We start from the raw sequence: 56795 nt of genomic DNA on the forward strand, positions 1-56795 counted from the left end.
CGGCGATGCCGGAGGACACGAGCGGACAGTCCGCCGGGACGACCGGGCCGCCCCGGTCCGCGCGGAGCAGCTCCTCGCGCACCCGGTCGAGGCGGTGGTCGCGGAGGAACCGGTGCGGGGTGGTGTCGAGCGTCCGGGCGAAGACGTCCTGCAGCCCGCGCTGGCTCAGTCCGCACGCGGCGGCGATGGTGGGGACCGAGGGGCGTTCGGCGGCGTGCAGCTCGATGAAGCGGATCGCGTCGCGGAGCCGGTTCGCCACGGGGACGTCGTCACCGCGGTTCCGGATCGGGAACGTGTCGAGGATGACGACGGCCAGCCGGCGGTTCAGCGCGGTCCGCATCGGCCCGAGCACGCGCTCGTCGACCAGGGCCGGCCCGAGTTCGCGGATCAGGTGCCGCAGGGGTTCGCGCCGGGCGACGACCTCGTCCTGCTGGTCGAACAACAGTGGGCCGTCGGGCAGGCGGTAGCCGAGGTCGCGGCCGACGCTCCGCAGGAACCGGTCGGACACGTGCACGCCGTTGTAGACGGTGCCGTCGGACTCGAACCGGTAGGCCTCGGACGCCGACGCGATGTACGGGCTGCCCGGCTCGACGACGCGGGTGCGGTCGGCGAAGTGCATCTCGAGCCGGCCCTTGGTGAGCCAGAACACCACGTGGTCGTCCCGCACGCCGATGACCCCGCCCCGCCGACCGCCCTCGGCCCGCATGGTGCGCAGCGACAGGTCGTCGTCGCCCACGACCGTGTACTCGTACCGGGTGTCGTCGGTGGCGAAGGTCTCGGAGGCGAAGTCCGAGCCGCCGTACTCGGCCGCGAAGATCTCGGAGTAGTCGGAACCCTCGCCGTCGGAGAACCGCAGCCGGCGGAATCCGTTCGTCGTCGAGGGGTCCATGCGCTGATCATGCCATCAGTTGCACCGGACAAGGAAAGGAATACCCTAGGGGGGTACCGTATTGAGAACGGTGGAGGCGGACATGCACGAACACGTCGGGTACATCGGCGACAAGGACGACCTGCTCAAGCGACTCCGTCGCGCCGAGGGGCAGGTGCGCGGCATCGCGCGGATGGTCGAGGACGAGACGTACTGCATCGACGTCCTGACCCAGATCTCGGCGGCGAACCGGGCGCTCGAACGCGTCGCGCTGTCGCTGCTCGAGGATCACCTGGCGCACTGCGTCGCCGAGGCCGTCGCCGAGGGCGGGGACGCCGCCGACGAGAAGGTGCGCGAGGCCAGCCAGGCGATCGCCCGGCTCGTCCGCTCCTGACCCTGACGACCCACCACCGAGAAGGAGACACCATGACCACCGAAACGCTGCTCGTCGAGGGCATGACCTGCGACCACTGCGTGATGAGCGTCACCGAGGAACTCACCGAGGTCGACGGGGTGTCGGGCGTCGACGTCCGACTCGTCCCCGGCGGATCGTCCGAGGTCACCGTCAGCTCGGCGGTACCCGTCGACGCGGACGCCCTCCGCGCCGCCGTCACCGAGGCGGGGTACGAGGTCGTGCGCTCGTGACCGACCGCACCGTCGAACTCGACATCACCGGGATGACCTGCGCCTCGTGCGCGAACCGCATCGAGCGGAAGCTCGGCAAGCTGCCCGGGGTCACCGCCACCGTCAACTACGCCACCGAGAAGGCGCAGGTGCAGGTCGCCGCGGACGGCACCGCCGACCCCGAGGCGCTGATCGCCGCGGTGGAGTCGGCCGGCTACGGCGCCACGGTGCCGGCCCCGCCCGCCGCTGCTGACGCCGACCCCGCGGTCGACGAGGACCCGACCGGCCCACTGCGCCGACGCCTGGTCGTGTCCGCCGTGCTCGCGGTGCCCGTCGTGGTCCTCTCGATGGTGCCGGCGCTGCAGTTCCCGAACTGGCAGTGGCTCGCCCTGACGCTCGCGGCGCCTGTCGCCGTCTGGGGGGCGCTCCCGTTCCACCGTGCCGCGTGGGTCAACGCCCGGCACGGTGCCGCCACCATGGACACCCTGGTGAGCGTCGGTGTCCTCGCCGCCTTCGGGTGGTCGCTGTACGCCCTGTTCTTCGGCGACGCCGGCACGACCGGCATGCACATGACGTTCTCGTGGTTCGCCACGGACCCCGAGGCCACCGACCTGTACCTCGAGGTCGCGGCGGCCGTGACGGTGTTCATCCTCGCCGGCCGGTACATGGAGGCCCGCGCGAAGACACAGTCCGGTGCCGCACTCCGGGCACTGCTCGAACTCGGTGCGAAGGACGCCACCGTCCTGCGCGACGGCGCGGAACACCGCGTGCCGACCTCGTCCCTCGTCGTCGGCGACGTCGTCGTGGTGCGACCCGGTGAGCGGATCCCGAGCGACGGCCTGGTGCAGGACGGCTCCTCGGCCGTCGACCTCAGCATGCTCACCGGCGAGTCCGTGCCGGTCGAGGTCGGCCCGGGCGACCGGGTCACCGGTGCCACGATCAACGTCGGCGGGCGGCTCGTCGTCGCGATCACGCGTGTCGGCGCCGACACCGAGCTCGCCCGGATGGGTCGCCTGGTCGAGGACGCCCAGACCGGCAAGGCCGAGGTGCAGCGTCTGGCCGACCGCGTGTCCGGGGTCTTCGTGCCGATCGTCATCGTGCTCGCCGTGCTGGCCTTCGTCGGCTGGCTCGTGTTCGGCGGCTCGGTCACCGCGGCCTTCACCGCGGCCGTCGCCACCCTGATCATCGCCTGCCCGTGCGCTCTCGGGCTCGCCACGCCCACCGCGCTGCTGGTCGGCACCGGACGCGGCTCCCAGCTCGGCATCTTGATCGGCGGTCCGCAGGTGCTCGAGCGCACCCGCGGCGTCGACACCGTCGTGCTCGACAAGACCGGCACCGTCACCACGGGGTCGATGACCCTGCGGTCGGTCACCGCCCTGGACGAGACCGAGGACGTCGTCCTGCGCCTCGCCGCAGCGGTCGAGGACGGCTCCGAACACCCCGTCGCCCGCGCCGTGACCACCGCGGCCCGTGTCCGGGGCGCTGACCTGCCCCAGGCCGAGCAGTTCACCGCCACCGCCGGCGCCGGTGTGCAGGCCGTCGTGGACGGCGACGTCGTCCTGGTCGGCACGACCCGCTGGCTCGCCGACTCGTGGTCGATCACCCTGCCCCCGGTGCTGTCCGACGCCGTCGACCGCGCCGAGGCCGACGGGGGCACGGCGGTCGTCGTCGCCCGGAACGGCACGGCCCTGGGCGTGGTCGTCGTCGGCGACACCCTGAAGCCCGAGGCCGCCGACGCGATCGCCCGCTTCCGTGCGCTCGGCCTGCACCCGGTCCTGCTCACCGGCGACAACGACGGGGCCGCACGAGCGGTCGCCGCGAGCGTCGGCATCGACGAGGTGCACGCCCGCGCGACCCCGGCGTCGAAGCTCGAGACCGTCCGACGGCTGCAGTCCGAGGGGCGGAGCGTCGCGATGGTCGGCGACGGCGTGAACGACGCCGCCGCACTGGCCGCGGCCGACCTCGGCATCGCCATGGGGGCCGGCACCGACGCGGCCATCGCGGCGAGCGACATCACGGTCGTCAGCGGTCGGCTCACCGTGGTGGCCGACGCCATCCGGCTGTCGCGCGCGACGCTCGGCGTCATCAAGGGCAACCTGTTCTGGGCGTTCGCGTACAACGTCGCGGCGATCCCGCTCGCGATGGCGGGGCTGCTCAACCCGGTGCTCGCCGGTGCGGCGATGGCGTTCTCGTCGGTCTTCGTCGTGACGAACAGCCTGCGGTTGCGTCGCTTCGCGGCGCAGCCGTGAAGCCGGCCACAGCCGTGAACCGGGCGAACCGACCGCAGCCCTGAACCCGGCGAGCCGACCGCGGCCCTGAACGCGACCGGCCAGGAGGCGTGACGCGCGCAGCGAACGCGAGCCGCGCCTCCCGGCCGACTGTGCGCACCACCTGCCGGAGCGCACTACGCTCGAAGACGGTCCGCGACGCAGCGCTGCGTGACCCGCGGGCTGTACGTCTTGAACGTGATCCCCAGGAGGACCGAAGTGACCGAATCCGCTCCCGTCGACCCCACATCGACCGAAGGCTGGAAGAAGCTCGACAGCATCGCTGCCGACTTCACCCCGGACCTGCGAGGGTGGTTCGACAGCGACCCCGGTCGTGCCGAGCAGTACACCTTCCAGGCAGCAGACCTGACCGTCGACCTCTCCAAGGGCCTGGTGACCGACGAGATCCTCGCCGCGCTGCTGCAGGTCGCGAAGGACACCGGCGTCGCCGAGCGCTTCCAGGCGATGCTCGCCGGTGAGCACATCAACGTCACCGAGGACCGCGCCGTGCTGCACACCGCGCTCCGCCGCCCGAAGGCGACCGAGGGCCTCGTGCCGGCGGCGCCCCTGACCGTCGACGGTCAGGACGTCGACGCCGACGTGCACGCCACGCTCGACAAGGTCTACGGCTTCGCCGAGCAGGTCCGCAGCGGCGCCTGGACCGGTGTCACCGGCAAGCGCATCGAGACCGTCGTCAACATCGGCATCGGTGGCTCCGACCTCGGCCCGGTCATGGTCTACGAGGCACTCAAGCCCTACGTCCAGCCCGGCCTCGAGGCCCGCTTCGTGTCGAACATCGACCCGGCGGACATCTACGAGAAGACCGCGGACCTGGACCCCGAGACCACGCTCTTCATCGTCGCGTCGAAGACCTTCGGCACGCTCGAGACCCTGACGAACGCGCGCCTCGCCCGCCAGTGGCTGTGGGAGGAGCTCGGCCTGACCGACGCCGCCGACGACGAGAAGAAGAACGCCGTCGCGAAGCACTTCGTCGCCGTCTCCACGGCGCTCGACAAGGTCGAGGCGTTCGGTATCGACCCCGAGAACGCCTTCGGCTTCTGGGACTGGGTGGGCGGCCGCTACTCGGTCGACTCGGCCATCGGCACGAGCGTCGTCATCGCGATCGGCAAGGAGAACTGGGAGCAGTTCCTCGCCGGCTTCCACGCCATCGACGAGCACGTCCGCACCACGCCGCTCGAGCAGAACGTCCCCGTCCTGATGGGCCTGCTCAACGTCTGGTACACGAACTTCCTCGGTGCGCAGAGCCACGCGGTCCTGCCGTACACGCAGTACCTGCACCGCTTCGCCGCGTACCTGCAGCAGCTCACCATGGAGTCGAACGGCAAGCGCGTCCGCTGGGACGGCTCGCCCGTCACCACCGAGACCGGCGAGGTCTTCTGGGGTGAGCCCGGCACGAACGGCCAGCACGCGTTCTACCAGCTGATCCACCAGGGCACCCGCCTGATCCCGGCCGACTTCATCACGGTCGCCAACCCGGCCCGTCCCCTCAAGGACGAGACCGGCGACGGCAAGGGCGTCGCGCCCGGCACCGACGTGCACACGCTGTTCCTGGCGAACTTCTTCGCGCAGACCAAGGCGCTCGCGTTCGGCAAGAGCGCCGACGAGGTCCGCGCCGAGGGCACCACCGACGAGGGCATCGTCGCGGCGCGCACGTTCCCGGGCAACAAGCCGACCACGTCGATCATCGCGCCGGAACTCACCCCGAGCGTCCTCGGCCAGCTCATCGCCCTGTACGAGCACATCGTGTTCACCGAGGGCACGATCTGGGGCATCGACTCGTTCGACCAGTGGGGTGTGGAGCTCGGCAAGCAGCTGGCGCTGCAGGTCACGCCGGCCGTCGAGGGCGACCAGGCCGCGCTCGACGCGCAGGACCCGTCGACCAAGGCGCTCATCGCGAAGTACCTGGAGCTGCGGAAGTAACGCACGTCCCCACCTGACGGACGGGAGGCCCGTGGCGGATCCGCCACGGGCCTCCCGTTCGTCGTGTGCGTGCGCTGGCCGCGGGGCGGACGCCGGGCCGGTTTCGCGGTCAGCGACACCTCACGCGCGCCGCGGCCCGTGAGGTGTCGCCCAGCGCGAAACGCCGTCTGCCGCGCCGCGCGGCCCGGTTCAGCGGGCGAGCGGGTCGAGGTTGAGGGACGTGCCCTCGTACAGGTGCTGGTCCTCGCCGAACACCTGGACACCCTCGTTGAGCCAGACCAGGTCGCGGACGGTGATGCCGAACCGCGCGGCGACGTCCCCGATCAGGTCGTCCGGTGCGACGCCGTAGGACCTCGGCGCACCGGCGGCCGTGGTCGCGGTGACGGTCCCGGTCGCGTTCGCCCGCCGTCCGGCGTCCTTCGGGTGCACGTTCGTCTGCCGCGCGGGGACGGACCACCGCACGGTGGACACCGCGAGGACCTTGCCGGCGGAGATCTCGACGGGGACGTCCTGTCCGGGCGCCGCGGCGGAGTAGGTCACGAGGGTGCCGAGGTGTGACGGGTCGACCCCGGATCCGTCCAACGGGACGTCGACCGCGGCCGCCGTGCTGGTCGGACCGCCGAGGGTCCGGTCACCGACACCGGGGTAGGTGAGCCCGTCGCCCACCGCACGGGGCAGGTCGAACAACGCGACGCCGATCGGCACCGGCAGCGTCGAGGTGATCCCGGAGTACTGCGCGGTGAAGGTGTCGTCGCCGTCCGCGACCACCCGGAAGTGGAAGTGCACGCTGCCCTTCGGCGAGGCCACGTCTCCCTGCGCCAGGACGGTCCCGGCGGGGATCGGTGTCAGCGTCGGTGCGGGGGCGGCGGCCTCCGTCGGCACCGGGGTCGGTGTGCGCGGGTTCGCCGACGCCTCGATCAGGTCCGATGCCGACTCGCCGTCCGGGGTCGCGGTCGGGGTCTCGCTCGCCGTCGGGCTGGACGCCGGCGGACTGGAGGGAGCGGGCAGGGCACCGTCCGGTCCCCGCAGCAGCGAACAGCCGGACAGCACCACGCCGGCCGCCAGCACGATGGCGATTCCGCCGGTCCGTTTCATGATGCCCCCTCAGCTCGAGGGTAACGCGATGGCGAACACACGGTCGTCGTCGCCGGCGGACTGTGTCCCGGGACGCAGTCCAGCTGCCGAGGGGGCGAGATGGTGTCGGTCGGAGCGGCTACGGTCGAGGGCATGGAGCGTTCGGAGATCCTCGCCGCGGCTGCCGCCGCGCACGCCGCCCGCATCGCAGCGGCCGGTGGTGACGACGTCGCAGCGCGTGAACGTGCCGACAGCGTCCGGCGCCGGGCCGACGGGCTCACCGACCGGTACGACACGGTCGAGGGCTCGGACACCGAGTCCGACGCCCGTGACGCCGCACGCCGTCGCGCGGGAGAGGCAGACCGCGCCGCCTCGCGCACCGAGGGCGTGCTGTCGGACTGGCACCGGATGGGCACCCGCCGTGGCGTCACCCCCGATGCCCAGGTCCGCACGGCCTGGACCGTGACCGGGGTCCCCGAGCGCGGCGACGCCCGAGCCCTGGCCAACGTGCTGCTCTCCACCGCGGGGCACGCCGGACGCGTCGCCGACGCCGCCCGACGCAACCCCGCCCTGTCTGGCGCCGCGAGTGCCGCCGCCCGACGGACCGTGCGCCGCTACACCGACCACGGCGCCGACATGGCTTCGTTGGGGGACGTCCTGGGCGACGGCCCCGTCGACGACGAGCGCTGAGCCCGATCCGCGGATTGGACCGCTCCCGTCCTCATCAGGCCTTCTGTGGACCGATCCAAACGACCTGACGACAGAATGTCCAATTGACAGGACATGGATTCGGGTTACGATCGGTCCACGCACTGACGCGCGATCACCGACGAAGGAGTCACCGAATGGTCGACATCAAACCGACAGCCCCGACTGTCGCACTGCCCCCGTTGGGGACCGGGCCGCACCGCCGACGACTCGGTGTGCTGGCCCTCGTCGCCACGTTCGGCGGGTTGCTCTTCGGGTACGACACCGGTGTCATCAACGGTGCCCTGAACCCGATGAAGGCGGAGCTCGGCCTCACGAACTTCACCGAGGGTGTCGTCACCAGCTCGCTGCTCTTCGGTGCCGCGATCGGCGCCATGCTCGGCGGCCGCATCGCCGACGGCTGGGGTCGCCGCAAGACGATCATCCTGCTCGCCGTCACGTTCTTCGTCGGCACGCTGATCTGCGTGTTCGCGCCGACGTTCGAGGTCATCGTCATCGGTCGTGTGCTCCTCGGCCTCGCGGTGGGTGGTGCCTCCACGGTGGTGCCGGTGTTCCTCGCCGAACTCGCACCGTACGAGATCCGCGGGTCGCTGTCCGGCCGCAACGAGCTCATGATCGTGATCGGCCAGCTCGCCGCGTTCGTGGTCAACGCGATCATCGGCAACGTCTGGGGTGAGGGCAACGGCGTCTGGCGCGTCATGCTGGCCGTCTGCGCGCTCCCCGCGATCGCGCTGTTCGTCGGCATGCTCCGGGTGCCGGAGTCGCCGCGGTGGCTCGCGTCGAAGGACCGCTACGACGAGGCGCTCTCGGTCCTCGAGCAGGTCCGGACCACCGATCGGGCCCGCGCCGAGCTCGACGACATCAAGCGGAGCAACGACCTCGAAGCGAAGGTCGAGCGTGTCAGTGGCTGGCACACGCTGCGCGGGAACAAGTGGCTCATCCGCATCGTGCTCATCGGCGCCGGGCTCGGCGTCGCGCAGCAGCTCACCGGCATCAACTCGATCATGTACTACGGCCAGACCGTGCTCATCGAGTCCGGGTTCCAGGCGTCGGCCGCTCTCATCGCGAACATCGCCCCCGGCGTGATCGCCGTCGTCGGTGGCGTCATCGCGCTGTACAACATGGAGAAGATCAACCGCCGCACGACGCTGATCCTCGGGTTCACGCTGACGACGATCTGCCACTTCCTCATCGGCATCGCTTCGGTGGCGCTGCCCGAGGGCAACCCGGCCCGCCCGTGGGTCATCCTGTTCCTGGTCGTCGCGTTCGTCGGCTCGATGCAGACCTTCCTCAACATCGCCGTGTGGGTCGTCCTGTCCGAGATCTTCCCGACGCAGATCCGTGCGCTCGGCATGGGCATCTCGGTGTTCTGCCTCTGGATCGCGAACGCGTTCCTCGGGCTGTACTTCCCGACGATCGTCGCCGCGACCGGCATCACCGGGACCTTCTTCGGCTTCGGGGTCGTCGGGCTGCTGGCACTGCTCTTCATCTGGAAGTTCGTGCCGGAGAGCCGCGGGCGCACCCTCGAAGAGGTCGAGGAGGGCGTCACCACCGGCAACATCTTCACCGTCCCCGTGAAGGCGTCGCGCCGCTAGTCCGCACCACGCTGCATCCAGTGCGCAGAAGACGTCGGGTCGCCCCAGGGCACCCGACGTCTTCTGCTCACTGGATCCACGGTCGCCGCCCGGTTGGTTGCATGGAGGCGTGACGGAACTGGTGCTGCAGGACTTCCCGACCGCCCTCAACGTGGTGTGCTCCGCGCTGCTCGTGGTCGCCGTCCTGTGTGCGGCGTTCGTGGCGGTCGACGTGGTGCGTCGGCCGCCGCACATGCGCGTCATGGCGTTCGTGTGGCCGCTCACGATGCTGTTCGGCAGCGTCGTCTGGCTCGTCTTCTACCTGCGTCGGGGGCGGGCCACGGCGCCCGGCCACGGACGGTGGGCGGGCACCGCGATCGACACGAGCCACTGTGGGGCCGGCTGCGCCCTCGGCGACCTGATCGGCGAGTTCGGGCTCGCGGCGTTCCCGGCGCTCGGGGTGGCCGTCGGACTGGGCACGCTCTACCAGGATCGGATGTTCGCCGGGTGGATCGTCGACTTCGTCATCGCGTTCGTGCTCGGCATCGCGTTCCAGTACTTCGCGATCGCGCCGATGCGGGGCCTCGGCGTCCGGGCGGGGCTCGTCGCCGCGCTCAAGGCCGACACGCTGTCGATCATCGCGTGGCAGGTGGGCATGTACGGCCTGATGGCGGTGTGGCAGCTGGTCGTGTTCCCGGCACTCGTCGGCGGGCGCGCGAGCGTCTTCTCGCCGGAGTTCTGGGTGGCGATGCAGCTGGCGATGCTGGCCGGCTTCGTCTGCTCCTACCCCGTGAACGCGTGGCTGGTGCGTCGGGGCATCAAGGAGGCCATGTGACGGACCAGCGGACGGACGGGAGGCCCGGTGCCAGCTGGCACCGGGCCTCCGTCCGTTCTGTGGTCGCGCTACGGGCGCAGGAGCACCTTGCCGACGCGGCCGGCGGTGTCGCTGGCGCGCACGGCTTCGCGGACCTGCTCGAAGGCGAAGGTCTCGGCGACGGGGAGCGTCAGCGAGCCGTCGAGCACGCGGGTGATGAGCTCACCGAAGAGCTGCCCCTTCGTCTCGGCCGGCATCGTCTTGCTGACGACGGAGCCCCAGAAACCCTTCACGGTGAGCTGGCCGAAGATGACCTTGCCCGACGGGATCTCGAGCGTCGGCGACGCCATCGCGCCGAAGACGACGAGGGTGGCGTTCTCGCCCAGCACGGAGGCGATGTCGCCGGCGGCCTTGCCACCGACCGACTCGACGCCCGCGATGATCGGCGCGCCACCGGTGATCGCGGCGACCTGGTCCTGCCAGTCGTCGGCGTCGGTGGCGACGATGCGCTCGATGCCCTGCTCGCGGAGCTCATCGACACCGGCGGCGCGACGGACGAGTCCGATCACGTTGATGCCACGGGCGGCGCCGAGCTGGGCGACCATGCGTCCGACCGCACCGTTGGCGGCGTTCTGGATGATCCAGTCGCCCTCGTGCAGGTCGAGCGAGTGCAGCAGGCTGATGGCGCTGAACGGCATCGAGACGAGCTGGGCGGCGGCCTCGTCGGTCATCGCGTCCGGCACCGGGACGAGTCCGGCGGCGTTCGCGGTGTAGTACTCGGCCCACACGCCGAAGGCACCGCCGGCGACGCGCTGGCCGACCTGCAGGTTCGTGACGCCCTCGCCGAGGGCCTCGACGACACCGAGCGCCTCGGTGCCCGAGGCGGCGGGGAGCTCCGGCTTGAAGCCGTAGGTGCCGCGGACGGTCCACAGGTCGTGGTTGTGGATGGGGGAGAGGACCGTGCGGACGAGGACCTCGCCGGCGCCGGGCGTCGGGACGGGGCGCTCCTGCACCTCGAGGACGTCGGCGGGCTCGGCGAACGTCTCGTGGACGACGGCGCGCATGGTGGTGGGGATGGTGGTGCTCATGGGTCAGTCCTCCGAGACGACGATGGTGACGTCGATGTTGCCGCGGGTCGCGTTCGAGTACGGGCAGACCTGGTGGGCCGCGTCGGCGAGGGCCTGGGCCTGGTCGTGCTCCAGGCCGGGGATGACGACCTCGAGCATGACGGCGAGCTGGTAGCCACCGTTGCCGTTCGGGCCGATCGACACGCGACCGCCGACGGACGAGTCGGTGATCTTCACCTTCTGGCTGCGGGCGACGCCCTGCAGTGCGGAGTGGAAGCAGGCGGCGTAACCGGCGGCGAAGAGCTGCTCGGGGTTGGCGCCGTTGCCGGAGCCACCCATCTCCTTCGGGATGGCGAGGTCGAACTCGACCGTGCCGTCGCTCGTGGCGACGTGGCCGTTGCGGCCTTCGCCGGTGGCCAGGGCCTCGGCGGTGTAGAGGGTTTCCATGGGGTTCCTTCCTTGTGGGGCGGATCGTGAAGTTCGGGGGTGTGCGGCGTGCTCTCGCGCTCAGCGACAGTTCACGGGCACACGTGGCCGTGGGGTGTCGCTCAGCGCGAAACGGCGCCAGCGGTGTCAGCGCCAGCGCCGGCGCCAGCGGCGTCGTGCTCGGGATCGGCCGCCGCGTGCATCGTCTCGGTCAGCCGGTGCAGCGTCGCGATGAGCTCGGCGGCGGCACGTTCGTCGGCCAGGCCCATGCCTGCGGCGATGCGCGCGGGGATGCCGCTCAGCTCGGACCGCAGTTCGCGGCCTCGGTCACCGACGGTCACCGTGACGACGCGCTCATCGGTGCTGCGGCGCTCGCGGCGGACCAGGTCGCTCTGCTCCATGCGGCGGAGCAGTGGCGAGAGGGTGCCGGAGTCGAGCTGCAGGTGTTCCCCGAGGCTCGAGACGGTCTGGTCGCCCTCGACCCACAGGGTCACGAGCACCAGGTACTGCGGGTACGTCAGACCCCAGGGTTCGAGCATCGTGCGGTACGCCTGCGTGGTGGCGCGGGACGCCGCGTAGAGGGAGAAGCACACCATCTCGTCGGTCACGGGCATGCGTCCACACTGTCACGCAACCCAGTTGTGCACAACTCGATGCAGCGGATGCCCAGCTGACGAACACGCCGACGACCCGGACGGTTAGGCTGACGTGACCCAAGATGAGCAGCAGCGACCTCGACACCACCACGACCCCCGGCAACGGATCGGCGTCGTCCCACGGCAAGACGATCCTGATCGGTGAGCACGCCGTGGTCTACGGCGCACCCGCTCTCGTCCTGCCGGTGCTCGACGCACGGGTCGTGGCGACGGTCACCCCGGTCGCCGCCGACACCGAGCAGCCCGGTCACAGCCTGCAGTCCACCGTGCACACCGGCCCCCTCGACCTCGCACCCGCGGCCGTGATGCCGACCGTCACCGCCGTCACCGCGACCCTGCGCCACTTCGGGGTCACCGACCGCCACTTCCACGTCCGGGTCGACAGCGAGGTCCCGACCGCCCGCGGCATGGGCTCGAGCGCCGCGGTCGCCGCCGCCGTGACCGCCGCCGTCGCCGACGCCCTGGGCGAGACCCTCGACGTCGAGACCCACCACGAGCTCATCCAGGAGTGCGAGCGCGTCGCCCACGGCCGACCGTCCGGGCTCGACGCCCGGGGCGTCGTCGCGTCCGCGCCGGTCTGGTTCGAGGGCGGCCAGATCGAACCCGTCACGCTCGGCGCCCGGTTCACCTTCGTCGTCGCGGACACCGGCGTCCCCGGGCACACCCGCGAGGCCGTCTCGGCCGTCCGCGCCCGCCACGACCAGGACCCGGCCGGCGTCGGCGCCGTGATCGACCGGATCGGTACGCTCGCCCGTCGGGCACGGGGGACACTCGAGGACGGCGATGCCCAGGCTCTGGGTGCCACCATGGACGCCGCGCACGACCTGCTCAGCACACTCGACGTGTCGAGTGACGACCTGGACCGGCTCGTCGACGCCGCACGTGCTGCGGACGCCCTCGGCGCGAAGCTCACCGGCGGCGGGCGGGGCGGGTGCGTCCTCGCGCTCGCCGCGGACGACGACCACGCGGACCGCATCGCGGCCGCACTCCGCGGCGCAGGGGCCGCAGCCACCTGGACCACCACGATCGGAGCCCGCGCTTGCTGACAGCCACCGCCGTCGCGCACCCCAACATCGCCCTCGTCAAGTACTGGGGGAAGGCGGACGCGCAGCTCGCGCTGCCCGCCACGGGCAGCGTCTCGATGGGGCTCGACGTGTTCCCGACGACGACCACCGTCACGTTGGGCGGCGGGTCGGGTGACGGCCGGGAGGCGCGTGATGCGTTCACGCTGAACGGGCACGTCGTCGACGACGGTGCGCTGGTGCGCGTGCAGCAGTTCCTCGACCTGGTGCGCGAGCTCGCGGGGTCGTCCGAGCGGGCGTCGGTGGTGTCCGAGAACACCGTCCCGACCGGCGCCGGGTTGGCCTCGAGCGCGTCCGGCTTCGCCGCCCTGGCGACCGCGGCCGCCGCGGCCTACGGCCTCGACCTGTCGCCGCGCGACCTGTCCCGTCTGGCCCGTCGCGGTTCCGGTTCGGCCACGCGCTCGATCCCCGGCGGTGTCGCCGTCTGGCACGCCGGCGACGACCAGGGCTCCTTCGCCGAGCCGATCCCGGCCCCGCCGATGGCGATGGTCGTGGTCACGATCGACGCCGGCCCGAAGCCGATCGGGTCGCGCGAGGCCATGCGCCGCACCATCGCGACGTCGCCGTTCTACCCGGCCTGGGTGACCTCCACCACCGAGACCGTCGGCGACATGCTCACGGCCTGTGCCGCCGGCGACTTCACCCGCATCGGCGAGATCACCGAGAGCAACGCGCTCCGCATGCACGCGACGATCGAGGGTGCGTTCCCGCCGATCCGCTACCTCAACGCCCGCAGCGTCGCCGTGTTCGACGCCGTCGCCGAGCTGCGTGCCGGCGGCACCGAGGCCTACGCCACGGCCGACGCGGGCCCGAACGTCGTCGTGCTCACGAAGCCGCAGGACCGGGCGGCCGTCGCCGGGGCGCTCGCGTCGCTGGGGGACGTCATCGAGTCCGGCACCGGACCTGCCGCGCGGGTGCTCCGCTCCGAAGAGACCGGGAGCAATCCCGACCAGAAGGAGTCCGCGCAGTGATCGAGTTCCGTGCACACGGCAAGCTGTTCGTCGCCGGCGAGTACGCCGTCGTCGAGCCGGGCCAGCCGTCCGTCCTGATCGCCCTCGACCGCGCCATCACGGCGAAGGTGCGCGAGGGCCACGGCGCCGGCAGCGTGCACTCCGAGGAGTACGGGCACCTGCCGCTCACGTGGACCCGTGCCGAGGACGGCCTGGCGCTCGACCGTGAGCACCACCCCTACGACTACGTGATGGCCACGATCGACCTGGTCGAGAAGCTCCGCGCCGAGCACGGCATCGCCCCGCGGTTCCACGACCTGCGCATCGAGAGCCAGCTCGACGACGCCAGCGGCCGGAAGTTCGGCCTCGGGTCCTCGGCCGCGGTCACCGTCGCCACCGTCGGCGCCCTCGACCGCTTCTACGGCATCGGCCTGACGCAGCGCCAGCGCTTCCAGGTCGCCCTGCTCGCCACCATCCGGGTGAACCCCCGGGCCTCCGGCGGCGACCTCGCCGCGAGCACGTTCGGCGGCTGGCTGCGCTACAGCGCCCCGGACCGCGAGCGCCTCGCCGCGATGCTCGGCGACCACGCCGTGTCCGCGATCCTGACCGACGCCGACGCGTGGGACGGCTTCGACGTCCAGCGGCTGCCCGCCCCCGAGAACCTGCAGCTGCTCGTCGGCTGGACCGGCTCGCCCGCGTCCACCACGAAGCTCGTCGACGTGGTGCGTCGGCACCGCAACGGCGGGTACCAGGCGTTCCTCGACGAGAGCCGCAGCGCCGTCGACGACCTGACCACGGGCCTCCAGACCGGCGACGCCGAGCGCACGCTCGGTGCCCTCAGACGCGCCCGTGGGCTGCTGCAGCGTCTCGGCGACTCGGTCGGGTCGAAGATCGAGACCGAGCGTCTCGCGACCCTGTGCGACGTCGTCGAGGCGGCGGGCGGGGCGGCGAAGCCGTCCGGTGCCGGCGGCGGCGACTGCGGCATCGCGCTCGTCCCGGCGGACACCGACCCCGCCGGCATCCACCGCGCCTGGGAGGCGCACGACATCAGACACCTCAGCGTCGCGGTGCGAGCACCAGAAGGAGCCCTCGATGAGTGACCTGCTCACACCGATCCCCACCAAGTGGGTCGGCCCGATCCGCGTCAGCGGCAACGCCGTGCAGGGGGAGCACGAGGTCCCCCTCGCCACCTACGAGTCGCCGCTCTGGCCGTCCGTCGGCCGCGGCGCCCGCATCTCGCGGATGGTCGAGGACGGCATCGTCGCGACCGTCGTCGACGAGCGCATGACCCGCTCCGTCGTGGTCCGTGCCGACAGCGCCGCAGCAGCCCACGTCGCCGCGGGGCAGATCCTCGCGCGCCAGGACGAGCTCGCCGCGATCGTGTCCGGGCAGAGCCGGTTCGCCAAGCTCATCGAGGTGCACCCGGAGATCGTCGGGGACCTGCTGTTCCTGCGCTTCGCGTTCACCACCGGCGACGCCTCCGGCCACAACATGGTCACGCAGGCGGCGGACAAGCTGCTGCCGGCGATCCTGGACTGGCAGCCGGGCCTGCGGTACGTCTCGGTGTCGGGCAACTTCTGCACCGACAAGAAGGCCACCGCGGTGAACGGCATCCGTGGCCGCGGCCGCAACACCATCGCCGAGATCGTGATCCCCGGCGAGGTCGTCGAGAAGCGCCTGCGGTCGAGCACCGCGCGCATCGTCGAACTGAACATCGCGAAGAACCTGATCGGGTCGACGATCGCCGGGGCCATCCGCTCGGCGAACGCGCACTACGCGAACATGCTGCTCGGCTTCTACCTGGCCACCGGGCAGGACGCCGCCAACATCGTCGAGGGCTCGCAGGGCATCACGAGCGCCGAGGACCGCGACGGCGACCTGTACTTCGCGACCTCGCTGCCGCACCTGATCGTCGGCACGGTCGGCAACGGCAAGGGCGGGGACCTGCCCGTCGTCGAGGACGCCCTGGTGCGCCTCGGCTGCCGCGAGGACCGCGAGCCGGGCGGGAACGCCCGCCGCCTCGCCGCCCTGTGCGCCGCGACCGTCCTGTGCGGGGAGCTCTCGCTCCTCGCCGCACAGACCAACCCGGGCGAGCTGATGGCCGCCCACGTCGCCATGGAACGCCGTGGGACGAAGCCCGCAGGGGGTGCCGCATGACCGGCGTCGGCATCCACGACATCGCGATCGCGACCGGGCACCACGTGCTCGAGCTCGACGACCTGGCCGAGCGGCTCGGCGTCGACCCGGCGAAGTACCACGTCGGCATCGGGCAGGACGCCTTCAGCGTGCCCGCGCCCGACGAGGACATCGTCACGATGGGCGCCGCGGCCGCGAAGGAGCTCATCGACCGGCACGGCGTCGACGGCATCCGCACGGTGCTGTTCGCCACCGAGTCCGGCGTCGACCAGTCGAAGGCCGCCGGCGTGTACGTGCACGGCCTGCTCGGGCTGCCGAAGGCCGTCCGCGTGGTCGAGCTGAAGCAGGCCTGCTACGGCGGGATGGCCGCGGTGCAGCTCGCACTCGGCATCGTCGCGCGCGCCCCGCACGAGCGGGTGCTCGTCATCGCCGCCGACGTCGCCCGGTACGACGTCGACACCCCGGCCGAGCCGACCCAGGGTGCCGGTGCCGCCGCGATCCTGGTGTCCGCCGACCCCGACCTGATCGAGATCGAGCCGGCGGCGGGCGTCTACACGGCGGACGTCGACGACTTCTGGCGCCCGAACGACCGCTCCACCGCACTGGTCGACGGTCGGCTCTCGGTGAGCGCGTACGTCAACGCGTTCGTCGGCGCCTGGGACGACCTGGCGGAACAGGGCGGCCCCGCGTACGACGACATCGCCCGGTTCGTGCACCACCAGCCCTTCACCAAGATGGCGATCAAGGCGCACCGCAAGCTCACGCAGCACGTCGGCGCACCGTTCGACGAGGCCGACCTGGCGATCGGGTTCACCTACAACCGGCAGACCGGCAACACCTACACGGCGTCGCTCTGGATCGGGCTCGCAGCACTGCTCGACCTGGACGACGACCTGGCGGGGGAGCGACTCGGCCTGTTCAGCTACGGCTCCGGCAGCGTCGGTGAGCTCATCACCGGCACCGTCCGGCCCGACTACCGCGAGCACCGCCGTGCGGGTCGCGTGCGGTCGCTGCTCGAGGCGCGGGTCCCGCTGACGGTCGACGCGTACCGCGCGCTGCACGCCGCGGGTGCCGCCACCAGCGAGGACGTCGAGCGTCCGCGCGTCACGACCGCGCCGTTCCGCTTCGCGGGCGTGCGCGGCGGCGCGCGGCACTACGAGGCGTCCTAGACCGGCACGAGGCGTCCTAGACCGGCACGAGGCGTCCTAGACCGGACACCGGACGGACGGGAGGCCCGTGGCGGCGCCGCCACGGGCCTCCCGTCCGTCTGCCGGTCACGCTGCGGACAGGACCTCGCGCTCCAGCCGCTGGTAGCTGGCTTCCATGCCCTCCGTCATGCCGGTCGCGAGGATCATGTCCCGCTGCTCCCGGTCCGGGTAGGTGACGAGCAGCGTCATGAGCGTGACGCCGTCGGCCTCGTCGAACTGCAGGTCGTTCGTGTCCGGTGGGAAGGGCGCCCCGGTCATGCGCTCGGTGGACACCATCCGGCGTTCCGGTTCGACGACGAGGTTCTCGCCCTCGAACCCGAAGGGTTCGCCCTCGGTGGCACCCGTCGGCGCCCAGGCCTGCCGGAACGTGCCGCCCGGGGTCAGGTCGTTCTCGTACACCGTCATCTCCCACCCGTCGGGGCCGAGCAGCCACCGGCGCACCAGGTCGGGCTCGGTGTGCGCCCGCCAGAGCAGGTGCCGCGGCGCCGCGAACGCCCGGGTGATCCGGACGTGGGTGTCGTCGAGGACCTCGGTCTCGGTGCCCGCACCGAGGGCCCACTCGCGCAGGTCGGCGAGCACCCGGTCGAGCTGGCCGAACGCCTGCTGGTAGCCCTCGAGCATGCCCATCTCGAGCATCGCGTCGAGGTCGGCGGCCGAGGCGAACGAGGACACCACGGTGACCCGAGAGCCGTCGTCCGCCGGCCCGAACGACAACACGGTCTCGCTGGCGGGGAGCGACTCGTCGACCGTGCCCTCCGGGTCGGTGAACAGGTCGCGGAAGACGATGCGACGGTGCTCGTCGACCTCGGTGACCTGCCAGACGGCGTGGAACCGCTCGCCCTGCGGAGACGTCATCCGGTAGTCGGCGCGGCCGCCGGGGCGCAGGTCGAACGTCGTGAACGTCGCGGGGAACCCGGGCGGTCCCCAGAACCGCTCGAGCTGGCGCGGGTCGGCGAAGGCGGCCCAGAGGCGTTCGACGGGGACGGGGAACTCGGCGACGAGGGTCATCGAGAGGGTGTCGGGATCGGTGTGGACGGACGTGGTGGGCATCATCGCTCCTGGTGTCGTCGGGGGTCGTCTGGTGCTGGGTGTCCGGACGCGTCGCCGTCGAGCAGGTCGCCCAGGCGGTCCATCCGGCTGTGCCAGAGGCGGCCGTAGGCGTCGAGGAGGGCACGGACCCGGTCGAGCTGCTCCGGCTCCGCGCGCACGATGCGGGTGCGGCCGCGGGCCTCCTTGCTCACGAGTCCGGCTCCTTCGAGGACGGCGACGTGCTTCTGGACGGCGGCGAACGACATCGAGTAGGCGTCCGCGAGCTCGCTCACGGACGACGACCCGACGAGCGTGCGCCGGACGATGTCACGACGGGTCGCGTCGGCCAGTGCGTGGAACACCCGGTCGACCTCGGCGTCGGACAGTTCAATTCGTACAACCATTTGGTTGTAGGTTACGTCCGGCCGATCTCGTCCACAAGGGGGACCTGCCGGTAGTCTTGCCGCGGAGATCGGAGGGGCGATGGCGGAGCAGCTGGGTGCGTCCGGTGCCGTCCGTGCCCTCGTCGCCACCCTCCCCCGTGCGCCACAGCTGTCCGACGTGGTGACCGGCGTCGGTCGGATGGTCGGCAAGCCCACACGCGTCGTCGACGTCGACGGGCCGAGCTGGGGTCCGCTCACCGCGCTCGTGTCGCAGTTCGAGCACGAGAACCTGGTGCTCGTGCCGGCCGACGCACCGCCGCTCTACCGCATGCACTGCGTGCTGCACGAGCTCGGGCACCTGGTGCACGGCGACGTCGGCACACCGACCGCGTCGTCCGTCGCCGAGTTCGCCGCCGGGGGCCACGTCTGCCGTCGCGCGCTCGACGCCGACTCCGGGCTCGTGAGCATCTCCGACGACGACGAGCACTTCGCCGAACGGTTCGCCTACGAGCTCGCGACGGTCCTGCTCGCCGGTGCCACGGGCGCGGACGAGCGGGCCTACGGCTGATGGCCGTCCTGCACGCCGCGGCCTTCTGGTTCGCGGCGCTGATCTTCCTCGCCCGCACGCCGTACGTGCTGCGGAACCCCCGTGGTCGGGCGGCCTGGGGCGCCACCGGCGTCGGGGCGCTCGGGCTCCTGACCCTCGGCAGCGTCGTGCCGCAGCCGGTGCTCGACGGTGCCCTGGGCGGCTCGAACCTCATCAACCTGGTGCAGAACGTCTGCGCGACCGTCGCGTTCTGGCTGATGTTGCGCGCGAGCACGGACGACCTGCCGGAGCGCCCACTGCTGGCACGGACGGCGGCGCTGCTCGTCGTGGTCGTGGCGTTCACGGTGCCGTTCCTGCTGGTCGAGGAGCGCGGCGGGACCGACTTCCACTTCATCGTGCGCGAGATCGAGCAGACCCCGATGTGGCTCTACGGGACGGTCTACATGGTGGGTGTTGGGCTGATCGCCGCCACGACCCTGCGCCGCGGCGTGCTGCAGAACCCGGTGGCGCTCGTGGTGTTCCGCGTCGGGCTCGCCCTGGTCGTCGTGGCGAGCGTCGACGAGGTCGTCTCGCTCACCGCCGACCACTTCGCACTCTTCCCGGCCGGGGTGCGGGACGGCCTGCGGCTGGCCTTCGACCCGCCGTTCTACCTCGGCATCGTGCTCATCGTCGTGGCGATGGCCTCGCTGACGTTCCGGCGGTGGGGCCGTGACCTGCGCCACCGCGGGCACCACCGGCGCCTGCGCCGCATCGCCCGTCGGCACGCCGTGCGGGCGGTCGAGCGGCCGGGGGACCCGCAGGCCCGGACCTACGACCTGGTGATCGCGATCCGCGACGCCGAGGTGCAGGGACGGACCCTCGACGACGCCGAACTCGCGCAGGTGCGGTCGGCGGAACGGACCCTGACCCGGAGCCTCGGAGGATGACAGCGTGACGATCGTGTGGTGGGTGCTCGGAGCGCTCGTGGTGCTGGTGGCGGTGGCCCTGGTCGGGCTGGTCGTCCTGGTCGTCCTGCGGAAGGTCGTCGGCAGGATCGTGCTGCCCGGCGGCGACCGGTGGACGCCTGTGCTCGAGTCCGACGCGGACTCCGTCCGGCTGCCGATCACCGAGGACACCGTACGGCCGGGGGAGTACGGGCTGTGGCACGACGGGCCGGGGCACACCACCGTCGGGCCGGTGATCGAGGTCGACGAAGCCGCCGGGTCCGTGCGCCGGGCCGTGGTCCGGACGACCGGCGCGGTGTCGTCGCGCGTGCGGTGGAGCGGACACGTGCACCCGGACCCGGCGGCGATGGAGGTCGACTGGTCCGAGGTGTCGCTGCCGACGCCGGTGGGGCCGGCGCCCGCGTGGGTGGTGCGGCCGGGGCCCGACGGCGCTGGGCGCCCCGACCCCGCGGCTGTCCGCACCTGGGCCGTCCACGTCCACGGGATCCGGACGACCCGGGTCACCGCGCTCCGGACCGTCCCCGCGGCGCTCGAACTGGGCTGGACCTCGATCGTCCCGTCGTTCCGCGGCGACGGCGAGGCACCGTGGGAGGGCCGGGCCTCGCACCTCGGTGCGCGCGAGTGGGCGGACGTCGAAGTGGCGCTCGACCACGCCGTCGCGAACGGCGCCGAACGGCTCGTCATCGTGGGGTGGTCGATGGGTGCGACCATCACGCACGAGCTCCTCGCCCGCTCGGCGCACCGCGACCGCCTGGCCGGGATCGTGCTCGTCGCCCCGGCACTGGACTGGGCCGTCACCGTCCGGTCCCAGGCCCGTCGCGCGGGGCTGCCCGGCCCCGTGGTGGGCGCTGCCCTCGGGGCGATGGCGACGCCGGTCCTCTGCCGGATGGTGGGGCTGCGCTCGCCGGTCGACGTGCGCGCGCTGTCGTGGTTGCGCGCACCCCGGCCGCTGCCACCGACCCTGCTCATCCACTCCACCGGGGACACCACGGTGCCGTTCTCGGCCAGTCAGGAGTTCGCCGATGCCCACCCCGGCACGGTCACCCTGGCGGTGAGCGAGCCGGCCGAGCACGCCTGGGAGCGCAACGTCGACGCCGTCTGGTTCGACCGCACCATCACCACCTGGGCGTCCGGCCTCGCGCACACCGGAGCGCAGGAGTAGAAGGAGCCATGGGGCAGCTCATCTACGACGGCCGACCGCTCGACCTGCGGATCGACGACCGCGCGCTCACACACCTGCAGATCGTCATCGTCAACATGCTCCGACGCGACCACCGGTTTGCATTCTCGTGGAAGGACGACGTCGTCCACGGCAACGGTCGCAGCACGATCTGGCTGCACCCCAACGTGAGCCTGCACTTCAAGTTCACCGGCAGCCGGGTGCCGTCGATCAACCGCAGCTGGCTCGAGGACCTCTACGCCTCGGCCACCTCGGGGTCGGGGCTCGTGCTGACGCCGGAGCCGGCGGACACCAGCACGGCGGCCGACTCGGCGTGGTCGCGGGCGGTGGCACCCGGGGACGCGGACGACGCATCCGGGACACCGAGTGGTAGCACAACGCGCTGATCCGGGTCAACGGGTTCCACCCAGGTTGCTCGGATCGTACTGTGGCTTCACCGCGGTTCGCTGTCGTCCCCCGCACCGGCGCTAGGGCACCGGTGTTGGCAGCGTCCGCGGCAGGAGGGGAACCCGAATTGCCCGTGACGCCCGGCGAGTCCGGCACCGACCAACCATCGGTGGCCGAGACGAACGAGCGGCGCGAGTCCCGGATCAGGGCACTCGACGCTCGTGCGACCGACGCTGTGCGTCGCGTCCGCCGCGCCACGCTGCAGGGCTCGCTGGTCGGTCGCCACTGACCGGCGCTCCTCCGGGACCGCCCCGGCCATCGGATTCGGGTTCCGTGGCCGGGGCGGACTCATCAGATCTGCACGCGGCTCAGTAGACGTCGCGCACGTACCGTTTCGCGCGACGCATGTCGGCCAGGTACGCCTGCGCGTCGTCCTCGCCGCGCGCGCGTCCGGTCCGGATGACCTGGAGCAGCGCGGCCTCGACGTCCTTCGCCATGCGTGAGGCGTCCCCGCACACGTACACGTGGCCGCCGTCCTCGAGCCAGGCGAACAGCTCCGCCGACCGCTCGAGCATCCGTGTCTGCACGTAGACCTTCTCGGCCTGGTCGCGCGAGAACGCCAGGTCGAGGCGGTCGAGCACGCCCTGTTCCTGCAGCTCGGTGAGCTCGTCCTGGTACACGAAGTCGGTGTCCCGGTGCTGGTCGCCGAAGAACAGCCAGTTGCGCCCGGTCGCCCCGGACACCGCGCGCTCGTGCAGGAACCCGCGGAACGGCGCGACACCGGTGCCCGGTCCGATCATGATCATCGGGGCCGACTCGTCCGCCGGTACCCCGAACGACGCGTTCGGCTGCAGGTAGACGTCGACGGTGCCGTCCGGGTCGACCCGGTCGGCCAGGAACGTCGACGCGACACCGGCGTACATCCGGTGCGGGTCGCCGTAGCGCACCGACGCGATGGTCAGGTGGATGCGGTCCGGGTGGGCCAGCGGGCTCGACGAGATCGAGTACTGCCGCGCCTGCAGCGGCCGCAGGTTCGGCAGCAGCTCGTCGAGTCCCGGGGCGGCCGGTCCGGCGTCGCGGAGCAGGTCGAGCACGTCGCGTCCCCAGAGCCAGCGGTCCAGCTCGTGCTTGTCGCCGTGGGCCACGACGGCCGCGAGTTCGCTCGACGGCGCGCGCTGCACCAGGTCGGCGATCAGGTCCTTCGAGGGCGTCCGGATCTCACGGTCGGTCCGCAGGACCTCGGTGATCGGCCGGCCGTCGAACGCCTCGCCGCCGTTCGCGCCGACCTGCTCGAGCAGGTCCGCCACGAAGACCTCGTCGTTCACGGGCACGACCGCCAGGGCGTCGCCGGCCGCGTACTCGATGCCCGAGTCGCCGAGGTCGAACTCGTAGTGCCGGATCTCCTTCGAGCTGCGCGGCGAGGAGAGCAGCCGGTTCTCGACCAGGCGCGACGGGTACGGGTTGCGCTTGTTCCACTGCGACCCCGGCCGGGAGGCACGGCTCGCGCCCGCCCCGCCGGTCGCGGCGGCACCGTCGCCGGCACCACCGCCCGTGGTCGCGCCGGGTGCAGCCGTCGCGCCGGCCTCGGCGGCGAGGCGGTCGAGGACCGCCGCGGTCCACAGCGCGGCCGGGTCCTCGAAGTCGACGTCGCAGTCGACGCGGTCGTGGATCCGGGTCGCGCCGAGCTGCTCGAACCGGGTGTCGAGGAGCTTGCCGGCCTGGCAGAACTCGTCGTAGCTCGTGTCGCCGAGGCCCAGGACGGCGTACTGCAGCCCCTCGAGCCGTGGCACCGTGCTCGCCTGGATCGCGTCCCAGAACAGCCCGGCGTTGTCGGGCATCTCACCCTCGCCGTAGGTCGAGGTGACGACGAGCACGTGCGACATCTCGGCGAGCTGCTCTGGGGTGACGGCGTCGAGCGCACTGGCACGACCGCCGAGTCCGCGGGCCTTCGCACCGGCGACGAGCTCGTCGGCCAGGAACTCGGCGTTGCCGGTCTGGGTGCCGAAGAGCACGTCGATCGTCGTCGTGGGCGCGCTGGCCGCGACCTTCTTCCCGGCGGCGGCGATGCCCGCGATGAACCCGGCGAGCCAGGACTCCTGGGCGGCCGAGAACGGTGCGTCGACGGGGATCAGCGACCCGGTCGGGGGGAGCAGGCTCACGCGGTCACCGCCTCGGTCGGCGCCTGCGCTGCACGGCGGGCGATGTCCTCGAGCGCCGCGGTGGCGAGCAGCTCGTCGAAGCGGGCCTCGCGGACGCGGCCGTCGTTCTTGGCGTTCTGGTGCATGATCCACCCCGTGGTGCCCGGCGCGTCCATGCTGCGGTTGTTCCGCTGCGTGAGCGCGCGCTTGTAGTCGTCGAGCCGCTTGATCGCGATGAGCGTGGCGAGCTGGTCGTCGGCGAACCGGTCGAGCGTGCCGCGCAGGTACTTCACGACGCGCTGCTTGACGGAGAAGTCCTCGGTGAGCACGAGGTTCTTGACGGCCTCGGCGACCCGCGGGTCGGCGGTGCCGAACGCACCCGGGACGCGCTCGAGGGCGACGTCCTGGGCGACCCCGAGCACCGTGTACGACGACAGCAGCGAGAACATGTCCTCGCCCTGGTCGCCGAACGCCGGGGCACGGCCGTCGAGCACCGTGCGCTGGTCGCGGTAGTCGAGCTTGAACGCGCGGAGCTTGTCGGTGGCGATCGAGGTCGCGAGCTCGTCGAGGAGCTCGGGCCGGGTCGCCGCCGCGAGGATCTCGCCGGCGTCCTGCGTGAGCAACAGGGCACGGGGCATGCCGACGTACACGTGCGCGCGGGCGGTGTCCCACTCGGCGAGCAGCCGCTCGGCCAGGGCCGAACCGGTCGCCTCGAGGTGCCACTCGAGCAGCAGGCGGGCGGCGGCCTCGTGGAACGCACCGCGCTCGGTGTCGGTGATCGGGAACACCAGCAGCGAGTCCGTGCTGGCACGCTCGGCGACCTGGCCGGAGGGGTCGTACTGGTACAGGAACCCGCCGGACATGCCGTTGCCGAGGCCCTTGCCGAACGCGCCGAGGTTGAACACGGCGCCACCGGTCATGTACTCGCAGCCGAAGTCGCCCACGCCCTCGACGACGGCGGTCGCGCCGGAGTTGCGGACGGCGAACCGGTCGCCGGCCTCGCCCTCGACGAAGGTGCGGCCGCCGGTGGCCCCGAACAGCGCGAAGTTGCCGACCAGCACGTTGCCGCCCTGTTCGGCGCTGCCGCCACCGGGGGCGCGGACGATGATCCGTCCGCCGCTCTGGCTCTTGCCGACGCCGTCGTTCGCGGTGCCGGTGTGCTCGAGCACGACGCCGTCGTTGTTGAAGACGCCGTAGGACTGCCCGGCCGAGCCCTGCGTGCGGATCGTGACCGCACCGTCCACCAGCCGGCGGCGTCCGCGGTCGTCCGTCGTCACGGCGGGCAGGTCCTGCACGTCCTCGGCGCGGAGCTCGTGGTTGAGCAGGCGCTCGAGATCGATGCCGAGCTGGCCACCGACCGACTTGTCGGCGTTGCCGAGCAGCACGCCGTGCACGAGCACGTGCTCCTGGGCGTGGTCGACGAGTGCGGTGCGGACGCGCTCGAGCAGGGCGTCGTCGGTGTGGAAGTCCTTCTCCAGGTACTCCGGGTCCGCGACGATCTTCTCGGGCACCTGGGCGAGCAGGGCACGGGCGTCGAGCCGGCCCACGCTCGCCGGGTGGTCCAGGAGCTGCAGCAGGTCGGTCCGGCCGCGGGCCTCGCGCAGGGAGCGCAGGCCGAGACGGGCCAGGATCTGCCGCACGTCGTGGGCGATGTTGAGCAGGTACTGCGCGAGCGCGCGGGGGTCGCCCTCGAACGCCTCGGCGTTCGTGGTCAGGCCCGCCGGGCACTTCACGTTGCAGTTCTTCGCCATCACGCAGCCGAGCATCATGAGCGCGGTCGTGCCGAACTCGAAGCTGTCGCCGCCGAGCAGGGCGCTCGTGACGACGTCGCTGCCGGTCTGGTGCGCACCCGAGCAGCGGAGCGTGACCTTCTGGCGCAGGCCGTTCGCGACCAGGGCCTGGTGCACCTCGGCGACGCCGATCTCCGCGGAGCGGCCCGCGTACTTCAGGCTGGTGACGGCCGCGGCGCCCGTTCCGCCGGTGTTGCCCGCGACGTTGATCACGTCGGCGCCGGCCTTCGCGACGCCGACCGCGATGGTGCCGATGCCCTCGGACGAGACGAGCTTCACGATCACCCGGACGCGGGCGGCCTTGCAGTCGTGGATGAGCTGCGCGAGGTCCTCGATCGAGTACGTGTCGTGGTGCGGCGGCGGCGAGATCAGCTCGACGCCGGGCGTGCCACCGCGGGCCGCGGCGATGTCCACCGTGACCTTGGGTGCGGGCAGCTGGCCACCCTCGCCGGGCTTCGCGCCCTGGCCGATCTTGATCTCGAGCTCCTCGAGCATGGGGTCGGCGAGGTACCCGGCCCAGATGCCGAACCGGCCCGAGGCGAACTGCTTGATGCGCGAGCCGCGGATGGTGCCGTAGCGGGAGTGGTGCTCGCCGCCCTCACCGCTGTTCGACATGCCGCCGACCATGTTCGTGCCGTGTGCGACGGCCTCGTGGGCGGTGGCGACGAGCGCGCCGTGGCTCATCGCGCCGGACGCCAGGGTCCGGGTGATCTCGTGGGCCGGCTGCACCTCGGCGAGCTCGACGCTCGCCGGGGCGCTCTGCAGCAGTGCGAGCAGGGCGACGGCCGCACCGGTGGCGCGGAGCGTCACCCCGGTGTCGTCGACGGCGTCGACGTCGATCTGCCCGGGGTGGAGCAACGCGAGGCCGTCTGCCAGGGACGCGTGGCGCAGTGCACCCGTGGTCCCCGTCGACGTGAGCTCCAGGCGGAACCGCTCCGTGCCTCCCGGCAGGTCCTGGTCGTCCGACGGACGCGAGCCGGAGAGCCCGCGCACGGTGACGCTGGCGTTGCCGCTCGTCGAGAAGCGGCCGAGCTCGCGGGCGAAGTCCTCGGCGGTGTCGATGCCGGTGACGTCCGCGGGCAGCGCGAGCACGTCGCGGAGCGCGGCGGGGCGGCGGGACCGCTCGTCGTGGGTCGTCTGCAGGAACGTGACGTAGCCCGGCGTGATGCGGTGCGCGTCGATCTCGGCGTCGCTCAGCCGGTCGTAGCCGGTGTTCCGGTACGCGGCGTCGGTGATGCCGAACGAGTCGTCGAGCTGGCCGAGCGTGAGCAGGCGCAGCGCGTCCGAGTCGCCGGCTCGTTCGAAGGCCGGGCGCTCCTCGGTCATGCCGCCGAACCCGCGGACGCTCGCGACGCCGAACGAGTGGCCGGCGCCGTCGGAGCGTTCCTTGAACAGGCCGAGCAGCGGGACCTGGCCCTCGGACGCCACCGAGCGGGCACGCTCGTGCCAGTCCGTCGCCGCCTGGGCGATGCGCGCGAAGCCGACGCCGCCGACCGGGGCCTGCATGTGCGGGAAGATCCGCGCGAGCACGTCGTCGCCGGTGTCGAGGTAGTTCGGCTCGAAGAACTCGCCACCGATGTAGCTCTCGGCGGTGCACAGGCCGACGCGGCCCATGGTCTTCGCCAGGGCCTTCTCGGCGGCCTTGCGGAACTGCTTGAGCGCCAGGTCGGTCGCGGTCAGCTCACCGGCGGGTGCGGGTGCGGCGGGGTACTTCTCCTCCGCACGCAGACGAGCGCTCAAGCTGTACACAGCGGCGGCACCGAAGCCGAGCGCGGTCGCGACGTGGTGTGACGATGGCAGCTGACCGCTCTCCGCGACGACGGACACCCGCAGGCGCAGACCGGTCTCGATGAGCCGCTGGTTGACGGCGGCCACCGCCAGGATCACGGGGAGGGGCGCATGGGTCGACGACACCTCGCGGTCGGTCACGACCGCGATCCCGCCACCGCGCGCCGCGAACGCCTCGATCGCGTCGCACAGGGCGTCCAGCGCGCCGCGCATCGCGTCGGCGTTGGCCTGCTCGTCGGCGGGCACCGGCACGTAGAGCATGTCGAAGCGCTCGAGCGGCACGATGTCCTGCTCGCGCAGGCGCACCATGTCGAGGTGCCCGAGGATCGGCGACTGCACGACGAGCTGACGCCCCGTGGTGCCCGTGCCGTCCGGCTTCGCGCCGAGTGCAACGCGCATCGACATCCCGTCGGCCTCGCGGATCGAGTCGAGCGGCGGGTTCGTCACCTGGGCGAAGCGCTGCGAGAAGTACTTCGCCATGCCGCCCTCGGTGTCGCTCAGGGCGTTGATCGCGTTGCCGTAGCCCATCGCCGAGATGCGCTCCGACCCGTTCTGCAGCATCGGGTCGAGCATGAACCGGAAGCTCTCCTGGTTCAGCGAGTACGCCACGTACCGACCCGCGAGCGACAGGTCGCCGTCGTAGCCCAGGGTGGACGTCGTGCGCTCGTAGTCCGGAGCGGGCACGTCGTCCAGGTTCACGCGGGCGGCGTCGAGCAGGGTGCCGTAGTCACGGCGGGCCGCGAGCATGTGCAGCACCTCGCCCGTGCGCATGCGGGTGCCGGTGCGGTGGTCGACGACGAGCATGCCGCCGGCCTCGATGCGGCCGCGGTGCACGACCTCGTCGGCGTCGAACTCGACCTGGCCGGCCTCGGACGACACCATCAGGTACTCGGCCGTCTCGACGGTGCGCAGCGGGCGCAGGCCCAGGCGGTCCAGGCGGGCGCCGACGACGTCGCCGTCGCTGAAGATCACGGCGGCGGGACCGTCGTTCTTCTCCTCGTACAGCGAGAAGTACTCGAGCATGTCCCGGACGTCCGGGGTCAGGGTGCGGTCGTTCTCCCACGCCGGCGGCATGAGCGAGACCACGGCCTCGACGATCTCGAGCCCGTCGTCGAACACGCGGCTCTGCAGGGTCTGGTCGAGTCGGCTCGAGTCCGACTGCCCGGGCGGACGCACGATGCTCCGGGTGCGGGCCCGCGCGAGCGCCTCGTCCGACAGTCGGTTCTTGCGGTCGGTGTTCAGCTCGCCGTTGTGCGCCATCAGGCGGAACGGCTGCGCCATCGTCGGGTGCGGCTCGGTGTTCGTCGAGAACCGGGTGTGGAAGTACAGCGTCCGGACCGAGTGCCGGGGGTCGCGCAGGTCGGTGAAGTACCCGATCACCTCGCCGGAGTTCAGCCGGCCCTTCAGGATCTGGGTCCGGGCGCTGAGCGACAGCGGGTACAGGGCGGCGTGCTCGGCGCGCTCGGCGGCGGCCTGTGCGTAGGAGACCGCCTCGATGGCGAGCAGGGCGCGGTTCGCGGCGGCGTCGACCTCGGTGCGGTCCCAGTCCGACGGTGCACAGAAGACCCACTGCACGATCGGCAGCTGGTACTGCTCTGCCTCGGGGCGCGCGACGGAGTGGTCCACCGGCACGTCACGGACCAGCAGCAGCTCGAAGCCCTCGGCCGTGATCGCGTCCGTGACGGTCTGCTCGGCACGGGCGCGCTCGTCGGTGCCGTTGGCTCCGTCGCTGCTCGGCACGAAGCAGTTCGCGACGCCGAAGTGCCCGGCCCGCAGCTGCTCGCCGGTGATGGCGCTGAAGAACTCCACCGACAGGTCGATGCTGACGCCTGCGCCGTCACCGACACCCTCGGCGGACTTGCCGCCGCGGTGCGGGATGGAGCACAGCGCTTCGTCGCCCTTGCGGATGACGTCGTGGCTCGGCGTCCCGTCGAGACGGGTGATGAAACCGACGCCGCAATCGCTCGATTCGCGGGCAGGGTCGTAGAGACCGAAAGAGGTGGGGTTCACGTGCGGGTCCAGTGGGGCGTTGCCGGCAGCGGACGGCGCGGGCTGCATCGATGGAGCGCTCGCCGCGGGCAGACCGATGGTGGCAGTCGGGCCCTGTGGGGTGGTGGTGCGGTAGGGCGATGCTACGGCTTGGTATACCGACCGTGCAACACGGGTGGTGTGCGTGTGATGGTGTCGCACCGTGCGGGTCTGTTCGGCTGGTGCGAGGTTGCACGCTCGGTGCGAGTTCGTAGCGCTGCACGGAGCGTGCAACCTCGCACGGGATGGCCGACGCCGCACGGTGCGGCGTGCCGCGGGCGCCGTGCAACCCCGCACCGGGTGGGTGACCCGGCACGGTGTCAGGCTGCTCGCTCGCCGGTTCGGTCGCTCACCGCGATCGGCTCCGTGACCGCCGTGCTCGCGTCGGCGGCGGGGGTCGTCCCGGCACGGACGAGCTCCGGGTGACGGCGGCCGGTGCGGAACACCCACGTCTTGAAGAGCACGAAGCGCACGCACGTCGCGAACAGGTTCGCGGCCGTCAGCACCGCGATCTCCGCACCGTGCGAGGCTCCCGGCACCGACACGTGCAACACCACGAGCGACCCCGACGTGATCGCCCAGGCGATGCCGAACACGACCAGGCCCTGCACGTGGTGCCGACCCGCTCCCGCACGGCCCCGCACCCCGAACGTGAACCGCCGGTTCAGTGCGGTGTTGCCGATCGCCGTGACCAGCAGTGCGAGGAAGTCTGCGGTCTGGGCGCCGATCGCCGGCCGGAACAGGGCGTACAGGGCGGCGAACGCCAGGGTCGAGAGCACCCCGATCGCTCCGAACCGCAGAACCTGCCCCAGGAACCCCACGCTCGGTGGGGTGAACGGCTGCCGACCGATCGCCGCGTAGACCGTACTGATCGGCACCCGCCCGGTGGCGATGTTCCTCGACACCCGCCACATGCCCTTCAGGTCCTCGGTCGCGGTCGACGCGATGTGCACCGAGGAGTTGACGTCGTCGACCCAGTCGACGGGGACCTCGTGGATGCGGAGTCCCGCGTGCTCGGCCAGCACGAGCAGCTCGGTGTCGAAGAACCAGGCATCGTCCTCGCACAACGGCAGCAGGTGGTCGGCGGCGGCCTTCGTGACCGCCTTGAACCCGCACTGCGCGTCCGAGAACGACACCCCCATCGTCGTCCGGAGCAGCAGGTTGTAGGAGCGTGAGATGAACTCGCGCTTGCTGCCGCGCACCACGCGCGACGAACCGGCCAGCCGGGTGCCGATCGCCAGGTCCGAGTGCCCCGACAGCAGGGGTGCCACGAGGGGTTCGAGCGCGGCGAGGTCGGTTGACAGGTCCTCGTCCACGTAGACGAGCACGGCCGCCGGCGATGCCGCCCAGACCTCCTTGAGCGCGCGGCCCCGGCCCTTCTCGGGCAGGTGCACCGCGTGCACGCCGGGGAGCATCGCGGCGAGGTCGTCGGCGATCCGGGCGGTGTCGTCGGTCGAAGCGTTGTCCGCGATCGTGATGCGCCACGAGTGGTGCAACGACGTCCGGCAGAAGGTGTGGAGCCGTCGCACGTGGGCGGCGAGCGTGTCCTGCTCGTTGTAGCAGGGGACGACGATGTCGATGTCGAGGGGCTGGTTCGTCTCCGTCATGGCGCTCATGCTCGGCAGCGGGGCTACGGGGGCCGAGGCAGGGCGCTGTGGCCCGGGTAAGAACGAACACCACGTGAACGCAGCGGACACGACACCTGTTGTCCGGATACGTTCGACGCACGATGACGACCGAGCGCGACGACGCACGACGGACGGCAGTGCTGCTCCCCGGGGAGCGGCTGGGGCTGGCGCTCGACGAGCGGTGCCCGGAGTTCACGGAGCTGCTGCTCGCGCCACCGTTGCACGGCATCCGACCCGACGGGCACGACTGGCTCCGGCGTCGGTACGAGCAGATCGTCCCGCTCGTGCTCCCCGCGGCGCTGCGCGCGGTCGAGCGCGGGGAGCCACTCGACCCCGAGTGCCTGGTCCGACTCCGCGAGGTCGCAGCCGCCAGTGCCGGCGACCCGCAGGTCGACGTCTCGGTCGTGCTCCGCGGCGCTCTGCCCGCGATCCGTGTCTTCGCCCTCGTCATGCACACGGCCACCCGCGAGCACGCGACGACGATCGACCACGCCGGCAGGACGATGCTCGCGATGAGCCGGGCATCGCTCGTGGCACACGAACTCGGCTCGTGCTGGGCGGAAGCCTGGGCGCAGCACCGGGGAGGGGCGTCGGCGGACGCGACGACAGCGCTCGGCACCGACGACATCGACCTGGTGGCATCGGCGCCCGGATTGGACGAGACCGAGGAGCGGATGCTGGCGCTCGCCGCCCGTGGGCTGTCGAACGACGCCATCGCCAAGGAGACCGCCTACAGCCGGCAGGCCGTCGCCTGGCACCTCGGCCGGTTGATGAAGTCCTGGAACGCGCCGAACCGGACGGCGCTGGTGTCGGTCGCCTTCGTCCGGGGCTGGATCCGGTCTCGGCGGGACTTCATGCTGGCTGCACGCAACCGGCCGTCGGCGATCGAAGCGGCGCGGTCGGACGGCGACGCCCCCTGAGGCCGAGGTCCCAGGGGGCGTCGCCGACGAACGGAGGAGTCAGCCGCCGTTGACGTGGATCACGTTGTCGATGCGCTCGATGTTGCCGAACACACCCCAGTTCAGCCAGCCGCCGTCACCGTTGTTGGTGACCTTGCCGGGGCCCTTGAACCAGTAGATGACGTAGTTGCCACCCTTGATGTCGATCGACTGGGCGTCCGCGACGTCGCCCTCGACGGTGATGTCCTGGTTCTTGTTGACCACCGCGACGGTGAGGCGGTCGGGGTTGCCGGCGTTCCAGTAGCCGACGTCGAGCGCCGCCTGCACGGCACCGCCGCGGTCGCTCTGGTCGTTGACCGCGTCCTTGATCGCGTTGACGATCGCGACCGGGTCGAGGTTGACGTTGACGCTGCCGCCAACGGACGACGAGGTGCTGGGCGGCGCGGGCTCGGCGGCCTGTGCGGGGGCTGCGACGAACACCCCGGCGATGACGGCGCCACCGAGGGCGGTGCCGGCGAGGAGCTTCACGGACTTGCGCTTGAACGAGTTCATGATCGTGTTTCCCATCTCTGCAGTGGTGACCCGTTCGGGTCGTCTTGCTCGGACAAGACCCAGCCTGCGTGCGCTCCGACGCGGATGCACGCGACGGGGCTCGACGTTGGTCGATCGTCTGACGATCCGGACGACGCCCGATCGCCGTGCCATCGTCTGCCGGTCCTGGCGTGTGACATGGCACGGTGGTAGCGTGATCGTGCTCGTTGCGTTGAGCTTCGAGAAGTGGACCCGAGACCCATCCGGACGGTTGGGCGCTCGGGTTCTGCGCGTTTCAGGCGTCGATCACGGTGAGCTCCGTCGGGCAACGACGTCGCCAGTCGCCGCCCTTCGCCCACGCCCACCCCACTGCGTCCGGCAGGGCCAGGAGCGGCTCGTGTGCAGCCGTCTCGTGGCGGTGGACCAGGCGAGCGCCACCCGAGTCCCGCGTCGCCTCGACGATCCACTGTCGGTCCTTGCGGACGAGTGTCTCGTCCCGCTCGAAGCACACGCTGACGCGCGGGGACACCGCGGTGGCGGCGACGAGTCGTCTGAGGCACGCAGCGCGGCGTGCCGTGTCGGATCGCCCGTCCTTGACGGCACGGAAGACCGTGACCTCCACCGGTAAGGACGCAATCGTGCTGAGGATCAGCCGGCGACGGGCGTCGCTCTCCTTCCGCATGTGCAGGCGCGACTGCCCACGCAGGACGAGGCCGGTGAGTGCCGACCGTGCGGCCTGTGTCGATGAGCGTTCGAGGCAGACGGCGACGAGGAGGTAGTCCTTGACCTTCGACTCATCGACGAAGACCTCTCGGTACCCGTTCGTCGCTGTCGTCACCGCGTCCCCACGGTGTACCACTCTACATATCAGTGACGCTCTCGGTCAGTGGGGCAGCAGGATCTGCACGATCGCGACGACCACGAGCGCCGCGATCGGGACGCCCGCGATCCAGGCGCCCGCCCGCATCTGCGTCCGGCGGATCGTGGGCGGTGCGTGCGAGGAGCGCGCGAACTCGGTCGCGGCCACGAGCTCCGGCGCCGCGGCGGGCGGTGCGGGTTCGGGCTGGGGGCGGTCGTCCTCGAAGGCCGGGACCTCGACCACCAGGTCGGCGGGGTCGGGGCGGCCCGGGAGCTTGTCGTACGCGTTCGTCACGGGGCCTCCTCGTCCGGCGTTCTCCGACCAGTATGCGACCCGGACGGCACTCGGTGAGCAGGAGATGTCGAGTGCGGTCGCGGCACCCGACGTCTTCTGCTCACGAAGCGCCCGAGGCCGGCAGGGCGACGGTGAACGCGGTCCGGCCCGGTTCGGACGCGACCCGCACGCTGCCGCCGTGCGCCACGACGACAGCGCGCACGATCGCGAGCCCGAGGCCGCTCGTGCCGTGCTCCCGTGAGCGCGAGGCCTCGCCCCGGGTGAACCGGTCGAACAGGGTCGGCAGGGACTCGGCGGGGATCGGCGGCCCGTCGTTCGCCACGACGAAGCGGACGACGGCACCGTCAGACGCAGACGCAGACGCAGACGCCGGCCCGGTCACCGACTGCAACGACACCACGACGGCAGTCCCGGGCGGCGTGTGCGTCCGGGCGTTGGTCAACAGGTTCGTGACCAACCGTCGGAGCTGCACCTCGTCACCGGCCACGAGCACCGGCTGGTCGTCCACGATCTGCAGCGTCCACCGGTGGTCCGGCGCCGTCGCACGGGCGTCCACGGTGGCCTCGACCACGAGTGACGTCAGGTCGACCGGCTCGCGGACGACCTGCGACGCTGGCGCTCCCGACGCCAGGGCCGAGGCGTCGAGCCGGGCGAGCAGCAGCAGCTCGTCGACGAGGTCGCCCATCCGGACGGCCTCGCGTCCCATCCGTTCGACGTTGCGGTGCACGGTGTCGAGGTCGGCGGTCCGCTCCGACAGCTCGGCGTACGCCCGGACGGTGGCGATCGGCGTCCGCAGCTCGTGCGAGGCGTCGGCGACGAACGTCCGCATGCCGGCCTCAGCGTCGCGACGGACGGTGAGTGCCCGCGCGACGTGACCGAGCAGCCGGTTCAGCGCACCGCCGACCTGCGCGACCTCGCGGTTCGCGCGCAGGTCGGCGTCGGAGACTCGGACGGGGATGTCCGGGTCTCCGCGCTCCAGGTCGAGCGCGGTCACGCCGGACGCCACCGCGGCGACGCGTTCGAGCGGACGGAGTGATCGACGGACGAGCACGGTGAGGGCCCACGCGGCGACGGCGAGCCCGAGCACCGTGACGGTCCCGATGACGAGCAGCAGTCGGGCGATCGCGGCGTCGAGGTCACCGAGGGGGAGCGCGGTGACGAACACGTCGCCGTCGTCGCCGACCGCCTGCACCCGGTAGTCGCCGAGCGCGCCGAGTCCGACCGTCACGGGGTCGCCGCCGGTCTGCACCGCGGCGAGTGTCCGCTGCTGCGTCGCGGTCAGACGGCGCTGGTCACCGTCCCCGTCGGTGTAGCCACCGAGCACCACGTCGCCGTCGCGGACGATGGCGATGACCGTGCCCGCCGACTGCCCCGGCGCACCGATGAAGGCGTTGTCGGGATCCGGCAGATCGTCCGACGAGGACGAGGACGACGACGACGACGAGGACGACGAGGACGACGACGACGAGGACGACGACGACCCCGGCGGCGGCCCGGACGCCCCCGGCGGCGGTTCGGCCCCGTCCCGTCCGCCGACGGTCCGCATCGCCGCCGTCGACAGCTCCGCGTCGAGCCGGTCGACCAGGTACCCCCGGAACGCGACGACGGTCACCGCCCCCACGACGACGTTCGTCGCCACGAGCAGCAGGGCCACGGCCGCCACGATCCGCCAGCGCAACGACGGCACACGCCCGGTGCGCCCGGGGCGGCTCACGTCGCCGGCCGGAGCACGTACCCCGCCCCACGGACGGTCTGCAGCATCGGCTCCCGTCCGGCGTCGAGCTTCTTCCGCAGGTACGACACGTACATGTCCACCAGGTTCGACGACGTGCCGAAGTCCATGCCCCAGACGCTCGCCAGCAGCTGCTCGCGGGACAGCACCCGGTTGGCGTTCCGGGCCAGGTGCCGCAGCAGCTCGTACTCGGTCGGCGTGAGCTCGATCCGGTCCCCGGCACGGCTGACCGAGCGGGTGTCCTCGTCGAGCCGGAGGTCCCCGACCACGACCTCGGCGCTCGCCCCGGCCGCGGCGACCCGGGCCGAGGTGCGCGCCAGGATCCGTGCACGGACGAGCAGCTCCTCGATGCCGAAGGGCTTGGTCAGGTAGTCATCGCCGCCGCCGGTCAGCCCGGCGAGCCGGTCCTCGGGGGCGTCGCGTGCGGTGAGGAACAGCACCCGGACGCCGTCGCGTGCGTCGCGGAGTCGTTCGAGCACCTCGAACCCGTCGATGTCCGGCAGCATCACGTCGAGCACGATGACGTCGGGCTGGAACTCCCGGGCCGCGAACAGCACGTCGCGCCCGCGGTGCACGGACCGCACGGCCCAGCCGTCGCCCTCGAACGCCAGGGCGACGGCCTCGGCCAGGGCGTGCTCGTCGTCGACGACGAGGGCGCGGACGGGGGAGCCGTCGGTGCGCTGCAGCGGGGGGCCGGGCATGTCCCGGAGCCTATCCACCGCGCCCTCGTCGCCGGTCACTTCGTACTACTCAGGTCGTAGACGGTCTGGCCGCCGACGGTCGTCGACTCGTAGTTCGCTGCGACCCACTCCTGGATCGCCGACGCGGTCGACGAGCCGCCGCCCATGCCGCCGCCGGAGCCGGACGACACGTAGTACCCGATGTCGCCGTCGGCGACGTAGGCCTTGAACTGCGCGAGCGTCGGTGCCGGGTCGCTCGACCAGCCGCCGATCGCCATCACGGCGGTGTCGGTGTCGAGTTCGAGCTGCGCGGCCGACTGCGATCCGTTGACCGCGGCCGCCCACTTCGCGTCGGATGCCTCGAGCAGCTCCTGCAGGGCGGACGAGGTCGACGCACCTTCGCCACCACCCCCGGCCTGGAGGCTCGTCCCCGACCCACCCTCGGAGGTCGCGTCGTCCGTGCCGTCCTGCCCACTGCCCGGTGCCGTGCCGGACGTGCCGTCCGGCATCTCCGGCGCCTCGCCGGAGGCGCCCTCCGGCGGGGTCCCGCCGGGACCCTGCTGGGAGTCCGACGTGCTGTCGGAGCCGCCGTCGTCGGAGCCGGAGGTCGATCCACCCGGTCCGCCCGTGCCTCCCGGGAAGCCACCGGTGCCGCCGCCCATCCCACCGGAGCTGCTGCCCGCCGGACCGACGCTCGGGATCGAACCGGAGTGCGCGACGGTCGTCGTGGCGAGGGCGTAGGCGGTGGTGCCGGACAGGCCGAACAGGGTGCCGGCGAGGACGCCGATCGTGACGAGCCGGCGCAGCGACGGCACGCTGCCGATGACGATCAGTGCCGCGGACAGCAGCCCGCCGGCGAGCATCACCCAGCGCAGCCAGGGCAGCCAGGTCGGGTTCTCGTTGAGCAGGCACCAGCCCCAGAACGCGGTCACGCCGATCATCGCAGCGAGGCCGAGGCGGCCGACGAAGCGGGCTCGTGCGTGCCAGAGCAGGGCGCCGCCGGTGCCGACGAGTCCGGCGATCGCCGGTGCGAGGGCGACCGTGTAGTACGGGTGGATCGTGCCGGACATGTACGAGAACACGAGTCCGGTGACCAGGAGCCAGCCGCCCCACAGGACCAGCCCGGCGCGTGCGGGATCGGCCAGGTGCCGACGGCCGACGACGACCAGCCCGACGACCAGGGCGATGAGCGCCGCGGGCAGGAGCCACGAGATCTCGAGCCCCATCTCGGACGAGAACAGGCGGTTCAGGCCCGTCGAGCCGCCGAACGAGCCGCCGGCGGTGCCGCCGGTCATACCGCCGCCTCCGCCGCCGTTGCCCGAGCCGCCGAAGATCCGTCCGAGGCCGTTGTAGCCGAACACCAGGTCGAGGACGGTGTTGTTCGTCGAACCGCCGATGTACGGGCGGGACTCGGCGGGCCAGAGCCACACGGCGACGACCCACCAGCCGGCGGCCACCACGAGGGAGCCGGCGGCGATGAGCAGGCCGACCACACGCCGGCCCCAACCGGTGCGAGCGGCGAACAGGTAGACGAGGCCGAAGGCGGGCAGGACGAGCAGCCCCTGCAGCATCTTCGTCAGGAACGCGAAGCCGAGGGCGACCCCGGCGAGCGCGATCCACTTCCAGCTGCCCTTCGGCAGCGCCCGCACCGTGCAGTACGCCCCGGCGGTCATCAGCAGGACGAGCAGGGCGTCCGGGTTGTCGAACCGGAACATCAGCGCCGCCGCCGGGGTCGCTGCGACGACGAAGCCCGCGAGCAGGGCGCCGACGTTCGCGGTGGTGGCGCCGAGTCGGGCCAGGGTGCGGCGGACCGTGCCCCAGACCAGGGCGACGGAACCGACGGCCATCAGCGCCTGGGGGAGCAGCAGGCTGGTGCTCGAGAAGCCGAACAGCCGGGCCGACAGCACCATCACCCACAGCGAGGCGGGTGGTTTGTCGACCGTGATGAAGTTCGACGAGTCGAGGGAGCCGAAGAAGAACGCCTCCCACGACTTCGTGCCGGCCTGCACGGCGGCGGCGTAGAAGCTGTTGGCGTACCCGGAGACGCTGAGGTCCCACAGGTACACCACGGCGGTCACGGCCAGGAGCGCCCAGAACGCCGGCCGGAGCCAGCGGGCGTCTTCGCGCTCGCCGAGGAACAGCCGGGCGAGGGGCGGGCGGCGCCGATCCCGCGCGGCACTGCGCGCGGGGTCGCGTCGGTCGGTCACGGGTATCGGGTACGTGGTCATGTCGATGAGCATCCGGGGCGTTCCCCGACTGCCGCACTGCGCCGGCTATGTGCGGGCTAAGGACGCACGGTGCGCGGTTGAGCGGCGGGCGGGTGGGCGGCGCGGCGGTGCGCACGGTGCGCTGTCGTTCGGTCCGTGCGGGGTCGCCTGCTCGGTGCGTGGTTGTAGTGCTGCACGGGGCGCGCAACCTCGCACGGGGTGAGCAAGGCCGCACGGTGCGGCGCCGGCACCGGGGCGGGCAACCTCGCACGGGGTGAGCAAGGCCGCACGGTGCGGCGCCGGCACCGGGGCGGGCAACCTCGCACGGGGTGAGCAAGGCCGCACGGTGCGGCGCCGGCACCGGGGCGCGCAACCTCGCACGGGGTGAGCAAGGCCGCACGGTGCGAGGGGTCAGGCGTACCGCTGCGCTGCCCGGAGTGCGGCCCCGGTGTACGAGCCGCCGAACAGGAACACGTGCAGCAGCAGCGGCGCGAGCTGGTGGAGCTCGACGCGCTCCTGCCAGCCGTCGGCCAGCCGCGACTCCCGGTCGTAGGCGGCGAGCACCGTCTCGAGCCGGGGCAGCCCGAACAGCCCGAGCAGTGCCAGGTCGGTCTCCGCGTGCCCGCCGTGCGCGATCGGGTCGATGAGCACGGCGCCGGTCGGTTCGGACGAGTCCGTCGGCCAGAGGACGTTGCCGGCCCACAGGTCGCCGTGCAGGCGTGCGGGTCGGTCCCCGACGAGCGCGGGCTGCGGCGACCCGAGCGTGCCGTCCTGCACGCGTGCGGCGACCCGCTCGAACACGGCGGCCTCGGCGTGGTCGACCCCGCCGGCGTCGACGATCCGGCGGACGAAGTCGCGGATGCGGTACTCGGCGAAGAACTCGCCCCAGGTCGTCGGTGCCTGCTCGGCCGCGACGAACGGCGTGCGCGAGCGGCCCATCCGCAGCGCCGCACCGCGGGTCCAGCCGGCGGGCGGCGCACCCCAGTGGTCGGCGCCGGCGGCGTGCGTGTGCGCGAGGGAGCGGCCGAACCGCTCCGCCTGGGCGGCGGTGCGGGAGCCGTCGGAGATCAGCTCGAGGTCGAGCACGGTCGGGGTCGGGCGCCCGAGCACGCGGGCGATGCGGGTGCCTCCGGTGTCCTCGGCCTCGGCGAGCCAGGCGAGTCCGGCGGCTTCGGCTGCCGCTTCGTCCGCGGTGGTGAACGTCTTCACGTGCGTGTCGGCCATCGGTCCATCCTGCCGAGGGGGCACCGCCGCCCGTTCAGCCGACGGTCACCCGGTCACCCGGCGGACCGGTCACCCGGCGACCCGGCGCACCGGTCACCGGCGTCCGGTCACGCGCTCGGCTCTCCCCGCCGGGCCGCGTGCACCACGAGCGCCAGCTGCACCCGGTTCTCGACGCCGAACTTCTCGTACACGTGCCCGACGTGCGTCTTCACGGTGGCCAGGCCCACGTACAGGTCGGCGGCGATCTGCGCGTTGGACGCCCCGTTCGCCACGGCGAGTGCGACCTCCCGCTCCCGCTCGGTCAGCAGGGCGAGCAGCCGGCGTGCCTCGGTGTCGTCCGCAGCGGCATCGACCGGTGGCCCGGCCGGTGCGCCGCCCGGACCACCGGCCGCCTGGCCCGAGCGGGATCCGGCCGCGAACGCGATGACCCGGTCGAGCACGGACGGGGACAGGATCGAGCGCCCGGCCGCCACGGTCCGCACGGCCTGCACGAGTTCGTGCGGCGGGGTGTCCTTGAGCAGGAACCCACGGGCGCCGGCCTGCAGCGCTCCGAGCACGAGGTCGTCCCCCTCGAAGGTCGTCAGCACGAGGACGGCCAGGTCGGGTCGGCGGCGCAGTTCGCGTTCGGTGGCGACGAGTCCGTCGCACCGGGGCATCCGGATGTCCATGAGCACGACGTCGGGAGAGGTCGACGCGATGACGCCCTCGGCCTCGAGCCCGTCGCCCGCCTCGCCCACGACCACCAGGCCGTCGTCGCCGCTGAGCAGCATGCGGAGCCCGACGCGCACGAGCTGGTCGTCGTCGACCAGGACGACGCGGACGGGAGCGGTCACGGGGTCCACGGCAGCACCGCCTCGACCACGTGCACACGTCCGTCGTCGCTGCCGGCGCGGAAGCTCCCGCCGACGAGCCGGGCGCGTTCGGCGAGCCCGCGCAGGCCGTGCCCGGCCGTGTGCCCGGAGGCGTCCGCGGGCGCAGGTCCGTCGGTCAGCGTGTTCGACACCGCCACCCGGATCGCCGGGCCGGGGACGGTCTCGACGACGACGTCGACGGGCGCTCCGGGGGCGTGCCGACGGGCGTTCGTCAGCGATTCCTGCACGATCCGGTAGGCGTGCCGGCCGACTGCCGTCGGCACTGCTGAGCCGTCGGTGTCGACGCGCGCCCGGACGGTCGCACCGCCGGAACGCGCCTGGTCGAGCAGGTCGGGCAGGTCGACGAGCGTCGGCTGCGGAGGCGCGGTGCCGGTCACCTCGTCGCCGCCGGTCGCCGCGGGGTCGCGCAACACCCCGAGGACGTCGCGCAGGTCGGTCAGCGCGGAGTGCGCCTCGGCCCGCACGACCCCGGCCGCCGCGGCGGTCTCGTCGGGGGTGAGCCCCGGGCCGCGGTACTCGAGGGCACCGGCGTGCAGCGCGACCAGGGACAGCCGGTGGCCCAGGACGTCGTGCATCTCGCGGGCGATGTGGGCGCGCTCCTGCTCGCGGGCACGGTCCTCGCGCAGCTGCTGGTCGCGTTCGAGCAGGGCGGCCCGCTCACGCAGCGACAGCAGGAGCGCCCGGCGCTGCCCGATCGCGATGCCGATGACCACGAGCAGGGCGATGCCGACGACGCCCGCGACCAAGATCTGCCAGAGCGGCATGTCGTCGGCCGGGGGCGCCAGGACGACGTCGTAGAGCACCGTGGCACCGAGCAGCACCGCGCCGGCGACGGCGAGCTCGACGGCCCGGCGCCGGGTGGCGAGCGACACCGTGGCGATCGCGGCCGCTCCGACCGCCAACGTCGACACCGAACTGAGGGCAGCGATGACGACCGTGATCAGCAGCGGTGCCCGGTGCCGGAACGGCAGGAGGACGAGGGCGGCCAGACCGGCACCCAGGTCGCCGAGGATCAGCGCGCCGACGTGCAGGTCGCTCCACCCACGGGTGTCCATCGTCGGCCACACGAGCCCCGCGGTGAGCAGCCCGGTCAGGGCCGCGACGGCGACACGCCAGGTCTGGGACCACACACGCTGCCCGAGCGGCACGGCGGGGAGCGTGGTCGAGGTCATGCCCCGAGCCTAGGGAGCCGTCGGGACGAGCGGATCCGCCGAAGGTCGGAGCTGCCGGAGCAGCCTGACCAGGGGGCGTCCGTCTCAGACCGCGTCGACCAGGGCCCGCGCCAAGGGGTGCCACGCACGGGACGACGGCCCGCTCAGCACCAGGGTCCGTTCGAGCCGCCGGGCCATCGGGATCATCACGAGGTCGGGCGGCAGCATCCCGCGGCCCAGGGTCGGCACGATCGACACGCCCTCGCCCCGCTGGATCATCCCGAACATCGTGCTCATCTCCCGCACTCGGTGGGCGTACCGGAACGGCCGGCCGTCGAGCTCGTGCAGCTTCTGGATCTGGTACTCGCAGCCGCCGCCGCCCGCCACCAGGCCGTCCTCGTGCAGGTCGTCGAGGGTGAGCGCGGGCAGTTCGGAGAGGGGGTGGTCGCGGCGGATCACGGCGGCCATCTCGTCCCGCGCCACGACCACGCCACCGTCGGGCACCGGCGAGGGGTCGACGAGCACGGCGGCGTCGACGGTGCCGGCCTCGAGCCACTCCGGCATCTCGTCGTCGTCCCCCTCGTAGACCTGCACGTCGACGTCGGGCAGGGTCACCGCCCACAGCTCGCGGAGCCGCGGCAGCAGGCCCTGGCAGACAGTGGGGACGGCGGCGAGGCGCACGGTGCCGCGCGCCGTGGCGGGCCGGACCACCGCCTCCAGGGCTTCGACCGAGGCGAGCACGCTGCGGGCGTGGGCCAGCAGGCGGTCGCCCAGGGGTGTGGCGGCAGCGACCGTGCCGCGGCGCACCACGGGGCCACCGACCTCGCGTTCGAGCCCGGCGACGGCGTGGGACACCGCGGACTGCCCGACGCCCAGCGCGGCGGCCGCCGCGGTGAAGGACCCGGCGTCGAGCGTGGCGACGAACGCGCGCAGTTGCTGGACCGAGACGGTCATGTGTCCTCCTCATGTCGGCATGAGCCCCATGCGTTTGTCGCATGTCAATCGCTGGTCCGACACTAGGCCACGTGAACGCCCTCCTCTACGCCCTCGTCGCACTGACCTGGGGCTCGAGCTTCCTCTTCGCGAAGATCGGACTCGACGGACTCGCCCCGCAGCAGGTCGCCACCGTGCGGACCGTGCTCGGTGGGGTGACGCTCGTCGTGGTGCTCCTGGCGACCCGTCGCCGGTGGCCCCGGGAGCCACGCACCTGGGCGCACCTGGCGGTCGTCGCGGTCTTCCTCAACGCGGTGCCGTCGTCACTGATGGCGTGGGCCGAGCAGACGGTGCCGTCCGGGCTCGCGAGCATCTACAACGCGACGACGCCGATCATGACGCTGGCCGCGCTCGCGGTGCTCGTGCCGTCCGAACGGCTGCGCGGACGGCAGGTGCTCGGGATCATGCTCGGCATCGTCGGGGTGCTCGTGCTGGTCGGCCCGTGGGACGTCCTGACCGACCCGGAGGTCCTGGCGAGCGTGCCGGGGCAGGTCGCGCTGCTCGGCATGACGGCGTCCTACGGCATCGGGCTCGCCTACCTGCGCCGGGTGGCCGTGGCGAGCGCGTACGACCCGGTCACGCTGGCGACGGTCCAGCTGACGCTGGCCTCCGGGATGCTCCTGCTGGTCGCGCCCGTCATCGCCACCGGTCCGGTGCAGCTGGACGGGAGGATCGTGGCCGCGATGATCGCGCTCGGTTGCGTCGGCACGGGGCTGGCCTACGCCTGGAACACCCGGCTCGTGCAGGCGTGGGGCGCTGGTCGCGCCTCCACCGTCACGTACCTGACGCCGGTGGTCGGGGTGGCGCTCGGGGTGCTCGTGCTGGGGGAGCGGGTGCGGTGGAACGAGCCCGTCGGCGGACTCGTCGTCCTGCTCGGGATCGCCCTGGCGTCCGGGGTGCTCCTGCGTCGGCGGGAACCTGCGGCTTCCGCGGTCTGACCGGGGCGCCGGGTCGAGCCTGCCTGACCGGTCCGCCGGGTCGCGCCTGCCTGACCGGTCCGCCGGGTCGAGCCGTAGGATCGGCGGTGACGACGACGAGGTCGTCGACGAAGACGGAGACCGGCATGCACGACACCCACACCACCCGCGCGACCGCGTCGGTCGCAGCGATCCTCGCCGAGTCGGCGGCACGCTACCCGGACGACGTCGCCGTCATCGTGGGCGACGTCCGCACCACCTACGCCGAGCTGTGGGCACAGACCCTGGCCTACGCCGGGGCGCTCCGCGCGCGGGGTGTGACCGAGGGGTCGAAGGTGGCGATGCTCGTGCCGAACGTCGCGGACTTCCCCCGCGTCTACTACGCCACGCTGGCCCTCGGCGCGGTGGCCGTGCCCGTGCACGCGCTGCTGAAGCGCCGCGAGATCGAGTACGTCCTGCGCGACAGCGGCGCGACGCTGCTCGTCTGTGCTGCCCCGCTGCTCGGCGAGGGCGCCGCCGGAGCCGAGCTCGCCGGGGTCGACGTCGTGACCGTGCTCGCACCGGCGACGACCGACGACGGGTCCGCGGCCGGCCCCGACCGGCTCGAGGCCCTGGCCGCGCAGAGCGAACCGCTCGACACCTACGTGCCGCGGCACCCGTTCGACACCGCCACGATCCTGTACACGAGCGGCACCACCGGCCAGCCGAAGGGGGCCGAGGGCTCGCACTTCGCGCTGCTCGAACAGGTCAACACCAACCTGATGACGACGTTCGACATGCACCGCGGGGACGTCCTGCTCGGCGCCCTGCCGCTGTTCCACACGTTCGGGCAGACCTGCACGATGAACACCGGGTTCCGGACCGGCGCGACGCTCGTCATGCTGCCGAAGTTCGACGGTGACACGGCGCTCGCCGCGATGGTCGAGCACGGCTGCGGCATCTTCATGGGCGTCCCGACGATGTACATGGCGCTGCTCGACGCCGCGACCCGGTCCGAGGCCCGTCCGACGCTCCGGTACGCGATCTCCGGCGGGGCCTCGCTCCCGCTGGCGGTGCTCGAGCGGTTCCAGCAGGTCTTCGACGCGCCGATCCACGAGGGGTACGGGCTGACCGAGACCTCGCCGGTCGCCACCTTCAACCACGTCGGGCAACCGCCGCGGCCCGGCACCATCGGCACGGCGGTGTGGGGCATCGACGTCGAGATCGCCGACCCCGAGGTCCGCGACTCGATCGTCATGCTGCCGCACGGCGAGATCGGCGAGCTCGTGATCCGTGGCCACAACCTGATGAACGGGTACCTCGACCGGCCCGAGGACACCGCCGAGGCCATCGTCGACGGGTGGTTCCGCACCGGTGACCTGGGCACGAAGGACGACGACGGGTACCTGACGATCGTCGACCGCACGAAGGACATGATCATCCGCAACGGCTACAACGTGTACCCGCGGCAGGTCGAGGAGGTCCTCGCCACCCACCCCGACGTCGCGATGGCCGCGGTGTTCGGCGTGCCGCACGCCGTGCACGGGCAGGAGGTCGAGGCGGCGGTGGTCCTGCACGCCGGCGCGTCCGTCGAGCCGCAGGTCTTGGTCGACTTCGTCGCCGCCGAGATCGCCGCGTACAAGTACCCCCGGGTGGTGCACGTCCTCGACGCGCTGCCGCTCGGTCCGAGCGGCAAGGTGCTCAAGCGCGAGCTCGTCGACCGGTTCAGCGTCGAGGTGACGGCGGTTCCGTGATCCGCCCCACGACCGCGCAGGGGCGATCCGTACGCTGACCGGGTGACCGCCAGCCGCACCCCGTCGACCGCGCGTCTGCTGTTCGCGTCGTCGCACCCCGGACCCACGGTCACCGTGACCGTCCTCGCCGCGGTGATCGCCGCCGCCGTGGGGCACCCCGTGTGGCTCGTGGTGCTGGTGGCGCTGACGGTCGTCGCCGGGCAGCTGTCCATCGGGCTGGCGAACGACTGGATCGACGCGGATCGCGACCGGGTCGTCGGGCGGAGCGACAAGCCCGTCGCCCGCGGCCTCATCGCCGTCGGTACCGTCCGCACCGCCGCCTACGTCACGGCCGGGATCGCCGTGGTGCTCTCGCTGTTCCTCGGGCCGGTCGCCGCGGTCGCGCACCTCGTGCTGGTCGCCGCCGGGTGGGCCTACGACGCCGGGCTGAAGCGTTCGGTGTGGTCGGTGGCGCCGTTCGTCGTCGCCTTCGGGCTGCTGCCCGTCGTGTCCGTCGCGGCCGGGCCCGAGGGACAGTGGCCGGCATGGTGGGCGATCGCCACGGGGGCCGTCTTCGGGATCGCCATCCACTGCACCAACGTGCTGCCCGACCTGGTCGACGACGCCGCCACCGGGGTGCGGGGCTTCCCGCACCGCCTCGGGCTCCGCGGCGCGGGGATCGTCGCGTTCGCCTCGCTCGTCGTCGCGGCAGCGCTGGTGCTCGGCGGACAGGTCCTCGGCGATGACCCGGTGCGGGGCCTCGGCGTCGTGCTCGCGGTCCTCGGTGCCGTCGTGGTGGCCGTGCTCGCCGTCGTCGGCGTCCGGCTGGTGTTCGCGGGACGGGCGTCGCGTACCCTGTTCCGGCTGGTCATCGCGTCGTCCCTCGTACTCGTCGTCGAGCTCGGCTTCGCGGGCGCGCGACTCGTCGCGTGACGACGCGGAACAGACTGCGCGACTGCGCGACTGCGCGACTGCGTGACCGCGCGATTGCGCCGGTGCGCTGGACGCGAGCCGTCAGGCCCAGCGCATCGCGTAGAGCCGGGCCAGGCCATGCGCGGTCGGCAGGGACAGGGCGGTCCGGAGCAGTGCCTCCCGGCCGGTCGCCGTGACGGGGCCGAGCGGACGTCCCAGCGCCATGTTCGCCTCGGCCTGCCGAGCCGCGCGTCGGGCGGCTGCCTGGCGGCGGGCGGCGTAGCCCGGCCACGGCCCGGCCGTGCCGGTGCGGACCGCTCCGGCCAGCAGCGGCGCGAGCTCGGCGGCGTCGAGCCACCCCAGGTTCATGCCCTGCCCGCCGATCGGACTGATCTCGTGGGCGGCGTCCCCGACGAGCACGGCTCGGCCGACGCCCACGCGGTCGGCGGTGCGGCGGCGCACCCGGAAGCCGCTGGTCATCGAGCAGGTCGCGGGGTCGGGGACGACACCGGTGCGCTCGGCGACGAGTGCGGCCAGGCGTGCGACGACCGCGGGATCCGGCGTGCCCGTCCAGCTGCCCTCGGCCGAGGCGAACGCGTCGTCGTCCGGCACCAGGGCGACGTACCGGCGACGCGCACCCGGCAGCGGGAAGGACTCGACGACGCCGTCCGGGCCGACGTCGACCAGCGCGGCGGACCGGGCCGACGGCGCCTCGGGATCGGCGAAGTCACCCATCACGTAGCGGTCCGGGTACTCGCGCCCGGTCGTGCCGATGCCGAGCAGGTCGCGGACGGCGCTCCGGGCACCGTCGGCACCGACGACGAAGGCCGCACGGACCGTCACGGTGTCGCCGTCCGGTCCGGTCCCGGTGGCGTCGACGTGGTCGGGGTGCCGGGACAGCGCCGTCAGGGTGGTGCCGGTCCGCAGAGCGCCCGGTGCGCTGGCCCGGAGCCGGTCTCGGAGCAGGGACTCGGTGCGGTGCTGGTCGAGGGTGGCCACGTACGGGTGGGTCGGCGAGGCTCGGTCGAAGCGCAGGGTGCCGAGGGACCGACCGCGGCTCCGGGCCACGCCGGCATGCACCAGTGACGCCTCGGCGAGCACCGCGGTGTCCAGGCCGATCGCGGCGAACGCGTCGAGGGACGGCGGATGGATGCCGATGGCCCGCGAACCGGTCGGTGGCTCGGCCCGGCGTTCCCACACCCGGACGTCGACGCCCTGAGCCGCCAGGAGTGCCGCCAGGAACAGCCCGACGGGGCCGCCGCCGACGACGAGGACGTCGACGCGTTCGATGGGCACGGGGCGAGCCTACGGTGACCGATCGCCGCGGCGTTCAGTGAGCAGAAGGCGTCGGGTCAGCGGGCCGTACTCGACGTCTTCTGCTCACCCGATGCGCTGCGCGTGCGCGTGCGCGGGCGGGGTCGCCGGTGCAGCGGGCGCGGCGGCCCTGCGACCCGCATGGACCCGAGCGCGGAACCGCTCGACGGGCACCTCGACGGCGTACGCGGCACCGATCGACACGATCGCCACCGCGCCGACCAGGCCGACCGTGCCCCAGGGGCCGATCGCGAAGGTCCCGAGCAGCGCGATCACCAGCGGGTGCCAGAGGTACGCCGAGTACGACACCCGGCGGCCGAACCACGACACCGGCGTCCAGGCCAGGGCGGCGGACACGGGGGAGCGGACCGAGACCAGCCCGCCGATCGTCACCGCCGCGATCAACCCGGTCAGCGGCAGCACGATGCCGAACGTCGACGCGTGCTGGGTCCAGTCGTCGTCGATCCGGAGCAGCACCCCGACCAGCAGCACGAGACCCAGCCAGGTCGCCACGTGCCCGAGGACCCCGGCGGCCCGCGCGCGCACCCGTTCGTCGTCGAGCAGCAGGGCCAGCCCGCAGCCGATCGCGAGCGGCACGACACCCAGCACCGGCGAGAAGTAGACGTCGGGCGTGGCACCGCCGCTCGGGCTGCGGTAGCTCGCCCACGACGCCGCCGAAGCCCCGACGACCAGGACCCCGAGCCCCGCCAGGAGCCAGCGACGGCGGACCCGGAGCGCGGCGAGCAGGACCAGCACCGGCGGCCACACCAGGTAGAACTGCTCCTCCATCGACAGGCTCCACGTGTGCGCGAACACGCCCTGCGAGGTGTCCCAGAAGGCGCGGAACAGGTTGCCCGTGTAGGTCAGCGCGATGAACGCCGCTTCGCCGGACTGCAGCGAAGCGCCCTTGTAGTCACCGACCCAGTTCCAGAGCAGGAGCCCGACGACGACGAACGCGAGCAGTGCCGGGTAGAGGCGCAGCAGCCGCTTCACCCAGAACGAGCCGAGGCGCACCCGCCCGGTACGACGCCGTTCGCCGAGCAGCAGCGTCGTGATGAGGAAGCCGGACAGCACGAAGAACACCGTCACGCCGATGAAGCCGCCCTCGAACTGCGGTACGTGCAGGTGGTACAGGACGACGACCAGGATGGCGAGGGTCCGGAGTCCGTCGAGCGCGGGTGCGCGGTGCGTCAACGGGGGCGGAGGCGCCTGCTGCGTCCCCGCCCCGGAGTGCTCCGGGGCGGCCGTGCGGTGCTGTGGCTGCGCCTGCGTCGGCGCGTGGGTCAGCGTGGTCGTCGGCATGGTCCCTCCCCGCGCTGCTCGGTTGCATGTCGCCGACCAGGGTCCTCCTCGCGGGTAAGAGGAGTCTCAACGAGCGGAGGGGACCAGGCTCGTCCGGGCCGACGCAGAACGACAGTGTCGACGTCGCACGACGTCGACAACGTCGTTCCGTGCACGCGCGCGCTGTTGCGAAGCGCGCGCGGCGACCATGTCGCTGTCGTACGACAGCGACATGGTCGTTCCGCGTCGGCCTGCCCCGCGGTCCGCACCACGCGTCGGCGCCAGCCCCGCGCACCACGCGCCGGCCGGGAGGCCCGTGGCCGGCCCGCACCCGCCTCCAGGCCGTCGCGCCCCGCGTCCACCGCACGCACACCGTGAGCAGGAACGGTCGGGTCCGACGTGCGGACCCGACCGTTCCTGCTCACCAAGCGAGCGTGCGAGCGAACGCGCGCGGCTACTCGGCCTTCTGCAGCTGCCAGGGGTCCGGCTCGCGGTCGCCGTTCGGGCGCACCGGGCGCACGTCGCCGACGATCGGGATCGAGCGCTTCCGCATGAACCACACGTAGCGGACGAAGAAGTGCGTCAGGGTCGACATCCGGTTGCCGGCGCCGAGCAGGCTCGTGATGTGCACGAACACCCATGCGAGCCAGGCGATCGGGCCGACCATCGTGATCCCGCCGCGCAGCTGGGCGACCGCGGCGTTCGTGCCGATCGTCGCCATGGTGCCCTTGTCGAAGTACTTGAAGCGCTCGGTGGCCTTGCCCTCGAGCAGGCGCACGATCTGCCGCGCCGAGTGCCGTCCGCCCTGGAGCGCGGGCTGGGCGAGCTGGGCGAGGGCGTCGTCCTGCGCCGCGATGTCGCCGGCGGAGAAGATCCGCTCGGCGCCCTTCACGCTCAGGTCGTCGTTCACCTGGATGCGGCCACCGTGGGTCTGCGGGAGGCCCCAGCCGGAGACCTCCTTGTGGGCGGCGACGCCGGTCGCCCAGATCACCTGCGACGCGGGGATGAACTCGCCGTCCGCGGTCATCACGCCGTCGCGCTTGACCTCGGAGACGCCGGTGTTCAGCCGCAGCACGACACCGCGCTTGCGCAGCACCTTGGCGGCGTAACGGCGCAGGCGCGGGGCGAACGGCTTGAGCAGCTCGCCGCTGCGGTGCACGAGGGTGATCGAGATGTTGCCGCGTTCGATCTCCGGGTACGCGCCGACGAGCGCCTGGTCGCGGAGCTCGGCGAGCGCGCCCGCCATCTCGACGCCGGTTGCACCGCCACCGACGATCACGATGCGGATCTCGTCGGGGCCCTGGTTGGCCGCCGCTTCTTCGAGCCGGGTGAACAGCTCGTCGCGGATGCGGAGCGCCTGCGAGCGGGAGTACATCGAGTACGCGTACTCGTACGCACCGGGGGTGCCGAAGTAGCTCGTGTTCACGCCGTTGGCGAGGATCAGGTAGTCGTAGTGCAGGTGCTCGCCGTCGGACATCTCGGCGATGCGCTCGTCGGTGCGGATGCCGGTGAGCAGGCCGTGACGGAACTCGGCGTTCGACTGGCGGGCCCGGAGCGAGCGCAGGAAGTACGTCACGTCGCCGGCGTTCAGGCCGCCCGTCGCCACCTGGTACATCAGGGGCTGGAACATGTTGTAGACGTGGCGGTCGACCAGGGTCACCCGGACCGGCGCGTCGGCGAGCTCCCGCATGGCGGCCACACCGGCGAATCCACCGCCGACGATGACGACGTGCGGGCGGGTGTCCTGGGTCATGCTTGCTCCGGTGTTCCTCGGGTGCGGATGGTCACCCACGAGGGTACGCGCGGTTTGCCGGGGCGCATGACGGGTGGGGCCGGGAGGCCCGTGGTGCATCCGTCAGGCGTCGAACCGCCCGTAGGTGTTCAGCACGTTCCCCTTGCTCGTCACGGTGCTGTCGACCAGACGCAGGCGCGTGGGCGGATCGGTCGGTTCGAACAGTCGCCGGCCACGGCCGGCGATCGCCGGGTGGATCATGAGCTGCAGTTCGTCGAGGACTCCGGCGAACAGCAGGCTGCGGACGAGCGTGACACTGCCGCACACGGCGATGTCCGCCCCGTCGCGCTGCTGCAGGTCGCGGACGAACGCGGGGACGTCGCCCGGGATCAGCGTGCTGTTCTGCCAGGTCAGGTCGTCGCCGAGCGTGGTGGAGGCCACGTGCTTCTCGATCGGGTTGATCCACTGCCCGAAGGGGTCCTCCGGGTGGGCGGGCCACCACTCGGACCACTCGAGGTAGCTGTTCCGGCCGAGCAGCACGGTGTCGGTGCGGGCCATGAAGGCACCCATCCCGGCGCCGAGCTCGTCGTCGAAGCTGTCGTACTGGAACTCGTAGGGGTCCTGCACGACGCCGTCGACCGACGTGAACAGACCGGCAGTGGTCTTCCGCATGGTCCGGATCGTACCCGCCGGTCAGCTCCCGGTGCCGTCGGTGCTGCCGGGGGCCTGGCCGGTGCCGTTGCCCGGGAACCGGTTCGTGCCGGGCACCTGCGTGGTCGACTGCGTCCGGTCCGCACCGATCGCGTGGCCGATGGCGAACCCGACGCCTCCGCCGACGAGCAGTGCGGCGAGTCCGACGATCGCGGCGAGGAGCGGCCAGAACCACGGGGGCTTCGGGCCGGTGCTGCGGCGGTTGGTCGGGCTCGCGGCGCCGGCTGCGGCTCCGTACCAGGGGGTGGCGCCGTTCGGGGCGGTGGAGTCCCAGGCGCCCGGGTTCCTGGCGCCGGCATCCGCGCGGTACGGCTGCTGCTGCTGCTGCTGCTGCTGTTGTTGCGGCGCGGGGGCGTCGAGCGTGGAGGTCGACGTCGGGGTCGGGGCGGCGCCCCAGCCGGTCGGCGTGGTCGCCCGGTTCGCCCGGTCGGAGCCGTCCGGTTCGTGGCCGTTGGTGGGAGTGGTGTCGCTCATGCCAGGAGTGCACACCGCTCGACTATGTGCGGCCGATGACGAGGCTGACCCGGTGCTGCGAACCGCCGCGTAGCCTCGGCTCGTGCGCGCTGCTGTGGAGACCGTCCGGATCGACGGGTTGCCCGTGCGCCTGCACACCATGGCGGCGCGAGAGCCGGTCCGCGACGACACCGACCCCACCGTCGTGTTCGTCCACGGCATCGGGATGTCCCACCGGTCCTTCGCCCGGTCGCAGCGCGCCGTCGCCGCCGAGCACCGCACGATCAGCGTCGACCTGCCGGGGTTCGGCTGGCTGCCCGCGGCCGGTCGGCGGCTGCCCATCGAGGAGCTCGGCGACGTGGTCGTGCGGGCGGTCCGACACCTGGTCGACGGCGACCTGGTGCTCGTCGGGCAGTCGATGGGTGCCCAGGTCGTGGTCGAGTCCGCCCGACGCCACCCGGAGACCGTCGCGGCGATCGTGCTCGTCGGTCCGGTGATCAACGCGGAACGGCGGTCGCTCCCGCTGCAGGCACTCGACCTGGGCCGCGACGGGTTCGTCGAGGGGGTCCGGATGAACGGCGTCCTGGTCACCGACTACCTGCGGAGCATGCGGCAGTACACGCGTGAGCTCGGGCCGATGCTCCGGTACCCGACCGAGCAGACGATCACAGAGGTGATGCAGCCCGTCCTCGTCGTCCGCGGCGCCCAGGACCCGATCGCGCGGCACGACTGGTCGGCTCGGGTCGCGGCCGCTGCGCCGAACGGCACCTTCGTGGAACTGGCCGGCCCGCACCACGTGCAGGAACGGCAGCCGGACGCCTTCGCACGCCTCCTCGAGACGTTCCGCAGCGCCGAGCGCCTGGAGGGGCTGCGATGACCCGGCCGACCACGTCGGGGACGGAGGCGGCGCGGACGGCGCGATCCGGGCCTCCAGGCCGTGTCCCGCTGGTGCGACGCGCGTGGTGGGCCGCACTCGACTGGGGGTACGCCGCCAGGTGGCAGGTCAGGAGCCTCGGGCCGACCACCGCGGACGACTACCGGACCGGCGCCGGGCAGCCCGTCGTCGTGGTCCCCGGCGTCTACGAGACCTGGCACTTCATGCGGCCGCTGATGGACGCACTGCACGACCGGGGACACCCGGTGCACGTGCTGCCGGTCCTGCGGCACAACCTGCGACCCGTGCCGGACTCGGCGCGCGAGGTGATCGCGACCCTGGAGGAACAGGACCTGCGGAACGTGCTCGTGCTCGCACACAGCAAGGGCGGGCTCATCGGCAAGTACGCGATGACGCAGCTCGACCAGCACGAGCGGATCGACCGGATGGTCGCGGTGTCGACGCCCTTCGCGGGCTCGGTCTACGCGCGGCTCGCGCCGGTGCCGCACCTGCGGGCGTTCCGGGCGGCCGACCCGGTGCTGGCGGGGCTGGCGCGGGAACTCGACGCGAACGCGCGGATCACCTCGGTGTACGGGGTGTTCGACACGCTCATCCCCGAGGGCAGCGAGCTCCAGGGGGCGACGAACGTGCGGCTGCCGGTGGGTGGGCACTTCCGGATCCTCGGTGATGCGCGGACGCGGTCGGCGGTGCTGGCGGCGGCGGACCCGGGCGGCGGCGCTGGCGGTCTTTCGCGCTGAGCGACACTTCGCGGGCGCGCGACCGCCTGAGGTGTCGGTCAGCGCGAAACGGCGCGGCGGCGGCGGCAGCGAAGCGGCGCGGTGCGGCAGCAGCGTCAGCGCGGGCGGTCGGCGACGCTCGCGCGCTCGACGATCCGGTGCGGCACGACGACGGTCTCCGGCGCGGCACCGCGGTCCGCGATCCGCCGGGTCAGCAGGTCGAGCGCCGCCGTCGCGAAGGCCCGACGGTCGAACGACACCGTGCTGAGCGACGGGATCGCGTACGCGGCCGCGTCGACGTCGTCGAACCCGATGACGCTGACCTGCTCGGGCACGCGGACGCCGCGGGCGGCCAGCACGTGCAGCACCCCGAACGCGATGGAGTCGGTGAAGGCGAAGACGGCGTCGGGCAGGGGGTGCTCGTCGAGCCAGGCCGCGAAGGCCGTCGCCGCGGAACTCGTGGTCCACGACGGCAGCGGGACACGGAGCGACGGGTCGGGCGTGATGGCGGCGGCGGCGAGCGCGGCGGTGTAGCCGCGTTCGCGGAGCTCGCTCGTCGCCGTCGCGGCACCCTCGGGTGACGCCCCGACGATCGCGATGCGCCGGTGCCCGCGGGCGATGAGGTGTTCGGTGACCTGCTCGGCCGCCGCGCGGCTGTCGACGTGCACCTGGTCGACGTGCTCGGGCTCGACCTCGCCGATGACGACGGTCGGCGGCAGCCCCTCGGTCGAGGCCAGGACGCTCGCGCTGAGCGACACCGGGTTGAGGATCAGCCCGTCCACCAGGTGTGCCCGGGCACGGGAGACCAGTTCGCGTTCGCGGGCCGGGTCGTTGCCCGTCTGCTCGAGCTGCACGACCCAGCCGCGTTCGCGGGCGAGTTCCACGAAGGACTGCGCGAGTTCGGCGGAGTAGGCGCTGCCCATCTCCGGCAGCGTCAACGCGATGGCTCCGGAGCGGCCGTTCCGGAGCCCGCGGGCGGACAGGTTCGGCACGTAGTCGAGCTCGGCGACCGCGCGCTCGACGCGTTCGCGGGTCTCCGGGCGCACGACCACGCCGCCGTTGACGACGTTGGAGACGGTCTTCGGGGACACCCCGGCGAGGGCGGCCACGTCCCGCACGGTTGCGCGCATCGGGACGAGCGTAGCGCGGGGCGGTGGCGGCGGTGCGGAGCAGGGCAGCGCTCAGCCCGCGACCTGCACCGGCACCGTCCGGCCCGTCCGCACCGACTCCTGCGCCGCCAGCACGATCGACAGCGTCCGGAGCCCGACCCCGACGTCCGGCTGCGGCTGCTCCCCGGACCGCACCGCCGCCAGGAACGTCCGGAGCATCGGCAGGTCGTGGTCGGGACCGTACCTGAGCTCGATCGGCCGGCCCCCGACCGCGTCGAGCCCGCGAGCAGCCGCCCCGAAGAAGTCCACCGACACCGTGCCACCGGTCCCGGCGACGTCGAGCGTCAGCCCGCCCCACACCGGTGACGTGTCCGGTCGGCTCCACGAGCAGTCGATCGCCGCGATCGTGCCGCCGTCGTACGTGATGGTCACCAGGCCCGCGGTCTCGGCGTTCGCGCGGTCGGCGTGCAGCACCCGGTTGGCGACGGCGGTGACGGACACCGGCGCCGCTCCGGTTAGCCCGTCGATCAGGTCGGCGACGTGCACGACGTGGTCGACGAGGGCGCCGCCTCCGCTCAGCCGGACGTCGGTGAACCAGTCCCGAGCGAGCGGGAGCATGCCGTTGTTCGCGCCCCGCACGGAGAACACCGTGCCGAGTGCGCCCGAGTCCCGCGTCGCGCGCAGCCGGTCGAACGCCGAGGCGAAGCGCACCGGGAACGCCATCATGAGCAGCACCCCGGCGCGGTCCACCGCATCGCGGATGGCGAGGCCGTCCTGCCACGAGGTCGCGAGCGGCTTCTCGCAGAGCACGTGTGCCCCCGCCGCCGCCGCGAGCTCGACGAACTCGCGGTGCCGAGCGTTCTCGCTCGTGACGATCACCGCGTCCGGACCCCACGCGAGCAGCTCGTCGACGGAGTCCGCGTACCCGGCGCCGAGCGCGCGTGCCAGTTCGGCGCCGCGCAGGTCGCCGAGTTCCGTCCCCGTCGACACCCCACCCGGGTCCGTGCCGCGCACCTCCACGTCCGGCATCGCCGCCAGGGCGCCGAGGTAGCTGATGGCGTGCGTGTGGGCGAAGGAGAGCACCCCGACCCGGAGCGTCACCGCGCGACCTCGACCGGCTGGCCGGACTCGATCGAGGCGATCGCCGCGTTCGCGATCCGCACCGCGGCGACGCCGTCGTCCACGGTCACCCGGGGCGGTGCACCACCGTCGAACGCGGCGAGGAAGTCGGCGAGCTCCAGCGCGTACGGATCGTCCGCCGGGTCGACCGTCGGCAGGAAACCGTCCACGGAAGCCGGTGCCGCCAGGTCACTCCGGGTGTCCTCCTCTGCCCGGGACGAGTGCGACAGGCTGCCGAGTGTCCCCGTCACCGAGTACTCGGTCGTGAAGGCGAGGTGCTGCGGTCCCCACAACCCGGCGACGTGGCTGATCGCGCCCGACTCGTGCGTGAGCAGGACGTGCGCCGCCTCGACCGGCTCCGCCTCGGAACCCGCGCGGACGCTCACCGCCGACACCCGGGTCACCTCGCCCGCCACCCAGCGTGCGATGTCCAGGTCGTGGATCATCTGGTCCATCACGATCCCGCCCGACAGGGCGCGGTCGCCGAACCAGGGGACGTGGGTGGGGAAGGCGCCGGACCGCGAGAACCGCAACACCGCCAGGTCGCCCAGGAGGCCCGTGGTCGCGGCCTCGTGCAAGCGCGCGTACGCAGGGAACCAGCGCACCACCTGGGCCGGGTAGAGCTGCACGCCTGCGTCCGCAGCGCGCGCCGCCAGGTCCGCCGCGTCCGCGTCGGTCCGGGCCAGGGGCTTCTCGGAGACGACGTCCTTGCCGGCCGCGATCGCCGCACGCACGACCTCGGCGTGGGCGTGCGTCGGGACCACCACGTCGACGACGTCGACCGTGGCGAGGAGCTCGTCGAGGCTGTCGGCGACGGTGAACGTGCTGCCCTCGGCCCGGGCGGTGTCGGTGAACGCGGCGACGAGTTCGTGGGCGCCCTCGCGAGCGTGCACCACCACGTCGCCCAGGCGGAGCAGCCCGGGCAGGTGGGCGACGGAGATGCCGCCCGCGCCGACGAGCCCGATGCGTTTGCGGGCGGGGGAGTCCGACTGCGACGTCATGGGGTCAGCGTAGGAGATGCGGTGGGACGGCGGGCAAGGTCAGCCGAGCCAGCCAGGGTCGGCGAACAGCTCCTCGAGCTCGCGCAGCAACCGGGTCGTGTGGAAGCCGTCGGCAGCCGCGTGGTTGACCTGCAGCGCCAGCGGCAGCAGCGTCCGGTGACCAGCGGTCCGGTACCCGCCGAGCGTGATGATCGGCAGCAGGTGGTCCCAGCCGTCGCGCACCTGCAACGAGAAGCCGGTGAAC

General features: G+C 72.5%; 51 protein-coding genes (2 of these 51 cut by a window edge). 22 read left to right on the top strand and 29 right to left on the bottom strand.

Annotated elements, in window-relative coordinates:
* On the bottom strand, positions 1-889 hold the 5' portion of the coding sequence (locus tag DEJ02_RS09120) for an AraC family transcriptional regulator (protein ID WP_111032757.1). Its footprint begins 332 nt before the window's first position; 889 of the gene's 1221 nt are visible here — the first part of the coding sequence; its start codon is at positions 887-889; its stop codon lies beyond the left edge, outside the window.
* Between the two features lie 82 nt (positions 890-971).
* Here DEJ02_RS09120 and DEJ02_RS09125 point away from each other — a divergent pair, with 82 nt between their 5' ends.
* From DEJ02_RS09125 to pgi, 4 genes are all read left to right on the top strand, one after another.
* Positions 972-1262, top strand: a complete 291-nt coding sequence (locus tag DEJ02_RS09125; protein WP_027466001.1) for a metal-sensitive transcriptional regulator — start codon at positions 972-974, stop codon at positions 1260-1262.
* A gap of 32 nt (positions 1263-1294) precedes the next feature.
* The gene (locus DEJ02_RS09130) at positions 1295-1513 is read left to right on the top strand and encodes a heavy-metal-associated domain-containing protein (protein WP_181433179.1); all 219 of its coding nucleotides are present in this window, start codon (positions 1295-1297) and stop codon (positions 1511-1513) included.
* Positions 1510-3741: a cation-translocating P-type ATPase gene (locus DEJ02_RS09135; RefSeq protein ID WP_111032758.1), complete on the top strand. Its 2232-nt coding sequence runs from the start codon at positions 1510-1512 to the stop codon at positions 3739-3741. The genes DEJ02_RS09130 and DEJ02_RS09135 overlap by 4 nt, the downstream gene beginning before the upstream one ends.
* A gap of 237 nt (positions 3742-3978) precedes the next feature.
* A complete protein-coding gene (gene pgi / locus DEJ02_RS09140) occupies positions 3979-5700 on the top strand; it encodes a glucose-6-phosphate isomerase (RefSeq protein WP_110861107.1) in 1722 nt (573 codons plus the stop codon).
* Positions 5701-5889: 189 nt separating this feature from the next.
* Here pgi and DEJ02_RS09145 read toward each other — a convergent pair whose 3' ends face one another.
* Positions 5890-6795 (bottom strand): LysM domain-containing protein, encoded by a 906-nt coding sequence (locus DEJ02_RS09145; protein WP_258378702.1) that lies wholly within the window; start codon positions 6793-6795, stop codon positions 5890-5892.
* 132 nt (positions 6796-6927) lie between these two features.
* Between DEJ02_RS09145 and DEJ02_RS09150 the strand changes: the two genes are divergently transcribed.
* The 3 genes from DEJ02_RS09150 (at position 6928) to DEJ02_RS09160 (ending at position 9891) form a co-directional block, all read left to right on the top strand.
* On the top strand, positions 6928-7464 hold the full coding sequence (locus tag DEJ02_RS09150) for a hypothetical protein (protein WP_071405966.1): 537 nt from the start codon (positions 6928-6930) through the stop codon (positions 7462-7464).
* Positions 7465-7619: 155 nt separating this feature from the next.
* A complete protein-coding gene (locus tag DEJ02_RS09155) occupies positions 7620-9077 on the top strand; it encodes a sugar porter family MFS transporter (protein ID WP_111032759.1) in 1458 nt (485 codons plus the stop codon).
* Between the two features lie 109 nt (positions 9078-9186).
* Positions 9187-9891, top strand: a complete 705-nt coding sequence (locus DEJ02_RS09160; protein WP_258378703.1) for a DUF4396 domain-containing protein — start codon at positions 9187-9189, stop codon at positions 9889-9891.
* Positions 9892-9959: 68 nt separating this feature from the next.
* Here the strand turns inward: DEJ02_RS09160 and DEJ02_RS09165 are convergent, their stop codons facing one another.
* From DEJ02_RS09165 to DEJ02_RS09175, 3 genes are all read right to left on the bottom strand, one after another.
* Positions 9960-10934, bottom strand: a complete 975-nt coding sequence (locus DEJ02_RS09165) for a zinc-binding dehydrogenase (RefSeq protein ID WP_111032806.1) — start codon at positions 10932-10934, stop codon at positions 9960-9962.
* 27 nt (positions 10935-10961) lie between these two features.
* Positions 10962-11384, bottom strand: coding sequence for an organic hydroperoxide resistance protein (locus DEJ02_RS09170; protein WP_071406102.1), 423 nt, complete (start codon positions 11382-11384; stop codon positions 10962-10964).
* Between the two features lie 101 nt (positions 11385-11485).
* Positions 11486-11977: a MarR family winged helix-turn-helix transcriptional regulator gene (locus DEJ02_RS09175; RefSeq protein ID WP_181440313.1), complete on the bottom strand. Its 492-nt coding sequence runs from the start codon at positions 11975-11977 to the stop codon at positions 11486-11488.
* A gap of 104 nt (positions 11978-12081) precedes the next feature.
* Here DEJ02_RS09175 and mvk point away from each other — a divergent pair, with 104 nt between their 5' ends.
* Genes mvk through DEJ02_RS09200 form a run of 5 tightly spaced genes read left to right on the top strand, consistent with a single transcriptional unit; the run spans position 12082 to position 17356 of the window.
* On the top strand, positions 12082-13065 hold the full coding sequence (gene mvk / locus DEJ02_RS09180) for a mevalonate kinase (protein WP_111032760.1): 984 nt from the start codon (positions 12082-12084) through the stop codon (positions 13063-13065).
* Positions 13059-14072 carry a diphosphomevalonate decarboxylase gene (gene mvaD, locus DEJ02_RS09185; protein ID WP_111032761.1) on the top strand — a complete coding sequence of 338 codons (1014 nt, stop codon included), beginning with the start codon at positions 13059-13061 and terminating at the stop codon, positions 14070-14072. Before mvk ends, mvaD begins: the two co-directional genes overlap by 7 nt.
* On the top strand, positions 14069-15151 hold the full coding sequence (locus DEJ02_RS09190) for a phosphomevalonate kinase (RefSeq protein ID WP_071406100.1): 1083 nt from the start codon (positions 14069-14071) through the stop codon (positions 15149-15151). Before mvaD ends, DEJ02_RS09190 begins: the two co-directional genes overlap by 4 nt.
* Positions 15144-16208, top strand: coding sequence for a hydroxymethylglutaryl-CoA reductase (locus DEJ02_RS09195; protein WP_071406099.1), 1065 nt, complete (start codon positions 15144-15146; stop codon positions 16206-16208). The genes DEJ02_RS09190 and DEJ02_RS09195 overlap by 8 nt, the downstream gene beginning before the upstream one ends.
* Entirely contained in the window at positions 16205-17356 is a 1152-nt protein-coding gene (locus DEJ02_RS09200) for a hydroxymethylglutaryl-CoA synthase (protein WP_111032762.1), read from the top strand. Before DEJ02_RS09195 ends, DEJ02_RS09200 begins: the two co-directional genes overlap by 4 nt.
* 105 nt (positions 17357-17461) lie before the next feature.
* On the opposite strand, the gene DEJ02_RS09205 is transcribed toward DEJ02_RS09200, so the two are convergent.
* Complete coding sequence (locus DEJ02_RS09205; protein ID WP_111032808.1) at positions 17462-18445, bottom strand: SRPBCC family protein; 984 nt, start codon at positions 18443-18445, stop codon at positions 17462-17464.
* The gene (locus tag DEJ02_RS09210) at positions 18445-18828 is read right to left on the bottom strand and encodes a helix-turn-helix transcriptional regulator (RefSeq protein WP_111032763.1); all 384 of its coding nucleotides are present in this window, start codon (positions 18826-18828) and stop codon (positions 18445-18447) included. Before DEJ02_RS09210 ends, DEJ02_RS09205 begins: the two co-directional genes overlap by 1 nt.
* Positions 18829-18907: 79 nt before the next feature.
* On the opposite strand from DEJ02_RS09210, the gene DEJ02_RS09215 reads away from it, so the two are divergent.
* From DEJ02_RS09215 to DEJ02_RS09230, 4 genes are read left to right on the top strand one after another with little or no spacing between them, the layout of a single operon-like run.
* The gene (locus DEJ02_RS09215) at positions 18908-19375 is read left to right on the top strand and encodes a hypothetical protein (RefSeq protein WP_071406096.1); all 468 of its coding nucleotides are present in this window, start codon (positions 18908-18910) and stop codon (positions 19373-19375) included.
* Complete coding sequence (locus DEJ02_RS09220) at positions 19375-20280, top strand: hypothetical protein (protein WP_111032764.1); 906 nt, start codon at positions 19375-19377, stop codon at positions 20278-20280. The genes DEJ02_RS09215 and DEJ02_RS09220 overlap by 1 nt, the downstream gene beginning before the upstream one ends.
* 4 nt (positions 20281-20284) lie before the next feature.
* Positions 20285-21460 (top strand): S9 family peptidase, encoded by a 1176-nt coding sequence (locus tag DEJ02_RS09225; protein WP_111032765.1) that lies wholly within the window; start codon positions 20285-20287, stop codon positions 21458-21460.
* An 8-nt stretch (positions 21461-21468) separates the two neighbouring features.
* Positions 21469-21864 carry an ATP-dependent DNA ligase gene (locus DEJ02_RS09230; RefSeq protein WP_111032766.1) on the top strand — a complete coding sequence of 132 codons (396 nt, stop codon included), beginning with the start codon at positions 21469-21471 and terminating at the stop codon, positions 21862-21864.
* Between the two features lie 369 nt (positions 21865-22233).
* Here the strand turns inward: DEJ02_RS09230 and DEJ02_RS09235 are convergent, their stop codons facing one another.
* From DEJ02_RS09235 to DEJ02_RS09245, 3 genes are all read right to left on the bottom strand, one after another.
* The gene (locus DEJ02_RS09235) at positions 22234-24024 is read right to left on the bottom strand and encodes a sulfite reductase subunit alpha (protein ID WP_111032767.1); all 1791 of its coding nucleotides are present in this window, start codon (positions 24022-24024) and stop codon (positions 22234-22236) included.
* Positions 24021-29591 carry a glutamate synthase-related protein gene (locus DEJ02_RS09240; protein ID WP_111032809.1) on the bottom strand — a complete coding sequence of 1857 codons (5571 nt, stop codon included), beginning with the start codon at positions 29589-29591 and terminating at the stop codon, positions 24021-24023. The genes DEJ02_RS09235 and DEJ02_RS09240 overlap by 4 nt, the downstream gene beginning before the upstream one ends.
* Before the next feature lie 338 nt (positions 29592-29929).
* The gene (locus tag DEJ02_RS09245) at positions 29930-31216 is read right to left on the bottom strand and encodes a bifunctional glycosyltransferase family 2/GtrA family protein (protein WP_258378704.1); all 1287 of its coding nucleotides are present in this window, start codon (positions 31214-31216) and stop codon (positions 29930-29932) included.
* A 122-nt stretch (positions 31217-31338) separates the two neighbouring features.
* On the opposite strand from DEJ02_RS09245, the gene DEJ02_RS09250 reads away from it, so the two are divergent.
* Positions 31339-32157 carry a helix-turn-helix transcriptional regulator gene (locus DEJ02_RS09250; RefSeq protein WP_111032769.1) on the top strand — a complete coding sequence of 273 codons (819 nt, stop codon included), beginning with the start codon at positions 31339-31341 and terminating at the stop codon, positions 32155-32157.
* A 39-nt stretch (positions 32158-32196) separates the two neighbouring features.
* On the opposite strand, the gene DEJ02_RS09255 is transcribed toward DEJ02_RS09250, so the two are convergent.
* From DEJ02_RS09255 to DEJ02_RS09300, 10 genes are all read right to left on the bottom strand, one after another.
* Positions 32197-32703: a hypothetical protein gene (locus DEJ02_RS09255; protein ID WP_241660420.1), complete on the bottom strand. Its 507-nt coding sequence runs from the start codon at positions 32701-32703 to the stop codon at positions 32197-32199.
* Positions 32704-32962: 259 nt separating this feature from the next.
* Positions 32963-33505: a hypothetical protein gene (locus DEJ02_RS09260; RefSeq protein WP_111032771.1), complete on the bottom strand. Its 543-nt coding sequence runs from the start codon at positions 33503-33505 to the stop codon at positions 32963-32965.
* A 45-nt stretch (positions 33506-33550) separates the two neighbouring features.
* Complete coding sequence (locus tag DEJ02_RS09265) at positions 33551-33820, bottom strand: hypothetical protein (protein WP_111032772.1); 270 nt, start codon at positions 33818-33820, stop codon at positions 33551-33553.
* 100 nt (positions 33821-33920) lie between these two features.
* The gene (locus tag DEJ02_RS09270) at positions 33921-35534 is read right to left on the bottom strand and encodes a cell wall metabolism sensor histidine kinase WalK (protein WP_111032773.1); all 1614 of its coding nucleotides are present in this window, start codon (positions 35532-35534) and stop codon (positions 33921-33923) included.
* Entirely contained in the window at positions 35531-36253 is a 723-nt protein-coding gene (locus DEJ02_RS09275; protein WP_111032774.1) for a response regulator transcription factor, read from the bottom strand. Before DEJ02_RS09275 ends, DEJ02_RS09270 begins: the two co-directional genes overlap by 4 nt.
* A gap of 35 nt (positions 36254-36288) precedes the next feature.
* Positions 36289-38460, bottom strand: a complete 2172-nt coding sequence (locus DEJ02_RS09280) for a glycosyltransferase family 39 protein (RefSeq protein ID WP_258378705.1) — start codon at positions 38458-38460, stop codon at positions 36289-36291.
* 390 nt (positions 38461-38850) lie between these two features.
* Positions 38851-39663 carry a fructosamine kinase family protein gene (locus tag DEJ02_RS09285; protein WP_111032775.1) on the bottom strand — a complete coding sequence of 271 codons (813 nt, stop codon included), beginning with the start codon at positions 39661-39663 and terminating at the stop codon, positions 38851-38853.
* A 107-nt stretch (positions 39664-39770) separates the two neighbouring features.
* On the bottom strand, positions 39771-40505 hold the full coding sequence (locus tag DEJ02_RS09290) for a response regulator transcription factor (RefSeq protein ID WP_111032776.1): 735 nt from the start codon (positions 40503-40505) through the stop codon (positions 39771-39773).
* Positions 40493-41707, bottom strand: a complete 1215-nt coding sequence (locus DEJ02_RS09295) for a sensor histidine kinase (RefSeq protein ID WP_111032777.1) — start codon at positions 41705-41707, stop codon at positions 40493-40495. The genes DEJ02_RS09290 and DEJ02_RS09295 overlap by 13 nt, the downstream gene beginning before the upstream one ends.
* Positions 41708-41791: 84 nt before the next feature.
* Positions 41792-42640 (bottom strand): LysR family transcriptional regulator, encoded by an 849-nt coding sequence (locus DEJ02_RS09300; protein ID WP_111032778.1) that lies wholly within the window; start codon positions 42638-42640, stop codon positions 41792-41794.
* A 71-nt stretch (positions 42641-42711) separates the two neighbouring features.
* Between DEJ02_RS09300 and DEJ02_RS09305 the strand changes: the two genes are divergently transcribed.
* The 3 genes from DEJ02_RS09305 to DEJ02_RS09315 all read left to right on the top strand — a co-directional run bounded on the left by DEJ02_RS09305 (position 42712) and on the right by DEJ02_RS09315 (position 46241).
* Positions 42712-43617, top strand: a complete 906-nt coding sequence (locus DEJ02_RS09305) for a DMT family transporter (protein ID WP_111032779.1) — start codon at positions 42712-42714, stop codon at positions 43615-43617.
* A 125-nt stretch (positions 43618-43742) separates the two neighbouring features.
* On the top strand, positions 43743-45329 hold the full coding sequence (locus DEJ02_RS09310) for a long-chain fatty acid--CoA ligase (protein WP_111032811.1): 1587 nt from the start codon (positions 43743-43745) through the stop codon (positions 45327-45329).
* A gap of 42 nt (positions 45330-45371) precedes the next feature.
* A complete protein-coding gene (locus DEJ02_RS09315) occupies positions 45372-46241 on the top strand; it encodes a UbiA family prenyltransferase (RefSeq protein ID WP_111032780.1) in 870 nt (289 codons plus the stop codon).
* An 81-nt stretch (positions 46242-46322) separates the two neighbouring features.
* On the opposite strand, the gene DEJ02_RS09320 is transcribed toward DEJ02_RS09315, so the two are convergent.
* The 5 genes from DEJ02_RS09320 to DEJ02_RS09340 all read right to left on the bottom strand — a co-directional run bounded on the left by DEJ02_RS09320 (position 46323) and on the right by DEJ02_RS09340 (position 51732).
* Positions 46323-47516 (bottom strand): NAD(P)/FAD-dependent oxidoreductase, encoded by a 1194-nt coding sequence (locus DEJ02_RS09320; RefSeq protein WP_258378706.1) that lies wholly within the window; start codon positions 47514-47516, stop codon positions 46323-46325.
* A gap of 84 nt (positions 47517-47600) precedes the next feature.
* Positions 47601-48836: an acyltransferase gene (locus DEJ02_RS09325; RefSeq protein WP_111032781.1), complete on the bottom strand. Its 1236-nt coding sequence runs from the start codon at positions 48834-48836 to the stop codon at positions 47601-47603.
* A gap of 433 nt (positions 48837-49269) precedes the next feature.
* Entirely contained in the window at positions 49270-50568 is a 1299-nt protein-coding gene (locus DEJ02_RS09330; protein ID WP_111032782.1) for an NAD(P)/FAD-dependent oxidoreductase, read from the bottom strand.
* A 102-nt stretch (positions 50569-50670) separates the two neighbouring features.
* On the bottom strand, positions 50671-51219 hold the full coding sequence (locus DEJ02_RS09335; protein WP_111032783.1) for a dihydrofolate reductase family protein: 549 nt from the start codon (positions 51217-51219) through the stop codon (positions 50671-50673).
* Between the two features lie 21 nt (positions 51220-51240).
* Positions 51241-51732 (bottom strand): hypothetical protein, encoded by a 492-nt coding sequence (locus DEJ02_RS09340; RefSeq protein ID WP_111032784.1) that lies wholly within the window; start codon positions 51730-51732, stop codon positions 51241-51243.
* Positions 51733-51814: 82 nt separating this feature from the next.
* On the opposite strand from DEJ02_RS09340, the gene DEJ02_RS09345 reads away from it, so the two are divergent.
* Together DEJ02_RS09345 and DEJ02_RS09350 are read left to right on the top strand one after the other, a co-directional pair.
* Positions 51815-52588 carry an alpha/beta fold hydrolase gene (locus DEJ02_RS09345; protein ID WP_146249260.1) on the top strand — a complete coding sequence of 258 codons (774 nt, stop codon included), beginning with the start codon at positions 51815-51817 and terminating at the stop codon, positions 52586-52588.
* On the top strand, positions 52585-53343 hold the full coding sequence (locus DEJ02_RS09350) for an alpha/beta hydrolase (protein WP_309147164.1): 759 nt from the start codon (positions 52585-52587) through the stop codon (positions 53341-53343). Before DEJ02_RS09345 ends, DEJ02_RS09350 begins: the two co-directional genes overlap by 4 nt.
* Positions 53344-53438: 95 nt before the next feature.
* Here the strand turns inward: DEJ02_RS09350 and DEJ02_RS09355 are convergent, their stop codons facing one another.
* The 4 genes in view from DEJ02_RS09355 to DEJ02_RS09370 are tightly spaced (at most 51 nt apart) and all read right to left on the bottom strand, a layout consistent with a single transcriptional unit that may run on beyond the window.
* Positions 53439-54452: a LacI family DNA-binding transcriptional regulator gene (locus tag DEJ02_RS09355; RefSeq protein WP_111032787.1), complete on the bottom strand. Its 1014-nt coding sequence runs from the start codon at positions 54450-54452 to the stop codon at positions 53439-53441.
* 51 nt (positions 54453-54503) lie between these two features.
* Complete coding sequence (locus tag DEJ02_RS09360) at positions 54504-55532, bottom strand: Gfo/Idh/MocA family protein (RefSeq protein ID WP_111032788.1); 1029 nt, start codon at positions 55530-55532, stop codon at positions 54504-54506.
* A complete protein-coding gene (locus tag DEJ02_RS09365) occupies positions 55529-56551 on the bottom strand; it encodes a Gfo/Idh/MocA family protein (RefSeq protein WP_111032789.1) in 1023 nt (340 codons plus the stop codon). The genes DEJ02_RS09360 and DEJ02_RS09365 overlap by 4 nt, the downstream gene beginning before the upstream one ends.
* A gap of 39 nt (positions 56552-56590) precedes the next feature.
* Positions 56591-56795, bottom strand: the 3' portion of a protein-coding gene (locus DEJ02_RS09370) for a CatA-like O-acetyltransferase (protein WP_111032790.1). It continues 449 nt past the right edge of the window; the window shows 205 of its 654 coding nt (coding positions 450-654); its start codon lies beyond the right edge, outside the window — the gene reads right to left on this strand; it ends in the stop codon at positions 56591-56593.

Origin of the sequence: Curtobacterium sp. MCLR17_042 (assembly GCF_003234695.1) — a bacterium.
GTDB classification, from domain to species: Bacteria; Actinomycetota; Actinomycetes; order Actinomycetales; family Microbacteriaceae; genus Curtobacterium; species Curtobacterium flaccumfaciens.

What these genes read in the sequence shown, in the direction of transcription:
- DEJ02_RS09365 (WP_111032789.1), bottom strand. Translation starts at nt 56,551, where the DNA reads ATGACGTCGCAGTCGGACTCCCCCGCCCGCAAACGCATCGGGCTCGTC.
- DEJ02_RS09275 (WP_111032774.1), bottom strand. Translation starts at nt 36,253, where the DNA reads ATGCCCGGCCCCCCGCTGCAGCGCACCGACGGCTCCCCCGTCCGCGCC.
- DEJ02_RS09310 (WP_111032811.1), top strand. Translation starts at nt 43,743, where the DNA reads ATGCACGACACCCACACCACCCGCGCGACCGCGTCGGTCGCAGCGATC.
- DEJ02_RS09230 (WP_111032766.1), top strand. Translation starts at nt 21,469, where the DNA reads ATGGGGCAGCTCATCTACGACGGCCGACCGCTCGACCTGCGGATCGAC.
- DEJ02_RS09350 (WP_309147164.1), top strand. Translation starts at nt 52,585, where the DNA reads ATGACCCGGCCGACCACGTCGGGGACGGAGGCGGCGCGGACGGCGCGA.
- DEJ02_RS09165 (WP_111032806.1), bottom strand. Translation starts at nt 10,934, where the DNA reads ATGCGCGCCGTCGTCCACGAGACGTTCGCCGAGCCCGCCGACGTCCTC.
- mvk (WP_111032760.1), top strand. Translation starts at nt 12,082, where the DNA reads ATGAGCAGCAGCGACCTCGACACCACCACGACCCCCGGCAACGGATCG.
- DEJ02_RS09325 (WP_111032781.1), bottom strand. Translation starts at nt 48,836, where the DNA reads ATGCCGACGACCACGCTGACCCACGCGCCGACGCAGGCGCAGCCACAG.
- DEJ02_RS09200 (WP_111032762.1), top strand. Translation starts at nt 16,205, where the DNA reads ATGACCGGCGTCGGCATCCACGACATCGCGATCGCGACCGGGCACCAC.
- DEJ02_RS09210 (WP_111032763.1), bottom strand. Translation starts at nt 18,828, where the DNA reads ATGGTTGTACGAATTGAACTGTCCGACGCCGAGGTCGACCGGGTGTTC.
- DEJ02_RS09145 (WP_258378702.1), bottom strand. Translation starts at nt 6,795, where the DNA reads ATGAAACGGACCGGCGGAATCGCCATCGTGCTGGCGGCCGGCGTGGTG.
- DEJ02_RS09220 (WP_111032764.1), top strand. Translation starts at nt 19,375, where the DNA reads ATGGCCGTCCTGCACGCCGCGGCCTTCTGGTTCGCGGCGCTGATCTTC.
- DEJ02_RS09195 (WP_071406099.1), top strand. Translation starts at nt 15,144, where the DNA reads ATGAGTGACCTGCTCACACCGATCCCCACCAAGTGGGTCGGCCCGATC.
- DEJ02_RS09295 (WP_111032777.1), bottom strand. Translation starts at nt 41,707, where the DNA reads ATGACCTCGACCACGCTCCCCGCCGTGCCGCTCGGGCAGCGTGTGTGG.
- DEJ02_RS09250 (WP_111032769.1), top strand. Translation starts at nt 31,339, where the DNA reads ATGACGACCGAGCGCGACGACGCACGACGGACGGCAGTGCTGCTCCCC.
- DEJ02_RS09130 (WP_181433179.1), top strand. Translation starts at nt 1,295, where the DNA reads ATGACCACCGAAACGCTGCTCGTCGAGGGCATGACCTGCGACCACTGC.
- DEJ02_RS09245 (WP_258378704.1), bottom strand. Translation starts at nt 31,216, where the DNA reads ATGACGGAGACGAACCAGCCCCTCGACATCGACATCGTCGTCCCCTGC.
- DEJ02_RS09175 (WP_181440313.1), bottom strand. Translation starts at nt 11,977, where the DNA reads ATGCCCGTGACCGACGAGATGGTGTGCTTCTCCCTCTACGCGGCGTCC.
- DEJ02_RS09300 (WP_111032778.1), bottom strand. Translation starts at nt 42,640, where the DNA reads ATGACCGTCTCGGTCCAGCAACTGCGCGCGTTCGTCGCCACGCTCGAC.
- DEJ02_RS09125 (WP_027466001.1), top strand. Translation starts at nt 972, where the DNA reads ATGCACGAACACGTCGGGTACATCGGCGACAAGGACGACCTGCTCAAG.
- DEJ02_RS09285 (WP_111032775.1), bottom strand. Translation starts at nt 39,663, where the DNA reads ATGGCCGACACGCACGTGAAGACGTTCACCACCGCGGACGAAGCGGCA.
- DEJ02_RS09150 (WP_071405966.1), top strand. Translation starts at nt 6,928, where the DNA reads ATGGAGCGTTCGGAGATCCTCGCCGCGGCTGCCGCCGCGCACGCCGCC.
- DEJ02_RS09335 (WP_111032783.1), bottom strand. Translation starts at nt 51,219, where the DNA reads ATGCGGAAGACCACTGCCGGTCTGTTCACGTCGGTCGACGGCGTCGTG.
- DEJ02_RS09170 (WP_071406102.1), bottom strand. Translation starts at nt 11,384, where the DNA reads ATGGAAACCCTCTACACCGCCGAGGCCCTGGCCACCGGCGAAGGCCGC.
- DEJ02_RS09340 (WP_111032784.1), bottom strand. Translation starts at nt 51,732, where the DNA reads ATGAGCGACACCACTCCCACCAACGGCCACGAACCGGACGGCTCCGAC.
- DEJ02_RS09155 (WP_111032759.1), top strand. Translation starts at nt 7,620, where the DNA reads ATGGTCGACATCAAACCGACAGCCCCGACTGTCGCACTGCCCCCGTTG.
- DEJ02_RS09355 (WP_111032787.1), bottom strand. Translation starts at nt 54,452, where the DNA reads ATGCGCGCAACCGTGCGGGACGTGGCCGCCCTCGCCGGGGTGTCCCCG.
- DEJ02_RS09205 (WP_111032808.1), bottom strand. Translation starts at nt 18,445, where the DNA reads ATGCCCACCACGTCCGTCCACACCGATCCCGACACCCTCTCGATGACC.
- DEJ02_RS09215 (WP_071406096.1), top strand. Translation starts at nt 18,908, where the DNA reads ATGGCGGAGCAGCTGGGTGCGTCCGGTGCCGTCCGTGCCCTCGTCGCC.
- DEJ02_RS09330 (WP_111032782.1), bottom strand. Translation starts at nt 50,568, where the DNA reads ATGACCCAGGACACCCGCCCGCACGTCGTCATCGTCGGCGGTGGATTC.
- DEJ02_RS09280 (WP_258378705.1), bottom strand. Translation starts at nt 38,460, where the DNA reads ATGACCACGTACCCGATACCCGTGACCGACCGACGCGACCCCGCGCGC.
- DEJ02_RS09255 (WP_241660420.1), bottom strand. Translation starts at nt 32,703, where the DNA reads ATGGGAAACACGATCATGAACTCGTTCAAGCGCAAGTCCGTGAAGCTC.